Source organism: Streptomyces sp. NPDC056527 (genome assembly GCF_042794475.1).
Classification (GTDB): domain Bacteria; phylum Actinomycetota; class Actinomycetes; order Streptomycetales; family Streptomycetaceae; genus Streptomyces.
In genome coordinates this window covers 1-47237 of the sequence record NZ_JBHTTQ010000054.1, presented here as the reverse complement: position 1 = coordinate 47237, position 47237 = coordinate 1, and the positions used below count along the sequence as shown (strand labels likewise).

Annotated in this window: 45 protein-coding genes; 25 read left to right on the top strand and 20 right to left on the bottom strand. The window is 71.2% G+C overall.

The window, feature by feature from the left end:
• Nucleotides 1–78: 78 nt before the first annotated feature.
• From ACFQ7Q_RS23915 to ACFQ7Q_RS23895, 5 genes are all read right to left on the bottom strand, one after another.
• Complete coding sequence (locus ACFQ7Q_RS23915) at nt 79–1617, bottom strand: hypothetical protein (RefSeq protein WP_383558589.1); 1539 nt, start codon at nt 1615–1617, stop codon at nt 79–81.
• 5 nt (nt 1618–1622) lie between these two features.
• Entirely contained in the window at nt 1623–3683 is a 2061-nt protein-coding gene (locus tag ACFQ7Q_RS23910; protein WP_383558587.1) for a hypothetical protein, read from the bottom strand.
• Between the two features lie 89 nt (nt 3684–3772).
• A complete protein-coding gene (locus ACFQ7Q_RS23905) occupies nt 3773–4681 on the bottom strand; it encodes an isopenicillin N synthase family dioxygenase (protein WP_383558585.1) in 909 nt (302 codons plus the stop codon).
• Nucleotides 4674–5126: a nucleoside deaminase gene (locus ACFQ7Q_RS23900; RefSeq protein WP_383558584.1), complete on the bottom strand. Its 453-nt coding sequence runs from the start codon at nt 5124–5126 to the stop codon at nt 4674–4676. Before ACFQ7Q_RS23900 ends, ACFQ7Q_RS23905 begins: the two co-directional genes overlap by 8 nt.
• 32 nt (nt 5127–5158) lie before the next feature.
• Nucleotides 5159–5776 (bottom strand): flavodoxin family protein, encoded by a 618-nt coding sequence (locus ACFQ7Q_RS23895; protein ID WP_383558582.1) that lies wholly within the window; start codon nt 5774–5776, stop codon nt 5159–5161.
• A 149-nt stretch (nt 5777–5925) separates the two neighbouring features.
• Between ACFQ7Q_RS23895 and ACFQ7Q_RS23890 the strand changes: the two genes are divergently transcribed.
• Complete coding sequence (locus ACFQ7Q_RS23890; protein ID WP_383558581.1) at nt 5926–6855, top strand: DMT family transporter; 930 nt, start codon at nt 5926–5928, stop codon at nt 6853–6855.
• Here ACFQ7Q_RS23890 and ACFQ7Q_RS23885 read toward each other — a convergent pair.
• Both ACFQ7Q_RS23885 and ACFQ7Q_RS23880 read right to left on the bottom strand, forming a co-directional pair.
• Entirely contained in the window at nt 6758–7642 is an 885-nt protein-coding gene (locus tag ACFQ7Q_RS23885; protein ID WP_383558580.1) for a LysR family transcriptional regulator, read from the bottom strand. The two genes, ACFQ7Q_RS23890 and ACFQ7Q_RS23885, sit on opposite strands and share 98 nt — an antisense overlap.
• Entirely contained in the window at nt 7642–8037 is a 396-nt protein-coding gene (locus ACFQ7Q_RS23880; protein ID WP_383558578.1) for a PLD nuclease N-terminal domain-containing protein, read from the bottom strand. The genes ACFQ7Q_RS23885 and ACFQ7Q_RS23880 overlap by 1 nt, the downstream gene beginning before the upstream one ends.
• Nucleotides 8038–8126: 89 nt before the next feature.
• On the opposite strand from ACFQ7Q_RS23880, the gene ACFQ7Q_RS23875 reads away from it, so the two are divergent.
• Both ACFQ7Q_RS23875 and mqnP read left to right on the top strand, forming a co-directional pair.
• Nucleotides 8127–9578 (top strand): menaquinone biosynthesis decarboxylase, encoded by a 1452-nt coding sequence (locus tag ACFQ7Q_RS23875; protein ID WP_383558577.1) that lies wholly within the window; start codon nt 8127–8129, stop codon nt 9576–9578.
• Nucleotides 9575–10477 carry a menaquinone biosynthesis prenyltransferase MqnP gene (mqnP, locus tag ACFQ7Q_RS23870; RefSeq protein ID WP_383558575.1) on the top strand — a complete coding sequence of 301 codons (903 nt, stop codon included), beginning with the start codon at nt 9575–9577 and terminating at the stop codon, nt 10475–10477. Before ACFQ7Q_RS23875 ends, mqnP begins: the two co-directional genes overlap by 4 nt.
• 50 nt (nt 10478–10527) lie before the next feature.
• Here mqnP and ACFQ7Q_RS23865 read toward each other — a convergent pair whose 3' ends face one another.
• Nucleotides 10528–11136: a rhomboid family intramembrane serine protease gene (locus ACFQ7Q_RS23865; protein ID WP_383558573.1), complete on the bottom strand. Its 609-nt coding sequence runs from the start codon at nt 11134–11136 to the stop codon at nt 10528–10530.
• A gap of 95 nt (nt 11137–11231) precedes the next feature.
• Here ACFQ7Q_RS23865 and ACFQ7Q_RS23860 point away from each other — a divergent pair, with 95 nt between their 5' ends.
• Entirely contained in the window at nt 11232–11933 is a 702-nt protein-coding gene (locus ACFQ7Q_RS23860; RefSeq protein ID WP_383558572.1) for a UbiX family flavin prenyltransferase, read from the top strand.
• Here ACFQ7Q_RS23860 and ACFQ7Q_RS23855 read toward each other — a convergent pair.
• Entirely contained in the window at nt 11930–12055 is a 126-nt protein-coding gene (locus tag ACFQ7Q_RS23855) for a hypothetical protein (protein ID WP_383558593.1), read from the bottom strand. The genes ACFQ7Q_RS23860 and ACFQ7Q_RS23855 overlap by 4 nt on opposite strands.
• A 125-nt stretch (nt 12056–12180) precedes the next feature.
• Between ACFQ7Q_RS23855 and ACFQ7Q_RS23850 the strand changes: the two genes are divergently transcribed.
• The 6 genes from ACFQ7Q_RS23850 to ACFQ7Q_RS23825 all read left to right on the top strand — a co-directional run bounded on the left by ACFQ7Q_RS23850 (nt 12181) and on the right by ACFQ7Q_RS23825 (nt 17256).
• Nucleotides 12181–12636: an Lrp/AsnC family transcriptional regulator gene (locus tag ACFQ7Q_RS23850; protein WP_318104107.1), complete on the top strand. Its 456-nt coding sequence runs from the start codon at nt 12181–12183 to the stop codon at nt 12634–12636.
• 48 nt (nt 12637–12684) lie between these two features.
• Entirely contained in the window at nt 12685–13848 is a 1164-nt protein-coding gene (mqnE, locus tag ACFQ7Q_RS23845) for an aminofutalosine synthase MqnE (protein WP_362367242.1), read from the top strand.
• 15 nt (nt 13849–13863) lie between these two features.
• Complete coding sequence (locus ACFQ7Q_RS23840; protein WP_383558570.1) at nt 13864–14388, top strand: GNAT family N-acetyltransferase; 525 nt, start codon at nt 13864–13866, stop codon at nt 14386–14388.
• Between the two features lie 159 nt (nt 14389–14547).
• Nucleotides 14548–14793, top strand: coding sequence for a DUF4229 domain-containing protein (locus ACFQ7Q_RS23835; RefSeq protein WP_383558591.1), 246 nt, complete (start codon nt 14548–14550; stop codon nt 14791–14793).
• Between the two features lie 373 nt (nt 14794–15166).
• Nucleotides 15167–16486 carry a dicarboxylate/amino acid:cation symporter gene (locus ACFQ7Q_RS23830; protein WP_383558568.1) on the top strand — a complete coding sequence of 440 codons (1320 nt, stop codon included), beginning with the start codon at nt 15167–15169 and terminating at the stop codon, nt 16484–16486.
• 110 nt (nt 16487–16596) lie between these two features.
• On the top strand, nt 16597–17256 hold the full coding sequence (locus ACFQ7Q_RS23825; protein ID WP_383558566.1) for a TetR/AcrR family transcriptional regulator: 660 nt from the start codon (nt 16597–16599) through the stop codon (nt 17254–17256).
• A 195-nt stretch (nt 17257–17451) separates the two neighbouring features.
• On the opposite strand, the gene ACFQ7Q_RS23820 is transcribed toward ACFQ7Q_RS23825, so the two are convergent.
• The 4 genes from ACFQ7Q_RS23820 to ACFQ7Q_RS23805 all read right to left on the bottom strand — a co-directional run bounded on the left by ACFQ7Q_RS23820 (nt 17452) and on the right by ACFQ7Q_RS23805 (nt 20939).
• Nucleotides 17452–17700 (bottom strand): SCO4226 family nickel-binding protein, encoded by a 249-nt coding sequence (locus tag ACFQ7Q_RS23820; protein ID WP_383558564.1) that lies wholly within the window; start codon nt 17698–17700, stop codon nt 17452–17454.
• Between the two features lie 42 nt (nt 17701–17742).
• A complete protein-coding gene (locus ACFQ7Q_RS23815) occupies nt 17743–18396 on the bottom strand; it encodes a pyridoxal 5'-phosphate synthase (RefSeq protein WP_383558562.1) in 654 nt (217 codons plus the stop codon).
• Nucleotides 18393–19649: an FAD-dependent monooxygenase gene (locus tag ACFQ7Q_RS23810; protein ID WP_383558561.1), complete on the bottom strand. Its 1257-nt coding sequence runs from the start codon at nt 19647–19649 to the stop codon at nt 18393–18395. Before ACFQ7Q_RS23810 ends, ACFQ7Q_RS23815 begins: the two co-directional genes overlap by 4 nt.
• Before the next feature lie 120 nt (nt 19650–19769).
• Nucleotides 19770–20939 carry an acetyl-CoA acetyltransferase gene (locus ACFQ7Q_RS23805; RefSeq protein ID WP_383558559.1) on the bottom strand — a complete coding sequence of 390 codons (1170 nt, stop codon included), beginning with the start codon at nt 20937–20939 and terminating at the stop codon, nt 19770–19772.
• Between the two features lie 53 nt (nt 20940–20992).
• Here ACFQ7Q_RS23805 and ACFQ7Q_RS23800 point away from each other — a divergent pair, with 53 nt between their 5' ends.
• From ACFQ7Q_RS23800 to ACFQ7Q_RS23790, 3 genes are all read left to right on the top strand, one after another.
• The gene (locus tag ACFQ7Q_RS23800) at nt 20993–21364 is read left to right on the top strand and encodes an iron chaperone (protein ID WP_383558558.1); all 372 of its coding nucleotides are present in this window, start codon (nt 20993–20995) and stop codon (nt 21362–21364) included.
• A gap of 68 nt (nt 21365–21432) precedes the next feature.
• On the top strand, nt 21433–22602 hold the full coding sequence (locus ACFQ7Q_RS23795; RefSeq protein WP_383558556.1) for an acyl-CoA dehydrogenase family protein: 1170 nt from the start codon (nt 21433–21435) through the stop codon (nt 22600–22602).
• The gene (locus ACFQ7Q_RS23790) at nt 22602–23072 is read left to right on the top strand and encodes a nitroreductase family deazaflavin-dependent oxidoreductase (protein WP_383558554.1); all 471 of its coding nucleotides are present in this window, start codon (nt 22602–22604) and stop codon (nt 23070–23072) included. Before ACFQ7Q_RS23795 ends, ACFQ7Q_RS23790 begins: the two co-directional genes overlap by 1 nt.
• 228 nt (nt 23073–23300) lie before the next feature.
• Here the strand turns inward: ACFQ7Q_RS23790 and ACFQ7Q_RS23785 are convergent, their stop codons facing one another.
• Nucleotides 23301–23948, bottom strand: coding sequence for a TetR family transcriptional regulator (locus ACFQ7Q_RS23785; RefSeq protein ID WP_361863440.1), 648 nt, complete (start codon nt 23946–23948; stop codon nt 23301–23303).
• A gap of 249 nt (nt 23949–24197) precedes the next feature.
• On the opposite strand from ACFQ7Q_RS23785, the gene ACFQ7Q_RS23780 reads away from it, so the two are divergent.
• Nucleotides 24198–25100 carry a VOC family protein gene (locus tag ACFQ7Q_RS23780; RefSeq protein ID WP_383558552.1) on the top strand — a complete coding sequence of 301 codons (903 nt, stop codon included), beginning with the start codon at nt 24198–24200 and terminating at the stop codon, nt 25098–25100.
• Nucleotides 25101–25203: 103 nt separating this feature from the next.
• Nucleotides 25204–27594 (top strand): PQQ-binding-like beta-propeller repeat protein, encoded by a 2391-nt coding sequence (locus ACFQ7Q_RS23775; protein WP_383558550.1) that lies wholly within the window; start codon nt 25204–25206, stop codon nt 27592–27594.
• A gap of 34 nt (nt 27595–27628) precedes the next feature.
• Here the strand turns inward: ACFQ7Q_RS23775 and ACFQ7Q_RS23770 are convergent, their stop codons facing one another.
• Nucleotides 27629–28231, bottom strand: coding sequence for a hypothetical protein (locus ACFQ7Q_RS23770; RefSeq protein WP_383558549.1), 603 nt, complete (start codon nt 28229–28231; stop codon nt 27629–27631).
• Between the two features lie 105 nt (nt 28232–28336).
• Here ACFQ7Q_RS23770 and ACFQ7Q_RS23765 point away from each other — a divergent pair, with 105 nt between their 5' ends.
• A complete protein-coding gene (locus ACFQ7Q_RS23765) occupies nt 28337–28894 on the top strand; it encodes a hypothetical protein (RefSeq protein ID WP_383558547.1) in 558 nt (185 codons plus the stop codon).
• Nucleotides 28895–28949: 55 nt separating this feature from the next.
• Here ACFQ7Q_RS23765 and ACFQ7Q_RS23760 read toward each other — a convergent pair whose 3' ends face one another.
• From ACFQ7Q_RS23760 to ACFQ7Q_RS23750, 3 genes are read right to left on the bottom strand one after another with little or no spacing between them, the layout of a single operon-like run.
• Nucleotides 28950–29720 carry an enoyl-CoA hydratase/isomerase family protein gene (locus ACFQ7Q_RS23760; protein WP_383558545.1) on the bottom strand — a complete coding sequence of 257 codons (771 nt, stop codon included), beginning with the start codon at nt 29718–29720 and terminating at the stop codon, nt 28950–28952.
• Nucleotides 29717–30142: a Zn-ribbon domain-containing OB-fold protein gene (locus ACFQ7Q_RS23755; protein ID WP_383558544.1), complete on the bottom strand. Its 426-nt coding sequence runs from the start codon at nt 30140–30142 to the stop codon at nt 29717–29719. The genes ACFQ7Q_RS23760 and ACFQ7Q_RS23755 overlap by 4 nt, the downstream gene beginning before the upstream one ends.
• A gap of 6 nt (nt 30143–30148) precedes the next feature.
• Nucleotides 30149–31291 (bottom strand): lipid-transfer protein, encoded by a 1143-nt coding sequence (locus ACFQ7Q_RS23750; RefSeq protein WP_383558542.1) that lies wholly within the window; start codon nt 31289–31291, stop codon nt 30149–30151.
• 92 nt (nt 31292–31383) lie between these two features.
• On the opposite strand from ACFQ7Q_RS23750, the gene ACFQ7Q_RS23745 reads away from it, so the two are divergent.
• Together ACFQ7Q_RS23745 and ACFQ7Q_RS23740 are read left to right on the top strand one after the other, a co-directional pair.
• Entirely contained in the window at nt 31384–32934 is a 1551-nt protein-coding gene (locus ACFQ7Q_RS23745; protein WP_383558541.1) for a FadD3 family acyl-CoA ligase, read from the top strand.
• Between the two features lie 90 nt (nt 32935–33024).
• Complete coding sequence (locus ACFQ7Q_RS23740) at nt 33025–33672, top strand: hypothetical protein (protein WP_383558539.1); 648 nt, start codon at nt 33025–33027, stop codon at nt 33670–33672.
• Nucleotides 33673–33978: 306 nt separating this feature from the next.
• Here the strand turns inward: ACFQ7Q_RS23740 and ACFQ7Q_RS23735 are convergent, their stop codons facing one another.
• Together ACFQ7Q_RS23735 and ACFQ7Q_RS23730 are read right to left on the bottom strand one after the other, a co-directional pair.
• The gene (locus ACFQ7Q_RS23735) at nt 33979–34185 is read right to left on the bottom strand and encodes a hypothetical protein (RefSeq protein ID WP_383558537.1); all 207 of its coding nucleotides are present in this window, start codon (nt 34183–34185) and stop codon (nt 33979–33981) included.
• Nucleotides 34186–34395: 210 nt separating this feature from the next.
• Nucleotides 34396–37353 (bottom strand): BTAD domain-containing putative transcriptional regulator, encoded by a 2958-nt coding sequence (locus tag ACFQ7Q_RS23730; RefSeq protein WP_383558535.1) that lies wholly within the window; start codon nt 37351–37353, stop codon nt 34396–34398.
• 198 nt (nt 37354–37551) lie between these two features.
• Between ACFQ7Q_RS23730 and ACFQ7Q_RS23725 the strand changes: the two genes are divergently transcribed.
• The 7 genes from ACFQ7Q_RS23725 (at nt 37552) to ACFQ7Q_RS23695 (ending at nt 47157) form a co-directional block, all read left to right on the top strand.
• Nucleotides 37552–38769 carry an amidohydrolase family protein gene (locus tag ACFQ7Q_RS23725; RefSeq protein WP_383558533.1) on the top strand — a complete coding sequence of 406 codons (1218 nt, stop codon included), beginning with the start codon at nt 37552–37554 and terminating at the stop codon, nt 38767–38769.
• Nucleotides 38770–38965: 196 nt separating this feature from the next.
• Entirely contained in the window at nt 38966–39886 is a 921-nt protein-coding gene (locus ACFQ7Q_RS23720; RefSeq protein ID WP_383558532.1) for an LLM class F420-dependent oxidoreductase, read from the top strand.
• 13 nt (nt 39887–39899) lie between these two features.
• Complete coding sequence (locus tag ACFQ7Q_RS23715) at nt 39900–40661, top strand: SDR family NAD(P)-dependent oxidoreductase (protein WP_383558530.1); 762 nt, start codon at nt 39900–39902, stop codon at nt 40659–40661.
• 106 nt (nt 40662–40767) lie between these two features.
• The gene (locus ACFQ7Q_RS23710; RefSeq protein ID WP_383558528.1) at nt 40768–41892 is read left to right on the top strand and encodes an LLM class flavin-dependent oxidoreductase; all 1125 of its coding nucleotides are present in this window, start codon (nt 40768–40770) and stop codon (nt 41890–41892) included.
• Between the two features lie 257 nt (nt 41893–42149).
• Nucleotides 42150–43889, top strand: a complete 1740-nt coding sequence (locus ACFQ7Q_RS23705) for an amidohydrolase family protein (RefSeq protein WP_383558527.1) — start codon at nt 42150–42152, stop codon at nt 43887–43889.
• A complete protein-coding gene (locus tag ACFQ7Q_RS23700; protein WP_383558526.1) occupies nt 43886–45337 on the top strand; it encodes an aldehyde dehydrogenase family protein in 1452 nt (483 codons plus the stop codon). The genes ACFQ7Q_RS23705 and ACFQ7Q_RS23700 overlap by 4 nt, the downstream gene beginning before the upstream one ends.
• 248 nt (nt 45338–45585) lie before the next feature.
• A complete protein-coding gene (locus ACFQ7Q_RS23695) occupies nt 45586–47157 on the top strand; it encodes an APC family permease (protein WP_383558525.1) in 1572 nt (523 codons plus the stop codon).
• Nucleotides 47158–47237 lie beyond the last annotated feature (80 nt).

Here is a 47237-nt window from a genome sequence, read left to right as displayed (position 1 = left end):
GGGGGGTATCATCCCGCCCGGCGGCCGCGGGGTGCCCTCCGGTACCCGGCGGCCGCTCGGCGTCGGGGCGCGGACGAATCAACTGCCTTGCGGGGGAAGGCAGTTCTTCGTCGGTGCCTTGCCCTCGGGCCAGGCGATCTGGACGAACCTCTGCGAGCCGTCCTGGGCCAGTTCCACGATCGGCACCGCCTTGTTGAAGGGGTTGCCGAAGTTGTCCAGGCAGATCCAGCCGCTCGCGCCGTCGACCCGGAGCGAGCCCTTCACCTGGGGCCACTGCGTGACCACGTCCGCGAGTTCCGGGTACTGCGCGCCCTGCGGGGTCGCCTGGCGGATCGCGTGCACCGCCGTCGCCATCGCGTCGTACGCGACGATCGCCTGCCCGTCGGCGAGCGCGACCGGCTCCTTCGAGGCCCGGGCGATGTCCGTCAGGAACGTGTCGTACGCGGCCGTCGAACCACCCGTCCCCGGCACCGGCCGGCCCGGCGCCGGCTTCCAGGCGTCCGGGTGCGCCAGCGAGGCGTAGCGGACGGTCAGCTTCGCCTTCAGCGCGGCGCGGTTGAGCTTGCGGTCCGCGCCCAGATACGAGCCCTCGTCGCCGGTCAGGATCGTGAACGCCCGGTCCGCGCAGCCGCGCGAGCCCAGCGCGTTGATGAACTGCCGCAGCTGGGTGTGCCGGCCCGCGAAGAAGACGGTCTCCGCGTTCGTGTCGCAGATCAGATGGGTGATCTGGCGGAACGTGTTCGCCGTCGTCCCCTCCTCCGTCGGGTCGGCGGGGGAGGTGAACAGCTGCGGCTCGTACGGCGCGCCCTTGAGCGAGGCCGCGAACGCCGACTTCAGCGTGTCCGTGTAGTGGTCGCCGGTCCGGGTGTCCTGCACCAGCAGCGCCTTCGCCGAGTCGACCTTCCCGAAGTGCGCCAGCGCCTTGGCCTCGTCGCCGTTGGTGGGGGAGACACGGGCGAGGCCGGGGAAGCGGTTGTTGCCGGCGCCGGGGCCGTTGGCGATGTCGTCGGCGGTGATCGTGGTGCCGACGACGGCGACGCCCGCGCCGGTCAGCGCCGCCACCGCCTGTCGTATCTCGGTCGAGGAGGTGGCCACCCCGGAGACCGCCCGCAGCCGGTCCTCCCCGCCCGTCATGTTCTTCAGCCGATCCACCGTCGTGCGCCAATGGGCGTTGCCCTTACCGGTGTTGGCGAGGACGAGCCGGATCTTAGGGGTCTCGCTGTTGGACTCGTGATTGGCGCGGTACTGCCGGGCGTAGGCACCCTGCACCTCGTGCAGGACCTTGACCTGCATCCCGGCGTCCGGCGAGGTCAGCGGCAGCAGCAGGGCGACCGTCGCGTACTCGCCCGGCTTCAGGGCGCGGTTCTCCTCGCGGATCAGCCCGGCCACCTCGGTCAGCGACGAGACGCCGAAGTCGTATCCGTCGCCGTTGACGCCGATGCATTCGGTACTGCCCTCGGGGCGCTCCACGCCCTGGGCGCAGGAACGGTCCTCCGGGGTGGTGGCGCGGTTGACGACGTATCCGGTCAGCCCGCCGAGCACGGCGAGGACCACCACCGCCGTGGTGATCCTCTGACGGGTGGTGTGCAGGAGGTGGAAGCGCAGCCAGGCGAGCATGGTCCTCAGACTCCGTCCTCGCGCGCCGGGGACAGCGAGAGCTCCCGCCAGGCGCGGATGTCGGTCGGCCAGTGGGTGGCCGCGTCCCACAGCGGTCTGTTGCCCGTCAGATGGCGACCGGAGAGCTGGCGCAACTCGAACGCCAGCTTCTCGGTCACCTCGCCGTCGGGCAGGGCGAGCGGGTCGGTCAGCAGCCAGACCGCGTGCAGCAACCGCCTCAGCCGCAGATGGAGTTCGGTGGTGTCGGCGTCGAGTCCGGCCGGCATCAGATCGGGCGGCCGCTGCCCGAGCGCGACGGCCCGGCGCGGATCGGAGCCCGTCCGGTCGCGGGTGCGCGGGTAGGGGGCGGAGGCGATGAACCGCAGCCGCGCCAGCCACTGCTCGACGTCCGGGCGGGGGAACGTGACGCGCAGATGGGTCACGGCCTGTTGGGTGCGGCCGAGGGCGAGTTCGTGGTGGAGCCGGTACGCGAGCCCGGCCTCCCGGTCGTAGTGCCGGTGCAGGGTCTCGTGGACGGCCCGCCAGGTCGCGTACCCCTCGCCGTCCTCGAACCGCAGCCGGTGCAGCAGCAGGGCGCGCAGCAGCGGGTCGGCGACGAAGTGTTCCGGGCTCTCGGGCCAGCCCTCGGCGCGCAGCCGGTCGCGGACCTCCAGGGCCATGTCACCGTCCGGGGACTCCCCTGGCAGCCGGGTGTGGGCGAGGAGCCGCGCGGACGTCTCGTCGTGGGCGGCGGCCAGCACCGCGAGCCGGCCGTGGTGCTCCCCCGGCAGCAGCTCCGCGAGGAGCGTCGGCGCGACCGGCACCGGCGGGGCGTCCTCGCGCAGCTCCACCTTCAGGTCGAGCAGCGCGCCCGGGGTGAGGGCCGGGCGGAGCTCCGCGGGGGCCTCGCCCGCGGTGCGGCCGAGCAGGGTCACTCCCAGCGGGCGGCCGCCGGTGAGCCGGTGGACGCCCCTGGCCAGGTCGGCGGGGGTCCGGCCGGCCGGGTCGTGTCGGTCGAAGGCCGATTGGGCGTGCGCGGGGGAGAGCGGGGTGAGTTCGACGGCGAGGATGCCGGAGGTGACGTCCGTGCCGCGCGGGCAGGGGGCCAGCCGGGCCGTCTCGGGCAGTCTCAGCCGGCTCGCGCGGCGCATTCCCTCGTGGTCGCGGACCCGGGACGAGGCGAGGACGACGACCCGGTCGCGGCGTCCGGCGGCGCGGTCCCGCAGGATCGGTTCGATCAGGCGACGGCCGAGCGGCTCATGGGCGTTGTCGAGGAGGAGGACGGGCCGGCCGCTGCGGGCACCGGCCCGCAGCAGACCGGTGAACGCGCGGTTCAGGTCCTCCACGAGCGCGCCGACGAGGAAGCTCTCGGCCTCCTGGCGGCGCCGTCCGCCCTGCTCGAAGTCGTTGGCGAGGTACTGGAGGCCGATCTTGCCGCGGCCGCCGGCGTTGCGGTAGCTCCCGTACCAGTTCTCCGACCTGCGCTGACTGCGGCCGAAGACCTCCTCCAGAACGGTCTCCACGGTCGCCTCCGCGAGGAGCCCGGCCATCGGCGCGGTGGCCTCGGCGAAGTTGGCCGCCAGCTTGCTGAGGACCTTGGTGACCCAGGTGGCGCCGGCGCCCTTCGCCGCGTCGACGGTCGCGAGGACCGGGCCGAGCCGCTGCAGATCGTGCCGGGCCCGCTCCTCGTCCTCCCGTGACCAGCTGGTGGAGGCGACGGCGACCAGGCCGAGCGACAGCCGCGGGAACTCCACGGGCGCGCTGGCGAATCCGCGCGGGGCGAGCTGGCCGGCGAGTTCGGCGAGCGCGCCGGTGAGCTCGTTCCAGCCGGGCCCGTGGTCGGCGGGCGGCTCGATGTGCGCGCAGTCGAGGAGGGCGAGCGGGGTGGCTCCCTTGTAGGCGTTGCGCACCTGTTTGAGCAGCGCCGTCTTGCCCATGCCGCGGCCGCCGGTGAAGACGGTGACCGGCGGGTCGTCGCCGTGCTCGTACGCGGTGCGGGCGAAGCGGTACGGGGTCAGCCCGACGAGCCGCGCCGCGAGTCCGGAATCCTGGAAGACCGCCTCGCGGCCGTACAGCTCTCTGTCCACGCTCTGCCACCCCCGTCACAGACAACTACAGGATATCGACAGAGAGTTGGGAAAGCGGCAGCCTTTTCGACTCTGTTGTGGAGCTGTTGTCACTCCGTGGCGATGGCGTCGAGCTGGGCCCTCAGGTAACTGTGTGACTCGATGCCGTGGATCGTGGTCCCCGGATCGCACTCGTAGAAGTACACCAGCGACATCAGCTCCTCGGCGGGTTCGTCGGCCGGCGGCGGCAGCACCCGGTGGCGTCCCGAACGCCACCGGCCTCCGGTCCAACCGGCCATCACATCGCCGATGTTGACGGTGAACGCGGCCGGATCGAAGGGCGCGTCCTGCCAGCCGCCGGAGTCGGTGAACACCTGAAGGCCGCCCTTGCCCGCCTCCCGGTCCAGGACGGTGACCGTGCCGAAGTCGGTGTGCGGGCCGATCCGGAACTGGCCAGGCTCCGGCGTGCCCGTCCGCTCCTGCCCCGGGTACCAGTTGATGTTGAAGCCGAACGTCGGGTGCCCGGTGTGCCGGGTGAAGAAGTCCCGCTCCTCCCCGAGCGCCTCGCCGAGCAGGTCGAGGATGTGGTCGGACAGCGCCTGCATCTGCGCCAGGTACCTCTCCACCAGCGGCTTCAGCTCGGGCACCTCGGCGGGCCAGGTGTTCGGCAGGAACCACTCCGCGTCCACGGCCGGGTCCCCGGTCGGCTCGTCCGCCGCGAAGGAGAGCGACTCCTTCAGATCGGGCGGGGTCGCCGTGCCCTCCGCGTACGCGTTGGCCTCCGCGCCCGGCCCGAGCCAGCCCCGCCCGCCGACCCGCACCGCGTACGGCTCCTTGACGGCCGGCGGGAGGTGGAAGAAGCGCCGGGCGACCGCCCGGATCTCCGCCCGCAGACCGGGGTCGACTCCGTGCCCGGTGACCAGCAGGAAGCCGGCCTCGCGCAGGGCCCGGTCGACGGCGGGCAGCTGCCCGGCCGGATCGCGGGTCAGATCGATCGTCGGAAGGCGCGCTTCACTCATCGCCGATGTCCTCGTTCCACAGAGCCGGATGCCTCTCGATGAACTCCCCCATCAGTGCGGCGCATTCGGGGTCGTCGAGCACCACGACCTCGACGCCGTGCTCCGCGAGCCAGTCGTGCCCGCCGTGGAAGGTCTCCGCCTCCCCGACGATGACCCGCGAGATCCCGAACTGCCGCACCAGACCGGAGCAGTACCAGCACGGCGACAGGGTGGTCACCATCGTCGTGCCCCGGTACGAGCGCTGCCGGCCGGCCGCCCGGAAGGCGGCGGTCTCCGCATGCGTCGACGGGTCCCCGTCCTGCACGCGCCGGTTGTGCCCGCGCCCCAGCAGCGTCCCGTCGGCCCCGTAGAGGGCGGCCCCGATCGGGATGCCGCCCTCGGCGAGCCCGGCCCGCGCCTCGGCGACGGCGGTGGCGAGCCACCGGCGTGCCTGTTCCTGGTCCATGAACGTGACTCTTCCCCGTCGGACCCGGACCGTCACACCTCGGGAGAGTCCTCCTCGTAGGGGAAACGGGCGAACGGGGCCTCGCGCTGGAAGAAGGTCTTGGCGCGGATCATCGCCTGCTCGTCGGCCCGCACCCGGCCCGGCCGGGAGCCGGTCCCGGTCAGCACCCCGCCGAACCGCATCCGCAGATAGGCCGCCGAGTGGTTCAGGGTGGTCGCGAGACCGTCCGCGACGCCTTGCTCCTCGTGTGCCATGGCGGTCACTCCCCAGAGCGTCCGGCCCGCCATCCGCCGCTTGAAGTCCGAGCCGGGCACGTTCAGCCAGCCCGACCAGTAGTCGAGGTAGCGCTTGGTCTGCGCGGAGAGGCTGTACCAGTACAGGGGCGAGGCGATGACGATGTCGGTCGCCGCCAGGGTGGCCTGCCGCAGCGTCTCCTCGTTCTCCCCGGCCGGCCAGGAGGCCGTCTCGTGCCGTCCGTCCTGGAAGTCGGGCAGGGCCAGCCGGTTCAGGTCCACCCAGCGTTGCGGGACGTCGGCGGGCAGCTGGGCGGCGGCCGCCCGGGCGAGCACCTCGGTGTTGCCGTCCGGGCGCGAGCTGCCGAGGACGAAGAGGAACGAGCGGTCCGCGCCACGGGGGCTGTCTGGATTCATGTCTGCTCCGGTCTCGTGGGTGCCCTGCGTCCAACCCGGCTCCTCCAGGCGGTATTCCGCGGGCCCATCGGCTCGTCCGATGGGCCCATCGGCAGGACGCCCCACTGGCTCGTGGACCGGTTCCCGCCGCTCTCCGTAGCGTCGCGGACATGAGAAACGAGACCAGGGGAACCCTCGAACTGACCCTCGCCATGGTGCTTTCCGGCACCCTCGGAATCTTCGTCGTCGAGTCCGGGGCGTCCCCCTTCGAGGTGGTGTTCTTCCGGTGCCTCTTCGGGGCGGCCGCCCTCGGCGCGTACAGCCTCGCCCGCGGTTATCTGACCGGGCACGGCTTCACGCCGAGGAAGCTCGGACTCGCCGCGCTCGGCGGGGTGTTCATCGTCTTCAACTGGGTCTTCCTCTTCGAGGCGTACGAAGCCACCTCGATCTCCTTCGCCACCGTCGTCTACCACACGCAGCCGTTCTTCCTGGTGGTCTTCGGCGCCGTGCTCTTCCGGGAGCGGATCACCGCCGCCAAGTTCGGCTGGCTCGCGGTGGCCTTCGTCGGGCTGGTGCTCGTGTCCGGGATACGGCCTGGGGACACCGCCTCGCTCAAGGGCCTCGGGCTCGCGCTCGCCGCGGCCGTGCTCTACGCGCTGTCGACGATCGTCACCAAGCGGATCACCGGCGTCCGGCCCCACCTGATCGCCCTCGTGCAGGTCCTGGTCGGCATTCCGCTGCTGCTGCCCTTCGCCGACTTCGGCGCGGCCTCCCGGCTCGGCGCCGGCTGGGGCTGGCTCGCCGGCCTCGGCCTCGTCCACACCGGACTGATGTACGTGCTGATGTACGCGGCCTACCAGAAGCTGCCCACCGCGAAGATCGCCGTGCTCGCCTTCACCTACCCCGCCGTCGCGATGTTCGCCGACTGGGCGGTGTACGGGCACCACATCGGCCTCGTCCAGGCGCTCGGCGTCCCGCTGATCGTCCTGGCCAGCCTGAAGGTCACCCTCGCTGCTCGGACACCAGCCGCCGCGCCTGCTCCACGAACAGCCGCACATGCGCCGGCAGCCGCTTCCCCCGCCGCCACGCGATCTGCGTGAAGAGCGTGAACGGCGGACGCCAGTCCAGCTCCGCCAGTGCCCCGGACGCCAGCTCCTCGGAGACGGTGACCCGGGGCACCAGGGCGATGCCCAGACCGCCCGCCACACCCCGCTTCGTCGCCTCGATCGTGCCGAACTCCATGAACGGCGGAGACCACTCCCGCAGCTCTCGCTCGAACAGGTCGCGGTACGGACATCCCGGCTCCGTGCCCACCAGCTGCGCCGCCGCCAGGTCCACGGCCGTCAGATCCGTGCGCCCCGCCAGCGGATGCCGCGGCGCGGCCACCAGCACCAGCGGCTCCTCGGCCAGGACCTCGCTCTCCAGGCCGGCGTGCTCCGTCTCCGGCTCCATCAGGAAGCCGATGTCGTACGTCCCCTGGCGCAGCGCCTGCCGGGTCTCGTCGCCGAGGGTCGGGCGCAGCGCCAGCCGGACCTTCGGATAGCGGTGGTGGAAGAGCTCCAGGAGCGGCGGCAGCCGGTAGGAGGTCAGCGACTCCATCGTGCCCACCGCGATCGCCCCGGCCGGCTCCTCGGTCTCCACGACCGCGGCCCGCGCCTCCTCGGACAGCTCGATGATCCGACGGGCGTACGGCAGCAGCCGCTCACCGGCCTCGGTGAGCCGGATGCGGCTGCCGAGCCGTTCGAACAGCTCCACGCCGAGAGAGGACTCCAGGGCACGGATCTGACTGGTCACGCTGGACTGGGCGTACCGCAGATCGGCGGCCGCGCGGGTGAAGGAGAGGACGCCGGCGACCTTCTCGAAGGTGACCAGGAGCCGGAGCTCCATCAGCCGTCGCTGTCCTTGGCGTCGTCGCCCTGCTCGCGCTTCTTCAGCTCCTCCTCGCGGCGGCGCAGGTCCGCCTCCCAGTCCTTGAGGACGGCCTCGTCCTTCTTGTTCTCGTCCTTGAGGGACTTCAGGAAGTCGGGGTTGTCGTCGGGAGCGACCCACTCGTGGCGGTGGTCGCGGTGCCATTCGGACGGCGTACGGCCGCCGGCGGGGGCCTTGCGCATCTTGCCCGCGGCGAACCAGACGATCGGGCCGACGATCCAGAAGAGCAGGATGATGATGACCCAGACGACCTTGGGCAGGTGCTTGGCCTCGTCCTCGGGGGTGTTGAGGCAGTCGATGAAGGCGTAGATCGTCAGCGCCAGCGGCAGGATGTACATCAGCGCCCTGAGCATGTGGGACAGCCCCCTGGAAGCAATGGCAGGGCTCGTTTCGACGGCCCCGGTGACAGGCCAAGCGTAGCCCGTGGCGGATACTGACCCCTATGGCTTACGACGATCTCCGCTCGCTGCTCAGGGCGCTGGAGCGCGAAGGCGACCTCAAGCGCATCAAGGCCGAAGTCGATCCGTACCTGGAGGTCGGGGAGATCGTCGACCGGGTGAACAAGGCGGGAGGCCCGGCGCTCCTCTTCGAGAACGTCAAGGGCTCCGCCATGCCGCTCGCGATGAACGTCTTCGGGACGGACCGCCGGCTGCTCAAGGCCCTCGGCCTGAAGTCGTACGGCGAGATCAGCGAGAAGATCGGCGGGCTGCTCAAGCCCGAGCTCCCGCAGGGCTTCGTCGGCGTCCGTGAGGCCTTCGGCAAGCTCGGCTCGATGGTCCACGTGCCGCCGAAGAAGGTGAAGGACGCTCCCGTCCAGGAGGTCGTCCTCACCGGCGACGACGTCGACCTGGACAAGCTGCCCGCGCTCTTCACCTGGCCCAAGGACGGCGGGTCCTTCTTCAACCTCGGTCTGACGCACACCAAGCACCCGGAGACGGGTGTCCGTAACCTCGGGCTCTACCGGCTGCAGCGCCACGACAAGCGCACCATCGGGATGCACTGGCAGATCCACAAGGACAGCCGCAACCACTACGCGGTCGCCGCGGAGCGCGGCGAGCGGCTGCCGGTCGCGATCGCCTTCGGCTGCCCGCCCGCGGTGACGTACGCGTCGACGGCGCCGCTGCCCGGCGACATCGACGAGTACCTGTTCGCCGGCTTCGTGCAGGGCAAGCGGATCGAGATGGTCGACTGCAAGACGGTGCCGCTCCAGGTGCCGGCGCAGGCCGAGGTCGTCATCGAGGGCTGGCTCGAGCCGGGCGAGATGCTCCCCGAGGGCCCCTTCGGCGACCACACGGGCTTCTACACGCCGCAGGAGCCGTTCCCCGCGCTGAAGATCGACTGCGTGACGATGCGGAAGCGTCCGCTGATCCAGTCGATCGTGGTCGGCCGGCCGCCGACGGAGGACGGGCCGCTGGGGCGCGCGACGGAGCGTTTCTTCCTGCCGCTCCTCAAGATCATCGTGCCGGACATCGTGGACTACCACCTGCCCGAGTCGGGTGGCTTCCACAACTGCGCGATCATCTCGATCGACAAGAAGTACCCGAAGCACGCGCAGAAGGTCATGCACGCCATCTGGGGCGCCCACATGATGTCGCTGACCAAGCTGATCGTCATCGTGGACAAGGACTGCGACGTGCACGACCTGCACGAGGTGTCCTGGCGGGCGCTCGGCAACACGGACTACGCCCGCGACCTCACGGTCGTCGAGGGCCCGGTCGACCACCTCGACCACGCCTCCTACCAGCAGTTCTGGGGCGGCAAGGCGGGCATCGACGCCACGAAGAAGCTCCCCGAGGAGGGCTACACCCGGGACGGCGGCTGGCCGGACATGGTGGAGTCGGACCCGGCGACGGCCGCCCTGGTGGACCGCCGCTGGAAGGAGTACGGCCTGTGACCACCGCGGCCGTACCCGGCGCGCAGCCGGGCCGTACGAAGGCCTTCCTGCGCCTTGTGATGATCGAGCACTCGGTCTTCGCGCTGCCGTTCGCGTACATCGCCTCGCTGACCGCGATGTTCCAGCTGGACCGGAACATCCACTGGGGGAAGCTGCTCCTCGTCACCATCTGCATGGTGGGCCTGCGGACCTTCGCCATGGCCTGCAACCGGATCATCGACCGCGAGATCGACGCCCGTAACCCCCGCACCGCCCAGCGCGAGCTGGTGACCGGTGCCGTGTCGGTGCGCTCCGCGTGGACGGGCGCCGGGGTCGCGGTCGTCGTGTTCCTCGGGGCGGCCGCCCTGCTGAACCCGCTGTGCCTGGCGCTCGCGCCGCTCGCCGTGGTGCCGATGGTGGTCTACCCGTACGGCAAGAGGTTCACGAACTACCCGCACGCGATCCTCGGCCTCGCCCAGGCCATAGGGCCCATCGGGGCCTGGCTGGCGGTCACCGGGGAGTGGTCCTGGGACGCGGTGATCCTCGGGCTCGCGGTCGGCGTCTGGATCGGCGGCTTCGACCTGATCTTCGCCTGCCAGGACGTCCAGGCGGACCGCGCCCACGGCGTGATGTCGGTTCCGGCCCGCTTCGGCGTCCCCGCGGCGCTGTGGGGAGCGCGGGGCTCGGCCGTCGTGACGACGGGTCTGCTGGTCGGGTACGCGCTGGCCACCGACGCCGGGACGTTCTTCTGGGTCGGGCTGGTGATCGTGGTCGCCGCGTTCTGCTACGAGCACACGATCGTGAAGCCCCACGACCTGTCCCGGCTGAACCGGGCGTTCTTCACCGTCAACGGGTTCATCGGGATGGCCCTGTTCGTGTGCACGCTGCTCGACCTGCTGGTGCGGGGCCTGACCGTCTGAGCCGGCCCCGGCTCGGACGGCCGGCCCGGCTCACGGAGTCGGCCCCCGGCTCATACCGCCGCCACGGCCGTTCCGCGCCGACGGCGGCGGAAGAGGAACGCCGCCGCCACACCCGCGAGCAGGCCCACGAGGTGGCCCTGCCAGCTCACCGTCGTGTTGGTGGGGGATATGCCCAGCAGGATCGAGCCGCCCCAGACCGCCGCGACCAGCAGCCCCACGACGACGTCCAGCAGCCTGCGGTCCACGAAGCCCCGGACCAGCAGATAGCCGAAGAGGCCGAAGACCAGGCCGGAGGCGCCGGCCGTGTTGGTGTACGACGGGGAGATCAGCCAGACGCCCAGGCCGTCGGCCACGATGATCAGCGCCACGACGCCGAGGAAGCGACGGAGGCCGCCGAGGGCCGCCAGGAGCCCGAGCACCATCAGCGGGACGGTGTTGGAGGCGACGTGGTCGAAGCCGAAGTGGAGGAAGGAGGCAGGCACGACGTGGGCCAGCTCGGCCGGGTCGCGCGGGGTGATGCCGTACGTGTCGAGGGCATGCCCGGTCGCGTAGTCGATCGCCTCGAGGACCCAGAGCAGGGCGATCCATCCCGCCATGAGCCACACCGCCGCCTTCGCCCGGTCGGCCGTACCCCACCGTCTGGTGTCGAGATCCGTCATGACTACCCCCTCAAGCGCTTCGTGCTCTGCCTCGGGTGAACGTACGGGACCCCTAGGACAGTTCTCGTTCCGGGTCGCCGGATAGGCTCGTCGGCGTGGAGCCGGTAGAGAATCAGCAGCGTCGCCCCTGGGTCGTCGGGGTGTCCGGGGCGTCGGGGACCCCGTACGCGGCCGCCGTCCTGAGGGGGCTGCTCGCAGCGGGGGAGAGCGTCGATCTGGTCGTCTCGCGCGCGTCGCGGCTGACGCTGCTCGACGAGACGGGGATCGCCTTCCGGGACGCGCACTGGCGCGAGGACCTGACGGAGTGGCTGGCGCGGGGTGCCGACGGGAAGCCGGGGACGTTCGCTCCCGACATCGACGACGTGCGGTACTGGAACGCTGGGGACCTGGCGGCGGGGCCGAGCAGTGGCTCGTACCCGGTGAAGGGGATGCTGATCGTGCCCGCGTCGACCGCCTCGGTGGCGGGTGTCGCGCTGGGGCTCTCGAAGGACCTGCTGCAGCGGGCGGCGAGCGTGATGCTCAAGGAGCGGCGACCGTTGGTGGTCGCGGTGCGGGAGACCCCGCTGAGCGGGCAGACGCTGAAGCATCTGGTGGCGCTGGACGAGGCGGGCGCCGTGGTGCTGCCCGCCTCTCCGGCGTTCTACGCGGGGGCGACGCACATCCAGGATCTGGTGGACTTCGTCGCCGGGCGGGTGCTCGACGCGGCAGGGGTGCCGCACCGGCTGTACCGCCGTTGGGAGGGAGAGCTCGGTGGGGGTCTCGCCGACGGGCGAGGGGGAGCCTCCCGTGGTGATTAGCGCTTCTTGGCGGCGCGCTTCTTCTCGGCGCGCTTCGAAGCGGACGGCTGGTGGGCACGCGAGCGGTCGGCCAGGTCCTGCAGCTCGCGCATACGGGCGTAGGCCATCTCGATCGTGTACACGGTGAACACCACTCCTGAAAGATCGTCTTTGATCGACTGAAAGATTCACAGGGTGTCGGCCCTGTGTGCCTTAGATTCTATACCTATACTCGCGGTATCGCTGGACAATGGAAGGCTTCATACCTATGGACGCCGTGGACAGGCAGCTCATCCAGGCACTGCGCGAGAACGGCAGGGCTTCGTACGCCGAACTCGGCCGGCTCGTCGGGCTCTCCGGCCCCTCCGTCACCGACCGCATCAACCGTCTGGAGGCGGCCGGCGTCATCACCGGCTACCGCGCGACCGTCGACGCCGCCTCGCTCGGCCTGGGCGTCACCGCGCTCATCGGCATCTCCCTCTCCGACGCCGCCGACCACGAGGACGTGGCGCGCCGGCTGAAGGACCTCGCCGAGATCGAGGACTGCTGGTTCATCGCGGGCGACGACTCGTACATGCTCAAGGTGCGGGTGGACGACGTCGACGGACTGGAGAAGACGATCCGCCGGCTGTCCGGCACCAAGGGCGTCTCCCGCACCCGTACCACCATCGTGCTCTCCACCAAGTGGGAGAACCGGGTCGGAGATCTCCCCGAGGAAGGCTGAGAGTACGGTGGGTGGAGCCTGAAATCGTCAGACATGGGAGGCGGCCGCATGGACGCGGGACTCAAGCGCGAGCTGGAGCAGAAGGTCCGTTCCGGAGAGCGGCTGAGCCGCGAGGACGGCATCGCTCTGTACGAGTCCGACGACCTGGCCTGGCTCGGCGGCCTGGCCCACGAGGTCCGGACCCGCAAGAACGGTGACGTCGTCCACTTCAACGTCAACCGTCACCTCAACATGACGAACGTGTGCACCGCGTCCTGCGCGTACTGCTCGTTCCAGCGCAAGCCGGGCGAGAAGGACGCGTACACGATGCGCATCGAGGAGGCCGTCCGCCTCGCCAAGGCGATGGAGAACGAGAACCTCACCGAGCTGCACATCGTCAACGGGCTCCACCCCAACCTGCCCTGGCGCTACTACCCGCGCTCGCTCTCCGAGCTCAAGAAGGCCCTGCCGAACGTCTCGCTGAAGGCGTTCACCGCCACCGAGATCCACCACTTCGAGACCATCTCGGGCATGTCCGCCTCGGACATCCTCGACGAGCTCATCGAGGCCGGCCTGGAGTCCCTGACCGGCGGCGGCGCGGAGATCTTCGACTGGGAGGTCCGCCAGCACATCGTGGACCACCGCACCCACTGGGAAGACTGGTCCCGGATCCACCGCCTGGCGCACTCCAAGGGCCTCAAGACCCCCTCGACGATGCTGTACGGGCACATCGAGGAGCCCCGGCACCGCGTCGACCACGTGCTGCGACTGCGCGAGCTCCAGGACGAGACCGGCGGCTTCCAGGTCTTCATCCCGCTGCGCTACCAGCACGACTTCGTCGACATGCAGGACGGCAAGGTCCGCAACAAGCTCCAGGCGCGCACGACGATGGCCACCGGCGCGGAGGCCCTCAAGACCTTCGCCGTCTCGCGGCTCCTCTTCGACAACGTGCCGCACGTCAAGGTCTTCTGGGTCATGCACGGCGTCCAGACCGCCCAGCTCGCCCTCCAGCACGGCGCGGACGACATGGACGGCTCGGTCGTCGAGTACAAGATCACGCACGACGCCGACAACTACGGCACGCCGAACAAGCTGGGCCGCGACGATCTGCTGGAGCTGATCCGCGACGCCGGCTTCCGCCCGGTGGAGCGCAACACCCGCTACGAGATCATCCGTGAGTACCCGGGACCGGACGCGGACCGCCGCGAGTCGCCCCAGCCCATGCGGGTCTGAGGCGGTCACGGCTCGATGACCCTGAGGTTCGAACTCGATCCGCCGGTGACCCCCGCGCTGCGCGACGGCGTCCTGCGCCTGTGGGCGGACGTCTCCAACGCGGGCGGCGCCGTCGGCTTCGTCCCCCCGGTCACCGCCGACGAGGTCAGGCCCGAGCTGGTCAGGCACCTCGGTGCGATGGCCGAGGGCCGGATGCGACTCGTCGTCGGGTACGAGGAGGACGGCACCGTCGCCGCCACCACCTTCGTCGCGTACAACACGCACCGCCTCATGAAGCACTGGGTGTGGCTGTACACGGTGATGGTCCACCCCTCCCACCAGGGCAAGGGGTACGGACGCGACCTCATGGCCGCAGTCGAGGACGCGGTACGCGGCTTCGACGGGATCGAGGCGATACGTCTCACCTGCCGGGGCGGCACGGGCGTCGACCGCTTCTACGGCTCCTGCGGCTACAAGGAGGTCGGCCGGGTGCCCGGCGCGATCCGGGTGGCCGAGGGCGACGACCGCGACGACATCTTCATGCTGCTCCCGCTGAATTGACCGCCCACCCGTCGCCCGGCCGCCACCCCTCATCGAGGCCCTGCGGGCCGCCCTTTTCGTCCGCCGTGCTTCACTGGTGGGGCGAATCCGCACAGACAGAGGAAAGGGGCCGTCGTGGCCGAGAACGGAACGGGTGCTGCGACCCTTCGCTACACCCTCATGCGCCTCGGCATCTTCGCCGGCTGCTTCTTCGTGCTCTGGGGCCTCGTCTACGCCGGCGTGCTGCCGCGCGGCCTCGGCGACTCCAACCTGCTCTGGGTGCTCCTGCTCTCCATCGTGATCTCCGCGCCGCTCAGCTTCGTGCTGCTGCGCGGGCAGCGGGACGCGATGTCCGAGCAGATCGTGGCCAAGGTCGACCGGGCGAAGGGCCGCCTGGCCGAGAACCGGTCCCGCGAGGACGCGTGAAGGACGTGTGATCGGCCCGTAAGGGCCGCGTAAGGTTCATCACAGACGTACACCCCGGAACGGGAGCTTCGAAGGCTCCTGGCCGGGGTGATCTGCGTTTCGGAGGCACTTTCCGGCTTCGACTACCTCAAAGAAGGGCTTTGAGGTTCTCAAAGTTCAAGTGTTAACGTGTTCGCCATGAAGACAGCTGTGCGCCTCTCTGATGCCGTGAGCACCCCGCTCGTGGCGCGCCTGCATGTCGATCTGTGCCGCTGTATGTCCGCGGTCTGTTGCCGCGAGCTCTGACCCCGGCATCATGCAGCGGTACCGCCTGAGCGCGGTGTACCGCACCCCCGTCCCCGTATTTCCCGATACGCACCTGTGGAGTGTGTCTGTGTCCGCGTCCGCGTCCACGCCCGAGACGAAGTCCCCGACTTCCTCCCGCATACCGAAGATCCCCTTCTGGGCCCAGATCGTCGCCGGTCTCGTGCTCGGCGTCCTGCTCGGCTGGCTCGCCCGCAGCCAGGACGTCAGCTGGCTCAAGGAGACCCTCGGCCAGGTCGGCGACATCTTCGTCCAGCTCCTGAAGCTGGCCGTCGCCCCGCTCGTCTTCTTCGCGATCCTGGTGTCGATCACCAACCTCCGCAAGGTCAACAACGCGGCCCGTCTGGCCGCCCAGACCCTGGTCTGGTTCATGATCACCTCTCTGATCGCGGTCGCCATCGGCCTCGCGATCGGCCTGCTCACCAACCCGGGCGCCGGCACCGGCCTCACCCCGCAGGACGGCAAGCTGCCGAAGCGCGAGGGCACCTGGATCGACTTCCTGACCGGGATCATCCCCTCGGACGTCATCACGCCGTTCACCGAGCTGAACGTCCTGCAGATCGTCTTCATGGCCGCCGTCGCCGGTGTCGCCGCACTGAAGCTCGGCGACCGCGCCAAGCCGATCCTCTCGCTCTCCGAGTCGGTCCTGGAGCTGCTCCAGAAGGCCCTGTGGTGGGTCATCCGCCTCGCCCCCATCGGCACCGTCGGCCTCATCGGCTTCGCCATCGCCGACTACGGCTGGGAGCTGATCGGCAAGTACGCGACCTTCACCGCCGACGTCTACATCGGCTCCGCGCTGGTCATGTTCGGCGTCTACCCGCTGCTGCTCGCGACGGTCGCCAAGGTCAACCCGATCCAGTTCTTCAAGGGCGCCTGGCCGGCCATCCAGCTGGCCTTCGTCTCCCGCTCCTCGGTCGGCACGATGCCGGTCACCCAGAAGGTCACCGAGCGCCTCGGCGTCCCGAAGGAGTACGCCTCCTTCGCCGTCCCGTTCGGCGCCACGACCAAGATGGACGGCTGCGCCGCGATCTACCCGGCGCTCGCCGCGATCTTCATCGCGCAGATCTTCGACGTGCAGCTGGGCATCCAGGACTACCTGCTGATCGCCTTCGTCTCGGTCGTCGGCTCCGCGGCCACCGCGGGCCTCACCGGCGCGACGGTCATGCTGACCCTGACCCTCTCCACCCTGGGTCTCCCGCTGGAGGGCGTGGGCCTGCTGATGGCGATCGACCCGATCCTGGACATGATGCGCACGGCTACGAACGTTGCAGGTCAGGCCCTGGTTCCGGTCGTCGTCTCCGCCCGCGAGAAGATCCTGGACGTCGACGCGTACAACAACGCCTCCTCGTCCCCGGTCGACGAGCGCGAGCCGCTGACGGTCGCCGCCTGATCCGTCGCCCCGCGCGGTACCCGTGCCCCTGTCCCCGTCCGGACAGGGGCACAGGTGTTTGTGCTGCACGTAGGCTCTCCCCCGGTGCAGCACGAGTTGGGGGTTGTGAGATGGCCGAGGTCGGTGGTGCGAAGGGCCGGCGGATGCCGCGGGCGGTGCGCGAGCAGCAGATGATGGATGCCGCCGTGCAGACCTTCGGGCAGTTGGGGTATCAGGCGGCCTCCATGGACGAGATCGCCGAGCTCGCGGGCGTGTCCAAGCCTCTGGTCTATCTGTATCTGAACTCCAAGGAAGACCTCTTCACCGCCTGCATCCGGCGGGAGGCGAAGGCGCTGCTCGCCGCCGTGGCCGCCGCGGTCAATCCGCGGCTGCCGGCCGACGAACAGCTGTGGGCCGGGCTGCTGGCCTTCTTCACGCACACCGCCGAGCATCCCGACGGCTGGGCGGTGTTGAACCGGCAGGCGCGGACGCACGGGGAACCGTTCGCCAGCGAGGCCGCGCTGATGCGCGACGAGATCGTGGCGTACGTGGGGACGCTGATCGGGGCCGCCGCCAGGCAGACCCACCGGGAGACGGAGCGGGATCCGGAGCTGGCCGAGCGGGATGTCGCCGGGCTGGCCCAGGCCCTGGTCGGGGCGGCGGAGTCGCTGGCCGGCTGGGCCAACGAGACGACGGGGATGACGGCCTGGGAGTCGGCGGCGACGCTGATGAACTTCGCCTGGGCGGGTCTCGGCAACCTCATGAAGAGCGAGCGCTGGTCTCCCCGGTGACGCCGGCCGGATGCGGCCGCTCCCCGCTGCGCAGCTGCAAGCGCCCCTGACCGTCGGTCGCGAGGGTGAGTGTGCGGGGCAGGCGAAGGGGTGCCTTGAACTCCGCTCGGACGAAGGGGAGTTCCCCGTCCTCGTCGAGTTCGGCCAGGCAGCGGGCGAAGGTCCACATGTGGGGCGGGTCCGTCGGCCGCTCGGTCAGACGCTGAGGGGGACCTCGTGGATCTCGTCGGCCTTGTGGCCGGTGCGTGCGTGGATCCGCTGGACCGCGTCGGCCGAGGGGCCGGTGGAGAGGCAGTAGACCGTGCCTGATTCGGGGTCCGCCCAGGCCTGCTTGAAGTGCACGCCCTCGTCCTTCTCGATGGCGAGATCGGCGGCGTGCGCCTCCCGGAGCTGGTCGCCCGTGATCCCCACCATGCCGTGGTGGACGTCCATGTACGTACCCATCTCGTTCCACCTCCTCCTCTCATCGTGCGCCCCGCCCCCGGGTCAGGGCCAGAGCAGCTCCCGTACCCAGCCCGACGTGTCGAGGCGGTACCGCAGCCGGAGGTGCCGGCGCTGCTCGTCGCCCTGGAAGAACTCGACCTCGGACGGCTGGAGGACGTACAGGGTCCAGGTGGGCGCGTGGGCCCCCGGCTCCGCCTGCGCCCGCTCCCAGGCGGCCCGGCCGGCGACGTTCAGCTCCTCGACCGAGTCGAGCACCTCGCTCTGGCGGCCGACCAGCGCCGAGGCGACGGCGCCCGTCGAGCGCGCGTGCAGATCGTCGTACGCCTCGTCCGCCGTGCCCGTGACGACCCGGCCGCGCACCCGGACCTGGCGGCCCTGGACCGGCCAGTAGAAGCCGAGCGCGGCCTCGGGGTGAGCGGCGAGCTGGCGGCCCTTCGCGCTGGTCGCGTGGGAGGCGAAGTGCCAGCCGCGCTCGTCGGCACCGTGCAGCATGACCGTGCGGACGTCGGGCCGTCCGTCCTCGTCGACGGTGGCGAGGGACATCGTGTGCGGCTCGGTCTGCCCGGCCCGGGCCGCCGCCACGAACCAGTCGTGGAAGAGCGGCAGCGGCTCGGCGGGGGCGGTCTCGGGGGCGAAGCCCGGGAGGTCGGTGTCCCAGACCCGGAGAGAGCGGAGCGTGCTGTCGAAGTCGGTCATGCGGCAACCCTAGGCCCGTGCGCCTGCCCGTACTCCTTCACCAGTACGGCGTTGGCGGCGCGCTGGACCTCGTCGCGGATCTTCTTCGCGATGAGGTTCTTCCACGGTGTGCGGGGGAGCGTGCGGACCATGGCCATGCGCAGGGCGATCTTCCAGCGGGAGGAGATCGTCATCTCCTTGACGAAGCCGGCGGCGAACTTCTGGTTCAGCTCCACGCCCGGCCGCATCTCGCGCTCGTACGCCTCGAAGGCGACCCGGTGGTCCCCGTGCGCCGCCGCGAGCTCGCCCGCCAGGACGTACGCGCCGGTCAGGGCGAGGCCCGTGCCCTGGCCCGATGCGGGGGAGGTGCAGTGGGCGGCGTCGCCGAGGAGGACGACGCGGCCGCTGGACCAGCGGTCCATCTCGATGAGGGCGATCGAGTCGAAGTAGAAGTCCTCGGCGTCGGCCGAGTCCGCGATCAGCCGCGGGATCTCCCAGTCGTCGCCGGCGAAGGCGTCGGCGAGCAGCCGCTTCTGCCGCTCGGTGTCGCGGTGGTCGTAGGAGAGCTCCTCGGGGGAGGAGAAGACGAAGCAGTTCTTGGCGGTGTGCGCCTGTTCGCCCGCTGCGCTGTAGACGGAGATCAGCTTGTCCGGGCGGGCGTGGTAGGTCTCCCAGCGGGTGAGGCCCAGCCGGTTGGGGGCGGTGAAGATCGAGATGTACGCCCCGAGGTGCCGCTTGAAGCGCCCTTCGTCGCCGAAGACGAGCCGGCGGGTGTGGGAGTGCAGTCCGTCGGCGCCGACCACCAGGTCGAAGCGGCGGCGGGTCCCGCTCTCGAAGGTGACGTCGACGCCGTCGCCGTCGTCGTGCAGGGCGGCGATGGAGTCGCCGAAGAGGTACTCGACGTCGTCGCGGGTCCGCTCGTACAGGATCCGGGCGAGGTCGCCGCGCATGATCTCGTCGTCCTGCTCGACCCGGCCGCCGAAGATCTCGGCGGGCATCTGGCCGACCGTGCGGCCCTGGGAGTCGACGTACGAACCGCCGTCCATGTCGGTGGAGTTGGCGCGGATCTCGTCCAGGACGCCCATCCGGCGGCAGACTTCGACGGCGGTGCCGCGGATGTCGACCTTGTAGCCGCCGGTGCGGAGTTCGGCGGCGCGCTCGACGACGGTCGCGGTGAAGCCGTAGCGGTGGAGCCAGAGGGCGAGGGCGGGGCCGGCGACGGAGGCGCCGGAGATCAGGACGGTCTTGTTCGCGAGCTGGTTCGTGCGCGTCATGGCCGGACTCCTTGTCGGGTGTGCGGGGCCTCTCCGGCCCCGCACAGATGACTATACGGATGTCCTACACGCTTGTCTATGACGTTTGTATAGATCCTTGCTCCGGGGCTCGCCCCCGGGTCAGCCGCGGCCGAGCACCACCGTCCCCGAGGAGCAGAACCAGCCGCCCGTACCCGACGCCACGGCAAGCTCCGGGAGGCTTCCGTCCGGCCGCCGGACCTGGAGCCCCGGGGCCTCCCCGCGCAGCTGTCGCACGGCCTCCACCAGCAGGAACAGGCCCCGCATCCCCGGGTGGCAGGCCGAGAGGCCGCCGCCGTCGGTGTTGACCGGCAGCCGGCCCTTCTCCTCGACGAACGGGCCGCCCTCGCCCTTCGCGCAGAAGCCCAGGTCCTCCAGCGTCACCAGCGTCATATAGGTGAAGGCGTCGTAGATCTCCGCGAGATCGATCTCCTCCGGCCGCACTCCCGCCCGCTCGAAGGCGAGCCGGCCGCTGACCGCCGCCGGGGAGACGGTGAAGTCCTCCCACTGCGACATCGTGGTGTGCGAGACGTGCTCGCCCGTGCCGAGGATCCACACGGGCGCCTTCGCCGTGTCCGGCACGTACTCCTCGGCCGCCAGCAGCACCGCGGCGCCCCCGTCGCTGCGGATGCAGCAGTGCAGTTTGGTGAAGGGGTCGGCGATCATCGGCCCGTCGAGCACCTCGTCGACGGTGATCGGCTCGCGGAACATCGCCTCCGGATTGAGCGCGGCGTTCGCCCGCGCCTGGACGGCGACCTCGGCGAGCTGCTCCAGGGTGGTGCCGTACTCGTGCATATGGCGGCGGGCGGCCATCGCGTACTTCGCGATCAGCGTGTGTCCGTGGGGGGCCTCGAACTGCAGCGGGCCGCGCGCCCCGAAGGAGAGGTTCGCGGTGCGGCGCCGGGCCTTGATGTCGGCGCGGGCGGTCGATCCGTAGACGAGCAGGACGGCGTTGGCGTGCCCCGCGGCGATCGCGTCGGCCGCATGCGCGGCCATGACCTCCCAGGTGGCGCCGCCGACGGCGGTGGAGTCCACCCAGCGGGGGCGCAGCCCCAGGTACTCGGCGACCTCGACCGGCGCGAGCGTGCCGAGGCCCGCCGAGGCGAGGCCGTCGATCACCGAGCGGTCGAGTCCGCTGTCCGCGAGGGCGCGGCGAGCGGCCTGGGCGTGCAGAGTGTAGGGAGTGGCCTCGTCGACGCGGCCGCAGTCGGAGAGGGATATGCCGACGACGGCGACGCGGCGCCCGGCGCGGTTCCGTGAAGTGGTGGGCATGAATCTGACGGTACATCAGATACGCGTGGAAGACTTTGGACCGGGAGGCACGGATGTCGAGAAGTGCGGCCGAGGACGTGGACGGCTACCTCGCCGAGATTCCGGAGACGGACCGGCTCACGGTCCTGGTCCGGCTGCGAGAGCTGTGCCGCACGGAGCTCCACGGCTACGAGGAGGTCATGGCCTACGGAATGCCGGCGTACCACCGCCCCGGCGGCGAGCCGGAGATCGCCTTCGCCGCGCAGAAGCAGTACATCTCCTTCTATCTGATGAGGCCGGACGTCCGGGAAGGCTTCGAGGACCGCCTGGCCGAACAGGACATGGGCAAGGGCTGCCTGCGCTTCCGGCGCACCGAGAGCGTCGACTTCGACCTCGTGCGGGACCTCCTGCGAGCGACCGCGCGCGGCCCCGGTGAGATCTGCTGATCCAGCCTCTGTGCTTCTTCCCCTCCCCGGCCTAACATGACGGGCCGTCAGATACGGAGGGGAGCTCCATGGACGCCGCCTTCACCGCGGAGCAGGACGAGATCCGCCGCACCCTGCGCGAACTGCTCGCCAAACGCTCCGGACCCGCCGAGGTCCGCGCCGCCGTCGCGACCCCCGAGGGGTACGACACCGACCTGTGGCACCGGATGTCCGGCACCCTCGGACTCGCCGGACTCGCCCTGCCCGAGGAGTACGGCGGCGTCGGCTGCGGCCCCGCCGAACTCGCCCTCGCCTGTGAGGAGACCGGCCGGGCCCTCGCCCCCTCCCCGCTCCTCGCCACCGCCGTCCTCGCCGCCCCGCTGATCCTGGCCCTCGGCAGCGAGCGGCAGCGCGCCGACCTCCTGCCGGGCATCGCCGACTCCTCGCTGACCTGCGCCCTCGCCGTCGCCGGAACCTCCCTCGCCCTCGCGCTCGGCCTGACCGGCGACAACGCCGACGGCTCCTGGGCCGGCGGCGGACGGGCCGGCGGCATCCAGGCACGGTCCGTGGAGGGGCGATGGCGGCTCTACGGAGAGGCCGCCCAGGTCCTCGACGGACACAGTGCCGGGCTGCTCGTCGTCGCCGCGCACGCCGGCGGCTTCGCGCGGAGCCGCACCCTGCTCTTCCTCGTACGCGGGGAGGCGGCCGGACTCCTGCGCGTACGGCAGCCCGCCCTGGACGCCACCCGCTCTCAGGCCACCGTGCAACTGCGGGATGTGGAAGCGGAGTTGCTCGGCGAAGAGCCGGTCGACGCGCTCGGGGCGCTGGCCGCGACCGGGCGGACGGCGGCGGCGGCCCTCGCGGCCGAATCGGTCGGCGCGGCCCAGGCGGCCCTGGACCGCACGGTCGAGTACGTCGGGTCCCGCGAACAGTTCGGCCGGCCCGTCGGCTCCTTCCAGGCGGTCAAGCACCGCCTCGCCGACCTGTACGTCCAGGTGGAGGCGGCACGCTCGCTGGCGTACGGCGCGGCCCGCGAGCCGGCCACGGGGGCGCTCGCGCTCGCGGCTGCCCTGGAGGCGCTGCGGGCGGTGGCGGGGGAGACGATCCAGCTGCACGGCGGCATCGGCTTCACCTGGGAGCACGAGGCCCATCTGTACTTCAAACGGGCGACTGCCGACGAGCTGCTCTTCGGGCCGGTACGCCGGCTGCGCGCTCGGGTGGCGCAGGAGACCGGACTCTTCGGGGAGGTGGCGGCGTAGTGGCCGTCGGAGTACGTCTGATGCAGAAGGTGTCGTCCACGCGGACGTTCGCGAAGGTCGCGCCGCACTTCATACCGGCGATGGACCGGGCGGTGCACCGGCTGACGCGGGGGAAGGTGATGCTGAGCGCCCAGATGCTGCCGGGCCTCGTCCTCACCGTACGGGGCGCGAAGTCGGGGCTGCCGCGGGTGACACCGCTGGCCTGCATTCCCGAGCCGGACGGCACCTGGCTGCTGATCGGTTCCAACTTCGGGCGGGAAGGACATCCGGCGTGGACCGGGAACCTGCTGAAGTGCCCCGACGCGGAGGTGAGTTGGCGCGGCGAGACGATCCTCGTGCGAGCCGAGCGGCTGGGCGGGGAGGAGCGGGCGGCCGCGTGGAGGACGGCGCTCGCGTTCTGGCCGCCGTACGCGACGTACCAGGCCAGGGTGGAGCGGGAGATCAGACTCTTCCGCCTGACGCGACGGTAGCGGGGTCGTCGGGCGGGATCCGGGGGTGCGGGCGCGGTGCCGGGATGCCGGGGGTGCGGGCGCGGTGTTCGAAACCCGGGGGTTCGGGCGCCGGGCGGGGGATTCCCGGGGTCGGATGCGCATCGCGGCGCCGACACGGGAACGCCGACGACGGTCTGCGGTGTGGACCGTCGTCGGCGCGACAGGACGGATGGGGGCGGGGAGTGCGGTGGGCCGCACCCGCGGTCGCTACTTCGTCGGCTTCTTGCCCGTGATCCCCAGATGCACCAACAGCGCCAGATTCGGCTTCAGTTCGGCCTGCTTGACGCCCCAGGTCTGGAAGCCCTTCTGGTGCCCGGCCACCGAGGCCAGCATCGCGACCAGGGAGCCCGCCATCGCCGCGGGGCTGACGTCCTTGTCGACCTTCCCCTTGGCCTGGAGCTCCTTCACCGTGTCCGTAAGGGAGTTGGTGACGGAGTTCAGGATCTTCATGCGGATCTTGTAGAACCGCTTGTCGCCCTCCGCGGCCCCGAGATCCACGACCCGCAGGATCGCGTCGTGCCGGCGCCAGAAGTCCAGGAAGCCCTCGACGAGTTCCTCGGAAGTCTGCCAGCCCGCCTTGCCGACCCAGGAGCGGCCGGAGACCAGATCGGTCAACCCCGCGCCCTCCTTGGCCATTTCCTCCGCGATCTCGAGAACGGCGCCCTCGACGTCGGGGAAGTACTGGTAGAAGGTCGCGGGTGAAGTGCCCGCCTTCCGGGCCACGTCGATGACCTTGACGTCCCGGTACGGCGAGGAGCTGAGCATCTCGCTGAGGCAGTCGAGCAGCTTCTGCCGCGTCGCCTGACCGCGTCGTCCGGCCACGCGGCCGTCGACGGTGCGTACTTGTCCTGTCATGCCGTCAGCTTACCGAGGGGTGATCGGCGCGCGATTCGGCCGACTGCAAATGGGGTGCACCCCCTCCCGGGCGGTCGGCGGGGGCGCCCCGGGGTCGCGCCCCGGGCTCGCACTCGAAAAGGCTTATTAACAGCCTGTGGAAAACTTCGGTGGACAACTCAAGGAATCCGGCGTCCACCGGGTCCCTATATGGCGGTATGTTCGATTACGGGGCGTGCGGCGCGGGTAACCCGGACCTAGCGTGGAGCCATGGCCGCATTCACAGAGGGCACCCCCTGCTGGGTGGAAGCGCAGCTCCCCGACCTCGAGGCGGGCAAGCGGTTCTACGGCGAGCTCTTCGGCTGGACCTTCGACCCCGACCGCGACGAGGCCCGCAAGGACGGCAAGCGGGTGGCCGGCCTCATCCCGAAGCGGGACGGCCGGATGCCCACGACCTGGACCATCTACCTCGCCACCCGGGACGCCGGCACCCTCTCCGCCCGGATCAAGGCCGCGGGCGGCCAGATGATCATGGAGCCGTACCCTGTCGGCCCCTTCGGGGTGCTCGCGCTCGCCGCGGACCCCGGCGGCGCCGTCTTCGGCCTGCGCCAGGCCGGTGACGACGACGGCTTCGAGCGGACGATGCTCCCCGGCTCCTTCTGCTGGATGGAGATCTATACGAGGGAACGGGACGCGGTCGACACCTTCTACGCCTCCGTCTTCGGCTACCTCGGCACCCAGGTGGAGCCGGACGAGGAGGGCAGGGCGGACGACTTCGACTACCGCGTCTGGTCCCCGCCGGGCTCCCGCGCCGGCGACGACACGTCCTTCGGCGGCCGGGCCGTCCTCACCGAAGCCTTCCCGGCCGAGCTGCCGGGGCACATCCTCGTCTACTTCGCCGTGGACGACTGCGACCGGACCTGCGCGACCGCCACCGCCCTCGGCGGCCGCGTCACGAACCCGCCCTTCGACACCCCGCACGGCCGCATCGCCGTCCTCCGCGACAACCAGGGCGCCCGCTTCGCCGTCCTCGCGGAACCCGCCGAAGAGCCCGTCACCGAGCCCGCCGACGAACCCGCGCGGGACCACGTCGACGCCCCCTCGGACTCACCGCCCGACGAATCCGCCGAACCATCCGAAAAGCCCTCCACGCCGCCCGGCGAAATGAGATAGGACACCCCGATCCGCCCCCGGGTTCGCAACCGTCGCCTCGGACAGGAAGAATCAGGGCCACGGGGCCGTATTCTCATGGCCCGTACGGGGAGGTGGCAGGCAAGTGGAGCAGCTGACGCAGCACGACCCGAGACGGATCGGGCCCTTCGAGGTGCTGGGCCGGCTCGGTGCAGGTGGCATGGGTCTGGTCTATCTCGCGCGCTCGGCGTCCGGGCGGCGCGTGGCGATCAAGACCGTGCGGACCGAGCTCGCCGAGGACCAGCTGTTCCGTGTCCGCTTCACGCGTGAGGTCGAGGCCGCGCGTGCCGTCTCCGGCTTCTACACGGCCGCCGTCGTCGACGCCGATCCCCGGGCCGCCGTGCCCTGGCTCGCCACCGCGTACGTGCCCGCGCCCTCCCTCGAAGAGATAGTGAACGAGTGCGGGCCGCTGCCGGCCCAGGCCGTGCGGTGGCTGGCCGCCGGTGTCGCCGAGGCCCTGCAGTCCATCCACGGCGCGGGCCTGGTCCACCGTGACCTCAAGCCGTCCAACGTCCTCGTCGTCGAGGACGGCCCCCGGGTGATCGACTTCGGTATCGCGTCCGGGGTCTCGAACACCCGCCTGACCATGACGAACGTCGCCGTCGGCACGCCTGCGTACATGTCGCCCGAGCAGGCCCGCGACTCGCGCAGCGTCACCGGCGCGAGCGACGTCTTCTCGCTCGGCTCGATGCTGGTCTTCGCCGCCACCGGGCATGCGCCCTTCCACGGCGCGAACCCGGTCGAGACGGTCTTCATGCTGCTCAGGGAGGGTCCGGACCTGGAGGGTCTGCCGGACGAGCTGCGCCCGCTCATCGAGTCCTGTATGCAGATGGACGTGTCGCGCAGGCCCACCCCGGCCGACCTCCAGGCGCAGCTCGCGCCCCATCTCTTCGGCTCCGGCAGCGACGACAGCGGTACGGCGTCGGCCTGGCTGCCGCAGCGCGCCACGGCCATGATCGAGACGCGCCGCGGCGGCCGTCCGAGCGCCCCGCCGCCGCCGGCCGCCCCGCCCACGCCACCGCGTCCGCCCCGGTCCACACCCGAGTGGGGCGGCGACGCGCACTCCGGTCAGCCCGGCGGCGGCCGTCATGCCGCGCCCGCCGAGGCCGGTCCCGTACGGCTCGCCGGCGCCGCGGTCCCGATCGGTCCCGGCCTCCGGGTCGCCGACACCCGCGCCGCCGTCGGCCCGGTCGTCGACGCGGGCCCGGCCACCGGCTGGATCCGTCCGCCCGGCGGCGGCCCGAGCGGCGCCGAGCCCGGCCCCCCGCCGGGCTCCCGCCCGCTGCCCGCCCCGACCGCCGCCCCCGCACCGGAGGCCACGCAGGAGCCGGCGCACTGGCGGCCCTGGCGCTTCCGGATGTCGAACGACGTGTGGGGTACCCCGGTCGTCGCCGGGGACCTCCTCTACGTCACCTCCTTCGAGGTGCATGCCCTGGACGTGGCCAGTGGCCGCCGCCAGTTCAAGACGCGGGACGTGGCCTGGTCCATGGCCGTGGCGCAGGGTCGTGTCCACGCCTCCGACGGACCCACGCTGTACGCGCTCGACGCCACCGACGGCAGCGAGCGCTGGCGGCTGCAGACGGACGCCTGGGTGTACTCCCTCAAGGTCGACCGGGGCACGGTCGTCACCGGCACCCGGGGCGGCGGGGTCCAGGGCTGGGAGGCGTCCAACGGCGCCAAGCTGTGGGAGGTCACCGGCGCGCAGACGGACTTCGAGACCCCGGAGGCGGGGCCGGCCGTCCACGGCGACACGGTGTACGTGTGGCGCGAGGCCCGGCTCCAGGCGCTGGACGCCCGTACGGGTGTGGAGCGCTGGTCGTACCCGGTCGGGGACGCCGCCTCCTGCGGCAACGTCCCCGTGCGGGTGACGCCGGCGGAGGACGGCTGTGTCTACGTCTCGGCCGGTACGCGCGTGCTGTCGATCGACATCGCCGGCGGGCACGTCCGCTGGCACTTCGAGGCGCCCGCCGTCTTCCTCTCCCCGCCGACCTTCGCCCCGGGGCCCGCGGTGACGGGCGGCGGGGTCTATCTCGCCGACTACCTCGGCACGGTGTACGCGCTGGACGCGACCACCGGCCAGGACCGCTGGCGGATCGCCACCGAGTCCCGCCAGTCGATCGAGCCGGTCCTGGTCGTCGACGGCAACGTCCATGTGGGCAGCGGCAGCGCGCTGTACACGCTCGACGCGGTGACCGGCACGCCGAAGTGGCGGTTCGCGGCGGGTGGCGAGCTGATCGGCGCCCCGGTCGTGGCCGATGGCCGGGTGCACTTCGGCTCGGCGGACCACGTCCTGTACACGCTGGACGCGATGGGCGGCCAGCTCCGCTGGAAGCTCGCGACCGGCGGCGAGATCACCGGCTCGCCGGTGGCGCGGGGCGGGGTCGTGTACGCGTGCAGCAAGGACCGCTGTGTGTACGCGCTGGACGCGGTGAAGGGCACGGCCACGGGCCGTGGGGCGGCGGCGCCCCGGGCGTGAGCCCGCGGGGCCGGGCGCGCGGGCGCGCGTCGGGTCAGGCGCGGTGGTTCGGATTCGGCGGCTCGGGCGTGGTGTCCGTGTTCCAGGACGGGGTGTCCATGGTCCGCGTGGGTGTCTCGTAGGGGCTGTCCGGCGCCGTCGGGTACGTGGGCTGAGTCGGGTAGGTCGGCTGTGTGGGCTCCGTGGGCCGGCCGGCCTCCGGTGCGAGGGCGACGTGGTGGGCGCGGGCGCGGCCCGACATGACCACCGAGCCCAGGAGGAGCAGGATTCCGCCGCCGAAGGCGTTGGCGACGCCGTCGCCGAGCCCCGTACCGTCGCCGGCGATCGTGAGGCTGCCCTCGGCCTGGCCGACGCGGACCATCCACAGGACGGTGAAGCCGAGCACGATCACCCCGGCGAGGGCCACGAGCAGGCGGGAGCGGAACACCACGCCGGCGAAGGCGACCACGGCCGCGAAGACGAACGGCAGCAGGATCGAGCCGATCACCTCGGCCTTGACGTCGGTGATGCCCCCGAACAGGTCCTCGATGCGGTAGTCGCTGCCGTGACGGCCGTCGTACCAGGCACGGAAGGGGCTCCAGACGGCGGCCGTCGCTCCGGCGAGGGCCAAGACCGAGCCGATGACGTTGCGGAGCATCGATCGGCCTCCTTGCGGTCCGGCTCTCGGTGTCGACGCTACGCCGGGTGCGGGGGCCCCGCCACGCGGCGCTAGGGTGGCGCGGACACGACAGGAAGGCCAGGAATGGCAACGGGGACGGCGCGCCGTCGGGGCATCAGGCTCACGGCGACGCTCACGATGGTGGTGCTCGCTCTGACGGGCTTCCAGACGACGAGCTACGGCAAGGGGAAGAGCGGCAAGAGCAAGAGCAGCAGCTCCGGCGGCGGCTGCTCCAGTTCCAAGAAGAAGAACGACGACTACGACAGCGACGACCTCTCCGGAAGCTCGGGCGGCAGCGACTACACGTCCTCGCCCACCCCGACCGTGTCGTCCTCCCCCACCTCGACGGTGGACGTCGTGGTCGTCGACTGCGTCAAGCCCGCGCAGAGGAAGCGCAAGGGCAAGCCCGCGCGCAAGGCGGACACGACCGCCACCCTGCGGATCACCTCCCGCGAGACCTTCACGGAGACCTTCGAGGTCACCCTGGAGTTCCAGGGCTCCGCGGGCACACGGGTCGACTCGGCCGAGCGGCTGATCACGGTCGAACCTGGCGAGTCGAAGGAGTTCGAGGTCGCGATGAAGACCCCGAAGTCCGTCGACAAGGTGAAGAGCTGCTCGGTGTGGAACGTGCGCAAGCAGTAGCGGTGCGCGAGCGGCGGGGCGTCGGATCCGGCGGGTGAGACGGAGGCGGGACGCCCTAACGGAGTCGGTGTCCGCCGCCCCTGCGGGTGAACAGCTCCGCCTGGCGCTCCGGCGCCAGGTTCCCGAGGGCGATCAGATGCGGGGCGTGGGCGAGGGCTTGTGCGCGGGCGGCCTCCTTGGCCGACCACAGGGCGCGGACCGTGCCCTGGACCGCCTCGGTCGGGTACGAGGCGATGACGGCGGCGGCCCGTCGGGCGGCGTCCAGCGCCGCGCCGGGTTCCGTCAGCTCGGAGACGAGTCCCGTCTCGTACGCCCGGCGGGCCGAGATCCGCTCGGCCGTCCCCATCAGCGCCATGCGGGCCACTTCCCCGAACGGCATCTTCTGCGCCATGTGGATGGTCTCGAAGGCGCTGACCATCCCGTAGGTGGTGTGCGGGTCGAAGAAGGACGCCTCCTCGCCCGCTACGAGGAACTCCGTCTCCCCGAGCAGATAGAACGCCCCGCCGCAGGCCATCCCCTCCACGGCGGCGACGACCGGTTTCCACAGGTCGTTCGCCTTGGGGCCGATCGCGATCAGCGGATCGTCGATCGTGTACGGGGACGAGGGCTGCGGGACCTCGGCCGAGCGGTCGATGCCGGTGCAGAAGGCGCGGGTGCCCGCTCCGGTGACGACGACCGCCCGCACCTCGTCCTCGTAACGGAACTCCCGCCAGGTGGCGGCCAGTTGCCGGGCCATGTCCAGTGTGATCGCGTTGTGCTTCGCCGCCCGGTCGAGGGTGACGACCGCGACGCCGGTCTCCTTGTCGCGTACGACGGTGATGCTCATCCGCGCTCCAGGAGCCACCGCGGCACGGTCACCCCGTCGACCTCGGTGAAGGCCACCCGCACGCCGGCCCCGATCCGCAGCCGCCCCGGATCGACCGAGTCGAGCGCCGCGTCCGGGGTCGCGACGACGTTGCCGACGAGGCGGATGCGAGGCGCGTCGGCGAGCTCGACGAGCACCGCGTTGTACGGGGCCTGGGCGGCGTAGTCGGGCAGGAGGGGCGGGTGGGGCAGGACGTACGACCAGATCCGGCCGCGCCCCGACATCAGGCGCCACTCGGCGGCGAAGGACTGGCAGTGCGGGCAGCAGGGCCGGGGCGGGAAGCGCAGTTCGCCGCAGTCGGCGCAGCCCTGGATCCTCAGCTCGCCCCGGGCGGCGTACTCCCAGAAGGGGGCGCCGTCCTCGTCGACGACAGGTGTCAGCATCGTGTCTCAACTCCTCAGAAGGATCGCCGACGTGGGGACGCCCTCACCGGCGGTGACCAGGCAGGTGGCGGCGTTCGGTACCTGGGCGGTGGAGCTGCCGCGGAGCTGCTTCACGCCCTCGTTGATGAGGTTGAAGCCGTGGACGTACGCCTCGCTGAGTCCGCCGCCCCCGGTGTTGATCGGCAGCCGTCCGCCGATCTCCAGCGCGCCGCCCTCGGTGAACGCGGCGCCCTCGCCGCGGTCGCAGAATCCGTACCCCTCCAGGGAGAGCGGGATGAGCGGGGTGAAGGCGTCGTAGATCTGGGCCACGTCGACGTCCTGGGGACCGAAGTCGGCCTGCTTCCAGAGGTGTCGGGCGGCCGTCCAGGCGGGGCCGGAGAGCGGGTCGTCGTTCCAGTAGTTGACCATCCCGTGGTGCTGGGCGGGCAGCCCCTGGGCGACGGAGTGGACGTAGACGGGCTTCTGCCGGCAGTCGCGGGCCCGCTCGGCGCTCACGATGACGCACGCCAGCGCCCCGTCGGTCTCCAGGCAGTTGTCGAAGAGGCAGAGGGGTTCGCTGATCCAGCGGGCGGTCATGTACATCTCGCGGGTCAGCGGCCGCTCGTACATGATCGCGGCCGGGTTCTGGTTGGCGCGGTTGCGGCAGGCGAGGGCGACGTTGAAGAGGTGGTCGCGGGTGGCGCCGTACTCGTGCATGTAGCGGCGGGCGAGCATCCCGATCTCGTCGGTGGGGCGCAGCAGCCCGAAGGGCCGGGTCCACTGGCCGGGGGTGGGCAGCTGCACGGCGGTGTTCTTCCACGGCCGGGGGCCGCTGCCGCGCTTGCGGGACCGCCAGGCCACGCCGACGCTCGCCTGGCCGGTCGCGACGGCGGCGGCGAGATGGCCGACGGTGGCGCACGAGCCTCCGCCGCCGTAGCCGATCTTGGAGAAGAAGGTGACGTCGCCGGCGCCGATGGCCTTGGCGACCTCGACCTCGTCGGTCTCCTCCATCGTGTACGAGGCGAAGGCGTCGACCTCGGAGGGTGCGATGCCGGCGTCGTCGAGGGCGGCGAGGATCGCCCGGCAGGCGAGCGTCTTCTCGGACTCGGGGAGCCGTTTGGCGAACGGTGTCTGACCGATCCCGACGATGGCCGTGGCGTCCTTGAGCACTGCAACCTCCCCGATCGCGAGCTGCTGACAGCGCGTCAGGGTACAGCTAATCTGACGGATAGTCAGCTACGGGTGCGGCGGAAGGGACTGCAATGCGCGGTGACCTGGAATGGGGCTCGATAGCGGGGCTGGTGCGCTCGGCGGCCGAACGGTACGGGGCGGCGGAGGCGGTGGTCGACGGCCGTACCCGCGTCTCGTACGAGGAGCTGGGCGAGCGCGTGGAACGGGCGGCGGCGGCCTGTCTGGCGGCGGGTGTGGAGCCCGGCGACCGGGTCGGCATCTGGGCTCCGAACACCCTGGACTGGATCGTCTCGGCCCTCGGCGCGGTGACGGCGGGAGCGGTGCTCGTCCCGCTGAACACCCGCTTCAAGGGCACGGAGGCGGCCTATGTGCTGGCACGCTCCCGGGCGAAGCTGCTGTTCATCACGGGAACGTTCCTGGGGACCTCGTACGTCGCGTCCCTGCGCCGCGCCGGCGTAGAACTCCCCGACCTGGAACGGGTGGTGGTGCTCGGCGACGCCGCGCCCGAGGACTACACGACCTGGAAGGACTTCCTCGCGGAGGGCGAGTCCGTCTCCACGGCCGAGGTGCGGGCCAGGGCCGACGCGATCGACTCGTCCGCGCCCTCGGACATCATCTACACCTCGGGGACGACGGGCGCCCCCAAGGGCGCGGTGATCACGCATGCCCAGACACTGCGCTGCTACGGCATCTGGTCGGAGCTCGCGGGACTGCGGGAGGGCGACCGCTATCTGATCGTGAACCCGTTCTTCCACACCTTCGGCTACAAGGCCGGGATCATCGCCTGCCTGATGCGAGGGGCCGTGATGGTCCCGCAGCCCGTCTTCAACGTGGACACCGCGCTCGCGAACATCGCCGCCGAACGCATCTCGGTCCTGCCGGGGCCGCCGACCCTGCACCAGTCGCTGCTCGACCATCCCGCCCGGTCCTCCTACGACCTCTCCGCCCTGCGGCTCGTGGTCACGGGCGCGGCCGTCGTGCCGCTGCGGCTGGTCGAGCGGCTGCGCGGAGAGCTGGGGGTCGCCACGGTCCTCACGGCGTACGGCCTCTCCGAGGCGAGCGGCATCGTCACCATGTGCCGCAGGGGCGACCCGGCGGACGTCATCGCGACCACCTCGGGCCGCCCGATCCCCGACACGGAGGTCCGGCTCTCGGCGGCGGGCGAGGTCCTGGTGCGCGGCCACAACGTCATGAGCGGCTACTTCGAGGACGGGCCGGCCACCGCGGAGGCCGTCGACGCGGACGGATGGCTCCACACGGGCGACGTCGGCGTCCTGGACGAGGCGGGCAACCTGAGGATCACGGACCGCATCAAGGACATGTTCATCGTCGGCGGCTTCAACGCCTACCCGGCGGAGATCGAGCAACTCCTCGGCCTGCACCCGGACATCGCCGACGTCGCGGTCATCGGCGTCCCGGACCCGCGCCTGGGGGAGGTAGGGAAGGCGTTCGCGGTCCGGCGTCCGGGGTCGACGGTCACCACGGACGACCTGATCGCGTGGGCGCGGAGGGAGATGGCGAACTACAAGGTGCCGCGGGAGGTGGAGTTCGTCGGGGAGCTGCCGAGGAACGCGAGCGGAAAGGTGGTGAAGGGGGTGCTGAGGTCACAACTACGTCGCTGACCGACGGAACATCGGCTTCACCGTGGGCGCGCCCGGCACAATCCGCAACGCACTGCGTCCCCTTACCCATGTCTCCCCTTGGAGCAGCCGGTGTCGTCTCCCGAACTCCCCATCACCCTGACCCCGCAGCAGGCGGCGACGGGGGTGACCCTCACCCTCACACTGCCGACCGGTCCCGCGCACATACGCATCCCACCCTGCCGGCACGGGGACGTGATCCCGACCCAGGTCGGCAACAGCACGGTGCTCCTGCGCATCCAGGTCGCCGGCCCCGCGCAGCCCGCGCGCAAGGCGAGTCCGTGGGGCTGCCTGGTGACGCTCGGCGTGGTCGGCGCCGTCATCGCGGCGCTGGTCCTCACCGACGACGGCGACGACAAGACCCCCACGGCCGGTTCGCCGACGGTCCCGGTCACCACGTCCGCGTTCCCGACCGCCACCCCGACCACGGCCCCGACGACGGAGGCGCCGCCGGACCCGTACGCCAAGGGCACCTGCCTCAACGGACGTCTGCCGGACTCGACGACCGCGCAGAGCGTGAGCGACGTGGAGGAGGTCCCCTGCTCGGCCTCGGACGCCCACTACCGGGTGATCGAGACGATCCCCCTGACCTCGGACCTGAACCGCTGCAACGACAACCCGAAGACGCAGTACGCGTTCTCCCACCGCTACACGATCAACGGGGCGACGGTCAACGAGTACGTGTACTGCCTGGTGGGCCTGGGCTCGTTCGCCCGCTGAGCCGCAGGACGACGACGCCGCTTCCCCCGCGGCCGCCGGTCGGAAGACGCCGAGCCGGGGCGGCCGGCGGCCGGGGCGCGGTTCTCGCGGCCCGTCCCTCCCGCGTCCGCGTCTCGCGCAGAAGGAGGGGCCGGGCATCTGCCCGGCCCCTCCTTGTGGCTGTCCGGCTGTGGTGCGCCGAGCCCTGCCTGACGATTCCCCCCGGTTCGTCAGGCGTCCCCCGGACTCCCGCGCGTCCATGCCCGGACAGCAACGGTCCTGGCGGCTCCCCCGATGGCGCCGCCGCGACCGCCCCCGTGGGAATGATCAGCTGGTCTGGGTCGGCTTGAACGGCTCCGACGTGGCGTGCTGGTCCAGGGTCGTGATGTCGCCCCCGGTCGCGTGCTGGTCGAGCGTCTTGACGCCGTCGATGTCACCGCCGGTGGCGTGCTGGTCCAGGGTGGTGATGTCGCCCCCGGTCGCGTGCTGGTCCTGAGGCTTCACGACGGGGTTGGTCTTCTTCGGCTCGGTCATGATGAGTCCCTCCGTTGGTTGAGCGGTGGATTGTAGGGCCCGCCCGGCTGCTCCCCCGTGGGCCGCCGGACGGGCCTCTCAGGGCCGCTCACCCTATTGCGCCGGAGCGACGGCCTCACCAGTGACCCGTCTGCCCCCCGACGCGGCGGATCGATGAGAGGAGCATGGCGGTCGGCGATAAACGTTCGATGAACGCGCAGTCCGTGATGCCTACGCGGCCGCCGCAGGCGTCAGCAGGCTCCTGATCGCGGCGGCCTCGGGTGAGTCGAGACTCTCGTGGATCGCGAGCGCCTCGCGCCAGCAGGCCTGCGCACGGCCACTCTGCCCGATGCCGTCGAGGGCCTGACCGAGCACCGTGAGCAGGTTTCCCCGCCGCCATTCGCCGCCGATGCCGCTGAGTACCGCGAGCGCCTGCTCCGCCATGGCCGCCGCCTGCGCCGGGCGCCGGGCGGCCAGTTCGAGCTCGGCGAGCCGGAAGAGCGTCATGCCCTCCCACAGCCGCTGGCGGCTGTCCCGGAAGACGGCCAGGGCTTCCCGCAGCGCCGCGGCGCCCCCGGCGTGGCGACCGCTCTGCGTCAGGGCCATGCCGAGCGCGTAGCGGCCGTTCGCCCCGCGGAGCGAGTGCCCCATGGAGTCGTATATGGAGATGCCCTGTTCCGCCAGGGACACCGCGCTCGCCACTCGGCCCGTGGCCAGGTGGATGCGCGAGAGGTTGCACAGGGCGCTCGCCTCGCCGGGGCTGTTCCCGTCCGCGCGGAAGCCCTCGATCGCCCTGCCCAGATGCTCTTCGCCGTCGGTCTGCCGGGTCTGGTAGATGGCGATGATGCCCCGGGCGTTGGCCGCCCAGGGCAGGGTCAGGGTGTCCAGGGTCTGCTCGGCCAGCCGCGCCGCGTGTTCCGCGTCCCGGTCGGCTTCGTCGAACCGGCCCGTGTACGTACGGACGTTGGTGAGGGTCATGTACGCACGGCCCTCGGCGTGCTCGTCGCCGATGTCGTGCGCCGCCTCGCGCAGGGCCGCGGCCACCGATTCGTACTGCTTCGAGTTGGTGCCGGACTCGCCCAGGTCGATGCATGCCCACAGCAGGTCCACCGCCCGCCGCAGGGTGCTGCCCGAACCGGCCGACTGCCTGACGCAGGCCAGCAGGCTGTTCGCCTCCGCGTACAGCCAGTCCTGGGCCGTGTGGCGGTCGGTGAAGGTCAGGCCCTCGTACTCCGTCGGCTCCAGGTGGTCGACCAGGCGGTCGCCCGGCCGCTCGATCGCGTAGACGCGGGCCGCAGTCGACAGGTAGAAGTCCAGCAGCCGGGAGAGGGCCGACTCCCGCTCCACCGGCGGCTGTTCATCACGCTCGGCACACGCACGCGCGTAGAGGCGGACGAGGTCGTGGTAGCGGTAGCGGCCCGGCGCCGCGGACTCCAGGAGGGAGGTGTCGACCAGGGCCTCCAGGAGATCCTCCGTGGTGTGGAGTTCCAGGTCGAGGACGGCCGCGGCGGCCGCGAGGGAGATGTCCGGGCCGTCCGCCAGGCCCAGCAGGCGGAACGCGCGCGCCTGCGCCGGTTCCAGCTGGCCGTAGCCGAGTTCGAAGGTCGCCTTGACCGCGAGGTCGCCCGCCTGGAGCTCGTCCAGGCGACGGCGCTCGTCGGCGAGCTTCGCCGCCAGGACCGCCACGGTCCACGTGCGGCGCGCCGCCAGACGGGAGGCGGCGATACGGATCGCGAGCGGCAGGAAGCCGCAGGCAGCGACCACGTCGAGGGCCGCCTCCCGCTCCGCCGAGACCCGCTCGTCGCCGACGATCCGCGTGAAGAGCTGGAGCGCCTCCTCCGGCGACATGACGTCGAGGTCCACCAGGTGCGCCCCCTCCAGATCCACCATCCGGATCCGGCTCGTCACCAGCGCCGCGCAGCCCGCCGTGCCCGGCAGGAGGGGGCGGATCTGGGCCGCGTCGCGGGCGTTGTCGAGCAGGACGAGCACCCGGCGGCCGTCCAGGGTCGAGCGGTACAGCGCCGCCCGCTCGTCCAGCGAGTCGGGGATCGCGGAGTCGGGGGTGCCAAGGGCGCGGAGGAAGGCCCCGAGGACGGTTTCGGGAGCCGCCGCCCTCGCGCCCGCGCCCTGGAGGTCCACGTACAGCTGGCCGTCGGGGAAGTGCGGCCGGGCCTCGTGCGCCACGTGCACGGCGAGCGTCGTCTTGCCGACGCCGCCGATGCCCGCGAGCGCCGAGACGGCCATCACGGAGCCCTCCGCCGTGGCCAGCCGCTTGCTCAGGTCCCGGACGAAGGAGTTGCGGCCGGTGAAGTCCGGGACCGTGGCCGGCAGCTGCGCGGGCCGCGCCACGACCGGCGCCGGGGCCGATTCCTCCACCGGGCGGGCCAGTTCGGCGTCCGCCTGGAGGATCCGCTGCTGGAGGCGGGAGAGTTCCGCGCGCGGGTCGACGCCCAGCTCGTCGGCGAGGAGCCGGCGGGTGTCCGCGTACACGGCCAGCGCCTCGGCCTGCCGGCCGCTGCGGTAGAGGGCCAGCATCAGCAGTTCGCGCAGGCGCTCCCGCAGCGGATGCGCCGCCGTCAGCGCGGTCAGCTCGGAGACGGCCTCGGCGTGCGCCCCGGCCTCCAGGTCCATGTCGAGCCGGGTCTCCAGGAGCTGCAGACGCCACTCCTCCAGGCGTACCCGCTGCGTCTCGGCGTACGGCCCGGGCACGGAGGCCAGCGCCTCGCCGTCCCAGAGCCCGAGGGCCTTCCCCAGCCGGCTCCTCGCCGCGCCGCGGTCCCCGGCCGCTCGCAGCTTCTCGGCCTCGGCCACCAGCTCCTGGGCGACGTTCAGGTCCACCGCACCGCCCGGGACGCGGATCGCGTAGCCGCCGGCGTCGCTGACCAGGACCCCGGGGTCCAGGATCTTGCGCAGCCGTGAGGCGTACGTCCGTACCGCCGCCAGCGCCTGCGAGGGCGACTCGTCGCCCCAGATGGCGTCGATGAGCTCCGCGGCCGTGGCCGTGCGGCCCTCGCGCATCAGGAGCGCGGCGAGCAGGGCCCGCTGCTGCGGGGAGCCGGACGGCAGCGCTTCGCCGTCCCGCCAGGCGCGTACGGGCCCGAGCACGCCGAAGTGCAGGTCTCCGCCGCTGTGGAGACCCGCCCCCGGAGCCCGCTGCTCCGGTACTCGCGGCCCGTTCTCACGGTCCATAGCTCCCCCTGCCCGCACCGCTGGTTTCGCCCAAGACAGTCTGCCTTGTCCGGAGGGGGCACGTCAGCATCGGGTGACTGTCTGCACAAGTCCTGCAACAGGATCCGACCGGATCTCCGACCGGATCCGGCAGGTTCCGGCCGCTCCGGGCCTCCCGACTAGCTGACGGGTCGTCAGATCGGCGCTACCGTGAAACGCATGGAGACCTTCCCGAAGATCATCTCGGTGGACGACCACACCGTGGAGCCGCCTCACGTCTGGCGGGACCGGCTCCCGTCCAGGTACCGCGACACCGGCCCTCGGATCGTCCGGGCGCCCCTGAAGGAAATGACCTTCCTCGGCGGCAAGTTCGCGCCCGTCATGGGCGCGAAGGGCGACGACGGGCCCATCGGCGACTGGTGGGTGTACGAGGATCTGCATCGACCGCTCACCCGTCTCGACACCGCCGTCGGCTACGACAGGGACGAGATCAGGCTCGAGGTCATCACCTACGAGCAGATGCGCCCCGGCTCCTACAGCGTCCCCGACAGGCTCGCCGACATGGACGTCAACCACGTCCAGTCCGCGCTCTGCTTTCCCACCTTCCCGCGCTTCTGCGGGCAGACCTTCACCGAGGCGAGCGACCGCGAGCTCGGCCTCCTCGGGATCCGCGCGTACAACGACTGGATGGTGGAGGAGTGGTGCGGGCCGGAGGCCGGGGGCCGCCTCATCCCGCTCACCCTCATACCCCTCTGGGACGCCGAACTCGCCGCCGAGGAGGTGCGGCGCAACGCCGCCCGCGGGGTCCGTGCCGTCGCCTTCTCCGAGATACCGCCCCACCTCGGGCTGCCCTCGATCCACACCGACTACTGGGACCCGTTCCTGCGGGCCTGCGACGAGACGGGCACCGTCGTCGCCATGCACATCGGCTCCTCCAGCCGGATGCCGTCCACCTCCGCCGACGCACCGCCCGCGGTCGGCTCCACCATCACCTTCGCCAACTGCTGTTTCTCGATGGTGGACTGGCTGATGAGCGGGAAGTTCGAGCGCTTCCCCAACGTGAGGATCATGTACGCGGAGGGCCAGATCGGCTGGATCCCGTACATCCTGGAGCGCGCCGACGTGGTCTGGGAGGAGAACCGCGGCTGGGGCGGTGTCGCGGAGAAGGTGCTGCGTCCGCCGTCGGAGCTCTTCGCCGAGCACGTCTACGGCTGCTTCTTCGACGACGCCTTCGGGCTGAAGAACCTCGACGCGATCGGCGTCGGCAACGTCCTGTACGAGACCGACTACCCGCACTCCGACTCCACCTGGCCCAAGTCCCGGGAGGTCGGCGAGGCGCAGATGGGCCACCTGGCGCCGGACGTGGTGGAGCGGATCGTGCGCGGCAACGCGATCGAGCTGCTCGGCCTCACGGCGGACGGGCTCTGGGTGCCGTGACACCACGGCGAGCGGCCGCCCCCCGTCGTGGGGGTGCGGCCGCTCCTGCGTGCGCCTCTGCCCCGGAGGGTCGCCGGTCGTCTCTCTCCCGGCCCGTGGGTCCCGTCACCGCACACCTCTTGTCTGATGGGTCGTCAGACGCAAGCATGAGAGCCGCCGATCGATATGACGAATCGTCAGATCCGGAGGGATCGCCATGGTGGTCTACGGGATGCAGCTCCCGGTCCAGTCGCAGAGCACGATCTACGCCGAGCCCTGGGAGGCCGCCGCCGGGCCCGCCGATCTCGTCGAGATCGCCCGCACCGCCGACCGGACCGGCTTCGACTACGTCGCGTGCTGCGACCATGTCGCCATCCCGCGCCGTCTGGCCGGACCCATGAGCACCGTCTGGTACGACCCGGTCGCCACGCTCTCCTTCCTCGCCGCCGCCACCGAGCGCGTCCGGCTGCTGTCCCATGTCGCCGTCGTCGGTCTGCGCCACCCGCTGGTGAGCGCCAAGGCGTACGCGACCCTCGACCACCTCTCCGGCGGCCGGCTGGTCCTCGGCGTCGGGGCGGGCCATGTGCGAGAGGAGTTCGAGGCCGTCGGGGCCGACTTCGAGGGCCGCGGAGGCGTCCTCGACGAGACGATCGACGCCCTGAAGGCGGCGCTCGGTCCGGAGGAGTACCCGGAGCACGCGGGTGAGCGGTTCGCCTTCAAGGGCCTCGGCCAGATGCCCAGGCCGGCCCAGGAGCGGGTGCCGGTCTGGGTCGGCGGCTCCTCGCCGGCGGCCGTGCGCAGAGCGGCGCTCCGGGGCGACGGCTGGCTGCCGCAGGGCGACCCGAGGGAGAAGCTGCCCGCGCAGATCGCCCGGCTCGGCCGCCTGCGCGCCGAGGCCGGGATCGAGGACCCGATCACCGTCGGGGCGATCGTCGAGCCCCTCTACGTCGGCGAGGCCGGCTGGGAGGTCGGACGGCGGACGCTGACCGGGAAGCCGGAGGCCCTCGCCGAGTCGCTGCGCGCGTACGGCGAGATGGGCGTGCATCAGATCCAGGTCCGGTTCCGCTCCCGGAGCCGTGCCGAACTCACCGATCAGATGGCGGCGTTCGCCGCCGAGGTCGCCCCCCACCTGAGCTGAGGAGTGGACGGACATGGGCAAGCTGGACGGGCGCGTCGTCGTCGTGACGGGTGCGGCGCGCGGGCAGGGCGAGCAGGAGGCGCGGCTCTTCGCCGCCGAGGGGGCGCGGGTCGTCCTCGCCGACGTGCTCGACGACCAGGGCGAGGCGCTCGCCAAGGAGCTGGGGGAGGAGCGGGCCGCGTACGTCCACCTCGACGTGACGAAGGAGGAGGAGTGGGCGGGCGCGGTCGCCGCCGCCAAGGAGCGCTTCGGCCGGATCGACGGACTCGTCAACAACGCCGGCATCCTCCGCTTCAACGAGCTGGTGGCCACCCCGCTCGACGAGTTCCAGGCGATCGTGCAGGTCAACCAGGTCGGCTGTTTCCTGGGGATCCGCACCGTCGCGCCGGAGATCGAGGCGGCCGGCGGCGGGACGATCGTCAACACCGCCTCGTACACGGGAGTCACGGGCATGGCGGGCGTCGGCGCGTACGCCGCGACCAAGCACGCCGTGCTCGGGCTCACCCGCGTGGCGGCGCTGGAGCTGGCGGCCAAGGGGATCCGGGTCAACGCGGTCTGCCCGGGCGCGATCGACACCCCCATGAGCAACCCGGAGGGCGTGGACCCGGCGGCGACGGCCGAGCTCTACCGGAAGCTGGTGCCGCTGGGGCGGATCGGGCGGCCGGAGGAGGTCGCGGCGCTCGCGCTCTTCCTGACCTCGGAGGACTCCGCGTACATCACCGGTCAGCCCTTCGTCATCGACGGCGGCTGGCTGGCCGGAGTGAGTCTGTTCTGAACAGTTCTGACGATCCATCAGGTATTGACGCACCCGTCACGTGGTGCGAAAGTCGGGCACAGGAAATCTGACGGTACGTCAGAAACAATGAGGACGGTGAACCCCCTTGGAATTCGGGATCTTCGTACAGGGATACGTCGGCAAGCGGGCCGAGACCGATCCCGAGGCCGAGCACAAGGCGCTGATGGAGGAGACCGAGTACGTCATCCAGGCGGACAGGTCCGGGTTCAAGTACGCCTGGGCGTCCGAGCACCACTTCCTGGAGGAGTACTCGCACCTCTCGGCGAACGACGTCTACCTGGGCTACCTCGCCCACGCCACCGACCGGATCCACCTCGGCTCCGGCATCTTCAACCCCCTCGCGCCGGTGAACCACCCGGTCAAGGTCGCCGAGAAGGTCGCCATGCTCGACCATCTCTCCCAGGGGCGCTTCGAGTTCGGCTCGGGGCGCGGGGCGGGCTCCCACGAGATCCTCGGGTTCATGCCGGGCATCACCGACATGAACCACACCAAGGAGATCTGGGAAGAGACCATCGCCGAGTTCCCCAAGATGTGGCTCCAGGACGAGTACGTCGGCTTCCAGGGCAAGCACTGGTCCCTGCCGCCGCGCAAGGTCCTGCCCAAGCCGTACGGGAAGTCCCACCCGGCCATGTGGTACGCGGCCGGGTCCCCGTCCTCGTACGCCATGGCCGGCAAGAAGGGGCTCGGCGTCCTCGGCTTCAGCGTGCAGAAGGTCTCCGACATGGAGTGGGTCGTCGAGTCGTACAAGACGGCCGTCAAGGAGGCCAAGGCCGTCGGCGGCTTCGTCAACGACAACGTGATGGTCACGTCGACCGCGATCTGCGCGGAGACGCACGACAAGGCCGTCGAGATCGCGGTGGGCGGCGGGCTCAACTACCTGCAGTCGCTGCTCTTCCGCTACCACGACACCTTCCCGCGTCCCGAGGGCATTCCGGAGTGGCCGGAGCTGCTGCCGGAGTACAGCGCCGAGATCATCGAACTCCTCATCGCCGAGGAGCTGATGATCTGCGGCGACCCGGAGGAGGTCCTGGGCCAGTGCAAGCGCTGGGAGCAGGCGGGCGCGGACCAGCTGTCGTTCGGGCTGCCGATCGGGGTCTCGTACGAGGACACGATGAACTCGATCAAGCTGATCGGTGAGCACGTGATCCCGAAGATCGACACGGACCCGGTCCACCGCACGACCCGCTTCCGGCAGCAGGCCGGGGAGTAGGGCCCCGAACCGGGGCGGTGTCTTCCCGGACCACCGTCCCGACCGGCCCCGGTCGGGGACGTCGTAGCCGCGGCCGGCTACCGCGTCCCCGACCGGGGCATGTCCGGCCCGTCGTGGGCGACTGTTCCGCTGGGGTCCCCCAGGGCGAAGCCCCGGGCGGAGGAACCGGTGGGCACGACCCACCGGGCCGCGCAGGGCTCCGCGGGCCCGTGCCCCGGGTCCCGCACTGAGCATCCCGTACGGAGGAAAGGGACCCCATGCTCGACCACCTCATCAAGGGCGCCACCGTCGTGGACGGCACCGGCGCCCCCGCCTTCGTCGCCGACGTCGGCATACGCGAGGGGCGCATCGCCCTGATCGCCGCGCCCGGTACGACGACCGAGAGCGCCCGCACCACCGAGGACGCCACCGGCCTCGTCCTCACCCCCGGCTTCGTCGACCCCCACACCCATTACGACGCCCAGCTCTTCTGGGACCCCTTCGCAACCCCCTCCATGAACCACGGCGTCACCACCGTCGCCGGCGGCAACTGCGGCTTCACCCTCGCGCCCCTCCACCCGGAGCGGCCCGAGGACGCCGACTACACCCGCCGCATGATGTCCAAGGTGGAGGGCATGGCCCTCAAGGCCCTGGAGGAGGGCGTCGACTGGACCTGGTCGTCCTTCGCCGAGTACCTCGACGCCCTCGAAGGACGGATCGCCGTCAACGCCGGCTTCATGGTGGGGCACTGCGCCCTGCGCCGGTACGTGATGGGGGCCGAGGCCGTCGGCGGGCAGCCCACGACCGAGCAGCTGGAGGCGATGGTCGGGCTCCTCAAGGAGGCCATGGACGCCGGCGCCTGGGGCCTGTCCACCACCCAGTCCTCCACCCACTCCGACGGCGAAGGCGCCCCCGTCGCCTCCCGGCATGCCACGCCCGCCGAGCTCATCGCGCTCTCCCGGGCCGTCGGCGAACACGAGGGCACCCAGCTGGAGGCGATCCTCGCCGGCTGCCTCGACCAGTTCTCCGACGAGGAGATCGACCTCTTCGTCGACATGACGGCGGCCGCCGGCCGGCCCCTGAACTGGAACGTCCTCACCATCGACGCGGGCGTCCCCGAGCGCGTCCCGCGCCAGCTCGTCGCCTCCGAACGCGCCCGCAAGTCCGGCGGCCGGATCGTCGCGCTCACCATGCCGATCCTCACCCCCATGAACATGTCGCTCGGCACCTTCTGCGCCCTCAACCTCATCCCCGGCTGGGGCGAGATCCTGGCCCTTCCCGTCCCCGACCGGATCGCGAAGCTGCGCGACCCGGACGTGCGGGCCGAGATGCTGCGCCGCGCCGACTCCAAGGAGGCCGGTGTCTTCCGCCGCCTGGCGAACTTCGGCCGGTACGTCATCGGGGACACGTACTCCGACGAGAACCGGGGGCTCACCGGACGGGTCGTCCGCGACATCGCCGCCGAGCGCGGCCAGGACTCCTTCCAGTGCCTCGTCGAGATCTGCGCCAACGACGAGCTGCGGACCGTGCTGTGGCCCATGCCCACCGACAACGACCCCGCCTCCTGGGCGCTCCGCCGCGAGACCTGGGACCACGAGGACGTGATGCTGGGCGGCTCCGACGCCGGCGCGCACCTGGACCGCATGTGCGGCGCCCCGTACACCACCCGCTTCCTCGGCGACTGTCTGCGCGGCCGGAAGCTGCTCCCTCTCGAACAGGCGGTGAAGATGCTCACCGACGATCCGGCCCGGCTGTTCGGGCTGCGTGAGCGGGGGCGGATCGTGGAGGGCTTCCACGCCGATCTGGTCCTCCTCGACCCCGAGCGGATCGACGCGGGACCGGCGACCCTGGTGCACGACCTGCCGGGCGACAGCCCCCGGCTCGACTCGCGGGCGATCGGCGTCGTGTCGGTCCGCGTCAACGGCGTGGAGACCATCCGCGACGACGAGGTGACCGGCGCGATACCGGGCAAGGTGCTGCGCTCCGGCCGCGACACGAGGACGGTGTCCACCAGGTGACTCAGCGACTGTTCATCGACGGCGAGTGGGTCGAGCCCGACGGCGGGCACTACGAGGTGGTCGACCCGGCCACCGAGGAGGTCGTCGGCCTCGCGCCCGAGGCCTCCCGCGCCCAGGTGTACGAGGCGGCCGCCGCCGCCCGCGCGGCCTTCGACTCCTGGTCCCGTACCAAGCCGGAGGAGCGGGCCGCGATCCTCGACCGGGCCGCGGACCTGATGGCCCGCGACGCCGAGGCGAACACGGTCCTCGCACAGGCCGAGACGGGGGCGACGACCGGCACCGCGCGCGGGATGCAGGTCGCCGTCGGCTCCTCCCGCTTCCGCCGGTACGCGCGCGGCGCCCTGGAACCGGTCGAGCAGGCGCTGCCCCCGCAGATCAACGAGGCCGGGCCGATGGGCAGGGCCGGGGTCTTCGGCGCGGTGGCGGTACGACGCCCGGTCGGCGTGGTCACCTGCATCACCTCTTACAACAATCCCTGGGCCAACCCGGCCGGCAAGATCGCCCCGGCGCTCGCCATGGGCAACACGGTGGTCGTGAAGCCCGCCCCGCAGGACCCGCTCTCCGTGTACGCGATGACCCGTGCCCTGGAGGAGGCCGGCGTCCCGGCGGGCGTCGTCAACGTCGTCACGGGGACGAGCACGGACGTCGGCGAGGCGGCCGTCGACTCCCCGGACGTCGACATGGTCTCCTTCACCGGCTCCACCGCCGTCGGGCAGCGCATCGGCGAGGTCTGCGGGCGGGAGCTGAAGCGGCAGCTGATGGAGCTGGGCGGCAAGGGCGCGGCGCTCGTCTTCGACGACGCCGACCTGGACTCCGCCGTGATGGGGATCGGCACCACCTTCTCCTTCTACAGCGGACAGATCTGTACGGCCCCGACCCGGGTCCTCGCCCAGCGCGGGATCCACGACCAGCTGATCGAGAAGCTCACCGGTTATCTGGCCTTCATGAAGGTGGGGGACCCGACGGCGCAGGGCACCGTGGTCGGGCCGGTGATCTCGGCGGCCCACCGCGACCGGGTGGAGTCGTACATCGCCCTGGGTCGGAAGGAGGGGGCCCGGGTCGTCGTGGGCGGTGAGCGGCCGGACCTCGCGAAGGGCTTCTACGTGGCCCCGACCCTGCTCGCGGAGTGCACGAACGACATGCGGGTGGTCCGCGAGGAGATCTTCGGTCCGGTCGTCGTGGTCGTCCCCTTCGACGACGAGGAGGAGGGCGTCGCGCTGGCGAACGACAGCGACTACGGGCTGATCGACTACGTGTGGTCCGGGGACGTGGCCCGCGCTTTCCGTGTCGCGGCGCGGCTGCGGGCCGGCGGCGTCGGGGTGAACACCATCGGACGGAACATGGAGGCGCCGTTCGGCGGCTTCAAGAAGAGCGGTGTGGGACGGGACGTGGGGTCCTACGCGCTCCATGCGTACAGCGAGACGCAGGCGGTGGTCTGGCCCGGCTGATCCGCTCCCCGCACGGCCCCGAAAATACTTCGGGAAAATTTGAAACCGGACATTCGGGACAGTGCTGCGGTTCCCGCATATCGGACGGCCTCTGAGACGCCTACCAATCGGTCGGTGTGGGCGGCTGGTCGATCTTTCAATCAATGCCGAGAGGGTCCCGTCGACCTCTCAATGCAAGGTGAAGATCGCTGAACGCTCTGGAGTCAGATCTTCCGGATGTGGAAACCGCAGCACTTAACGTCCTGTTCATGACTCAGGTGGATGCACGGCCCCAGGCCGGAGACACGGTAAGGGGCGTCACCGCCTCGGGCGACACCCATGGCGTACGCACCAAGGGACTCGGCGGGAACTCCGTCGGGCTGATGGGCAGTGCCGTCATCGGCATCTCGACCGTCGCCCCCGTCTACTGTCTGACCTCGACGCTCGGCTCCACGGCCGGCGAGGTCGGACTCCAGATGCCCGCGATCTTCCTCGCCGGCTTCCTCCCGATGCTGCTCGTCGCCTTCGCGTACCGCGAGCTGAACCGGGTCATGCCCGACTGCGGCACCTCCTTCACCTGGACCGTGAAGGCCTTCGGCCCCAAGATCGGCTGGATGTGCGGCTGGGGCCTCGTCATCGCGACGATCATCGTGCTCTCCAACCTGGCCGGCGTCGCGACCTCCTACTTCTGGCTCCTCGCCGGTGAGATCACGGGCAGCGAGTCGATCGCCGCCCTGGACGACAACAAGGCCGTCCACATCCTCACCTGCCTCGCGCTCATCGCCGTCGCCACCGCGATCAGCTACCGCGGCATGACCGCCACCAAGGGCGTGCAGTACGCCCTCGTCGGCCTCCAGCTCGTCGTCCTCGCGCTCTTCGTCGCGATGGCCTTCCAGAAGGCCGGCAGCGGCGCCTTCGACACCGGGCTCTCCTTCTCCTGGGAGTGGATGAACCCGTTCGCCGTCCAGTCCTTCGCCGCCTTCACGGCCGGTCTGTCCCTCTCGATCTTCATGTACTGGGGCTGGGACGCCTGCATGGCGACCAACGAGGAGACCACCGGCAGCACCAAGACCCCCGGCCGCGCGGCGCTCATCGCGATGGTCGTCCTGGTCGGCTCCTACCTCGCCACCGGCGTCGCCGCGCAGATGGCCGTCGGCTCCGGCGACAGCGGGCTCGGCCTCGCCAACCCGGAGACCTCCGACAACGTCTTCGCCGCCCTCGCGGGCCCGGTCATGGGCCCCGCCCTCGGCATCCTGCTCTTCATCGCCGTCCTCGCCTCGGCGGCGGCCAGCCTCCAGACGACGTTCATCCCGGTGGCCCGCACAGTGCTGGCGATGTCGACGTACGAGGCGCTCCCCGCGTCCTTCGCCAAGGTCCACCCTCGCTTCAAGGTGCCCGGCAAGGCCACGATCATCGCGGGCGTCGCCACCGGCGTCTTCTACACGGTGATGACCCTGGTCAGCGAGAACGTCCTGGTCGACACGATCTACGCGCTCGGCCTGATGATCTGCTTCTACTACTCGCTGACCGCGTTCGCCTGCGCCTGGTACTTCCGCAAGGAGCTCTTCCGCTCCGGCCGGGACTTCGTCTACAAGGGCCTGTGCCCGGTCCTCGGCGGCATCCTGCTGACCGCGGTCTTCGGCAAGACGCTGTACGACATGTGGGACCCGGCCTACGGCAGCGGCTCCTCGGTCTTCGGCGTCGGCTCGGTCTTCGTGATCGGTGTCGGACTGCTGCTGGTCGGCGTGGTGATCATGCTGGTGATGCAGCGCAAGAGCCCGGCGTTCTTCCGGGGCGAGGTGCTCACGAAGGAGACGCCGTCGCTGGTGGTGGCGGACTGAGGCCGCGGGTGTGCACCCCTGAGTCATGAACGAACGAGGTGGGGGGGCCCCCCGGCCGGCCCCCCCCCCCCGGCCGGCGC

Coding starts and splice junctions, on each gene's coding strand:
- ACFQ7Q_RS23905 (WP_383558585.1), bottom strand. CDS start 4,681: ATGAGTGAAGCGCGCCTTCCGACGATCGATCTGACCCGCGATCCGGCC.
- ACFQ7Q_RS23705 (WP_383558527.1), top strand. CDS start 42,150: ATGCTCGACCACCTCATCAAGGGCGCCACCGTCGTGGACGGCACCGGC.
- ACFQ7Q_RS23695 (WP_383558525.1), top strand. CDS start 45,586: ATGACTCAGGTGGATGCACGGCCCCAGGCCGGAGACACGGTAAGGGGC.
- ACFQ7Q_RS23715 (WP_383558530.1), top strand. CDS start 39,900: ATGGGCAAGCTGGACGGGCGCGTCGTCGTCGTGACGGGTGCGGCGCGC.
- ACFQ7Q_RS23800 (WP_383558558.1), top strand. CDS start 20,993: ATGTCGAGAAGTGCGGCCGAGGACGTGGACGGCTACCTCGCCGAGATT.
- ACFQ7Q_RS23875 (WP_383558577.1), top strand. CDS start 8,127: ATGGCTTACGACGATCTCCGCTCGCTGCTCAGGGCGCTGGAGCGCGAA.
- ACFQ7Q_RS23850 (WP_318104107.1), top strand. CDS start 12,181: ATGGACGCCGTGGACAGGCAGCTCATCCAGGCACTGCGCGAGAACGGC.
- ACFQ7Q_RS23890 (WP_383558581.1), top strand. CDS start 5,926: ATGAGAAACGAGACCAGGGGAACCCTCGAACTGACCCTCGCCATGGTG.
- ACFQ7Q_RS23835 (WP_383558591.1), top strand. CDS start 14,548: ATGCGCCTCGGCATCTTCGCCGGCTGCTTCTTCGTGCTCTGGGGCCTC.
- ACFQ7Q_RS23820 (WP_383558564.1), bottom strand. CDS start 17,700: ATGGGTACGTACATGGACGTCCACCACGGCATGGTGGGGATCACGGGC.
- ACFQ7Q_RS23725 (WP_383558533.1), top strand. CDS start 37,552: ATGGAGACCTTCCCGAAGATCATCTCGGTGGACGACCACACCGTGGAG.
- ACFQ7Q_RS23760 (WP_383558545.1), bottom strand. CDS start 29,720: ATGAGCATCACCGTCGTACGCGACAAGGAGACCGGCGTCGCGGTCGTC.
- ACFQ7Q_RS23900 (WP_383558584.1), bottom strand. CDS start 5,126: ATGGACCAGGAACAGGCACGCCGGTGGCTCGCCACCGCCGTCGCCGAG.
- ACFQ7Q_RS23770 (WP_383558549.1), bottom strand. CDS start 28,231: ATGCTCCGCAACGTCATCGGCTCGGTCTTGGCCCTCGCCGGAGCGACG.
- mqnE (WP_362367242.1), top strand. CDS start 12,685: ATGGACGCGGGACTCAAGCGCGAGCTGGAGCAGAAGGTCCGTTCCGGA.
- ACFQ7Q_RS23735 (WP_383558537.1), bottom strand. CDS start 34,185: ATGACCGAGCCGAAGAAGACCAACCCCGTCGTGAAGCCTCAGGACCAG.
- ACFQ7Q_RS23780 (WP_383558552.1), top strand. CDS start 24,198: ATGGCCGCATTCACAGAGGGCACCCCCTGCTGGGTGGAAGCGCAGCTC.
- ACFQ7Q_RS23885 (WP_383558580.1), bottom strand. CDS start 7,642: ATGGAGCTCCGGCTCCTGGTCACCTTCGAGAAGGTCGCCGGCGTCCTC.
- ACFQ7Q_RS23865 (WP_383558573.1), bottom strand. CDS start 11,136: ATGACGGATCTCGACACCAGACGGTGGGGTACGGCCGACCGGGCGAAG.
- ACFQ7Q_RS23745 (WP_383558541.1), top strand. CDS start 31,384: ATGCGCGGTGACCTGGAATGGGGCTCGATAGCGGGGCTGGTGCGCTCG.
- ACFQ7Q_RS23895 (WP_383558582.1), bottom strand. CDS start 5,776: ATGAATCCAGACAGCCCCCGTGGCGCGGACCGCTCGTTCCTCTTCGTC.
- ACFQ7Q_RS23755 (WP_383558544.1), bottom strand. CDS start 30,142: ATGCTGACACCTGTCGTCGACGAGGACGGCGCCCCCTTCTGGGAGTAC.
- ACFQ7Q_RS23795 (WP_383558556.1), top strand. CDS start 21,433: ATGGACGCCGCCTTCACCGCGGAGCAGGACGAGATCCGCCGCACCCTG.
- ACFQ7Q_RS23825 (WP_383558566.1), top strand. CDS start 16,597: ATGGCCGAGGTCGGTGGTGCGAAGGGCCGGCGGATGCCGCGGGCGGTG.
- ACFQ7Q_RS23765 (WP_383558547.1), top strand. CDS start 28,337: ATGGCAACGGGGACGGCGCGCCGTCGGGGCATCAGGCTCACGGCGACG.
- ACFQ7Q_RS23840 (WP_383558570.1), top strand. CDS start 13,864: ATGACCCTGAGGTTCGAACTCGATCCGCCGGTGACCCCCGCGCTGCGC.
- ACFQ7Q_RS23880 (WP_383558578.1), bottom strand. CDS start 8,037: ATGCTCAGGGCGCTGATGTACATCCTGCCGCTGGCGCTGACGATCTAC.
- ACFQ7Q_RS23915 (WP_383558589.1), bottom strand. CDS start 1,617: ATGCTCGCCTGGCTGCGCTTCCACCTCCTGCACACCACCCGTCAGAGG.
- ACFQ7Q_RS23730 (WP_383558535.1), bottom strand. CDS start 37,353: ATGGACCGTGAGAACGGGCCGCGAGTACCGGAGCAGCGGGCTCCGGGG.
- ACFQ7Q_RS23810 (WP_383558561.1), bottom strand. CDS start 19,649: ATGACGCGCACGAACCAGCTCGCGAACAAGACCGTCCTGATCTCCGGC.
- ACFQ7Q_RS23805 (WP_383558559.1), bottom strand. CDS start 20,939: ATGCCCACCACTTCACGGAACCGCGCCGGGCGCCGCGTCGCCGTCGTC.
- ACFQ7Q_RS23785 (WP_361863440.1), bottom strand. CDS start 23,948: ATGACAGGACAAGTACGCACCGTCGACGGCCGCGTGGCCGGACGACGC.
- ACFQ7Q_RS23720 (WP_383558532.1), top strand. CDS start 38,966: ATGGTGGTCTACGGGATGCAGCTCCCGGTCCAGTCGCAGAGCACGATC.
- ACFQ7Q_RS23815 (WP_383558562.1), bottom strand. CDS start 18,396: ATGACCGACTTCGACAGCACGCTCCGCTCTCTCCGGGTCTGGGACACC.